53 protein-coding genes, 1 tRNA gene, 2 rRNA genes and 4 pseudogenes (1 of these 60 only partly in view) are annotated in these 56,826 nt (G+C 71.4%); 42 read left to right on the forward strand and 18 right to left on the reverse strand.

The window, feature by feature from the left end; all coding sequences use genetic code 11:
* From ACQPZA_RS13295 to ACQPZA_RS13350, 12 genes are all read left to right on the forward strand, one after another.
* A 23S ribosomal RNA gene (locus ACQPZA_RS13295) occupies positions 1–1,901 on the forward strand (it extends 1,214 nt beyond the left edge of the window).
* A 107-nt stretch (positions 1,902–2,008) separates the two neighbouring features.
* A 5S ribosomal RNA gene (gene rrf / locus ACQPZA_RS13300) occupies positions 2,009–2,125 on the forward strand.
* A gap of 1,722 nt (positions 2,126–3,847) precedes the next feature.
* Entirely contained in the window at positions 3,848–5,452 is a 1,605-nt protein-coding gene (locus tag ACQPZA_RS13305; RefSeq protein WP_433280922.1) for a hypothetical protein, read from the forward strand.
* Positions 5,449–6,564, forward strand: coding sequence for an HAD-IIA family hydrolase (locus ACQPZA_RS13310; protein WP_433280924.1), 1,116 nt, complete (start codon positions 5,449–5,451; stop codon positions 6,562–6,564). The genes ACQPZA_RS13305 and ACQPZA_RS13310 overlap by 4 nt, the downstream gene beginning before the upstream one ends.
* Entirely contained in the window at positions 6,561–6,743 is a 183-nt protein-coding gene (locus ACQPZA_RS13315; protein WP_169396684.1) for a hypothetical protein, read from the forward strand. The genes ACQPZA_RS13310 and ACQPZA_RS13315 overlap by 4 nt, the downstream gene beginning before the upstream one ends.
* Before the next feature lie 2 nt (positions 6,744–6,745).
* Positions 6,746–7,537: a TlyA family RNA methyltransferase gene (locus ACQPZA_RS13320; RefSeq protein ID WP_433282805.1), complete on the forward strand. Its 792-nt coding sequence runs from the start codon at positions 6,746–6,748 to the stop codon at positions 7,535–7,537.
* Complete coding sequence (locus ACQPZA_RS13325; protein ID WP_169396685.1) at positions 7,534–8,448, forward strand: NAD kinase; 915 nt, start codon at positions 7,534–7,536, stop codon at positions 8,446–8,448. Before ACQPZA_RS13320 ends, ACQPZA_RS13325 begins: the two co-directional genes overlap by 4 nt.
* A 34-nt stretch (positions 8,449–8,482) precedes the next feature.
* Positions 8,483–10,306: a DNA repair protein RecN gene (recN, locus tag ACQPZA_RS13330; protein WP_433280926.1), complete on the forward strand. Its 1,824-nt coding sequence runs from the start codon at positions 8,483–8,485 to the stop codon at positions 10,304–10,306.
* Positions 10,307–10,446: 140 nt separating this feature from the next.
* Positions 10,447–11,631, forward strand: coding sequence for a putative cytokinetic ring protein SteA (gene steA, locus ACQPZA_RS13335; protein WP_433280929.1), 1,185 nt, complete (start codon positions 10,447–10,449; stop codon positions 11,629–11,631).
* The gene (locus ACQPZA_RS13340; protein WP_433280931.1) at positions 11,628–12,548 is read left to right on the forward strand and encodes a copper transporter; all 921 of its coding nucleotides are present in this window, start codon (positions 11,628–11,630) and stop codon (positions 12,546–12,548) included. Before steA ends, ACQPZA_RS13340 begins: the two co-directional genes overlap by 4 nt.
* Before the next feature lie 152 nt (positions 12,549–12,700).
* Positions 12,701–14,416, forward strand: a complete 1,716-nt coding sequence (locus ACQPZA_RS13345) for a CTP synthase (RefSeq protein ID WP_433280933.1) — start codon at positions 12,701–12,703, stop codon at positions 14,414–14,416.
* Positions 14,413–15,045: an NUDIX domain-containing protein gene (locus tag ACQPZA_RS13350; RefSeq protein ID WP_433280936.1), complete on the forward strand. Its 633-nt coding sequence runs from the start codon at positions 14,413–14,415 to the stop codon at positions 15,043–15,045. Before ACQPZA_RS13345 ends, ACQPZA_RS13350 begins: the two co-directional genes overlap by 4 nt.
* Before the next feature lie 8 nt (positions 15,046–15,053).
* On the opposite strand, the gene ACQPZA_RS13355 is transcribed toward ACQPZA_RS13350, so the two are convergent.
* Genes ACQPZA_RS13355 through ACQPZA_RS13365 form a run of 3 tightly spaced genes read right to left on the reverse strand, consistent with a single transcriptional unit; the run spans position 15,054 to position 16,369 of the window.
* Positions 15,054–15,575: a DUF1707 domain-containing protein gene (locus ACQPZA_RS13355; RefSeq protein WP_433280938.1), complete on the reverse strand. Its 522-nt coding sequence runs from the start codon at positions 15,573–15,575 to the stop codon at positions 15,054–15,056.
* Positions 15,576–15,632: 57 nt separating this feature from the next.
* Positions 15,633–16,103 carry a 2-deoxy-5-keto-D-gluconate 6-phosphate aldolase domain-containing protein gene (locus ACQPZA_RS13360; RefSeq protein WP_433280940.1) on the reverse strand — a complete coding sequence of 157 codons (471 nt, stop codon included), beginning with the start codon at positions 16,101–16,103 and terminating at the stop codon, positions 15,633–15,635.
* Positions 16,100–16,369, reverse strand: coding sequence for a hypothetical protein (locus ACQPZA_RS13365; protein ID WP_433280942.1), 270 nt, complete (start codon positions 16,367–16,369; stop codon positions 16,100–16,102). Before ACQPZA_RS13365 ends, ACQPZA_RS13360 begins: the two co-directional genes overlap by 4 nt.
* Positions 16,370–16,566: 197 nt before the next feature.
* Between ACQPZA_RS13365 and ACQPZA_RS13370 the strand changes: the two genes are divergently transcribed.
* Positions 16,567–17,553: an LLM class F420-dependent oxidoreductase gene (locus ACQPZA_RS13370; protein WP_433282807.1), complete on the forward strand. Its 987-nt coding sequence runs from the start codon at positions 16,567–16,569 to the stop codon at positions 17,551–17,553.
* Between the two features lie 114 nt (positions 17,554–17,667).
* The gene (locus tag ACQPZA_RS13375; RefSeq protein ID WP_433280944.1) at positions 17,668–18,582 is read left to right on the forward strand and encodes a site-specific tyrosine recombinase XerD; all 915 of its coding nucleotides are present in this window, start codon (positions 17,668–17,670) and stop codon (positions 18,580–18,582) included.
* A gap of 4 nt (positions 18,583–18,586) precedes the next feature.
* On the opposite strand, the gene ACQPZA_RS13380 is transcribed toward ACQPZA_RS13375, so the two are convergent.
* A complete protein-coding gene (locus ACQPZA_RS13380; protein WP_433280946.1) occupies positions 18,587–18,751 on the reverse strand; it encodes a hypothetical protein in 165 nt (54 codons plus the stop codon).
* A gap of 222 nt (positions 18,752–18,973) precedes the next feature.
* Here ACQPZA_RS13380 and ACQPZA_RS13385 point away from each other — a divergent pair, with 222 nt between their 5' ends.
* From ACQPZA_RS13385 to der, 8 genes are all read left to right on the forward strand, one after another.
* A complete protein-coding gene (locus ACQPZA_RS13385; protein ID WP_407692213.1) occupies positions 18,974–19,816 on the forward strand; it encodes a ParA family protein in 843 nt (280 codons plus the stop codon).
* A gap of 2 nt (positions 19,817–19,818) precedes the next feature.
* A complete protein-coding gene (locus ACQPZA_RS13390; RefSeq protein ID WP_211174372.1) occupies positions 19,819–20,673 on the forward strand; it encodes a segregation and condensation protein A in 855 nt (284 codons plus the stop codon).
* A complete protein-coding gene (gene scpB / locus ACQPZA_RS13395; protein WP_407692214.1) occupies positions 20,606–21,304 on the forward strand; it encodes an SMC-Scp complex subunit ScpB in 699 nt (232 codons plus the stop codon). Before ACQPZA_RS13390 ends, scpB begins: the two co-directional genes overlap by 68 nt.
* 44 nt (positions 21,305–21,348) lie before the next feature.
* Complete coding sequence (locus ACQPZA_RS13400; RefSeq protein ID WP_407692212.1) at positions 21,349–22,146, forward strand: pseudouridine synthase; 798 nt, start codon at positions 21,349–21,351, stop codon at positions 22,144–22,146.
* A 2-nt stretch (positions 22,147–22,148) separates the two neighbouring features.
* Positions 22,149–22,511: a chorismate mutase gene (aroH, locus tag ACQPZA_RS13405; protein ID WP_169396696.1), complete on the forward strand. Its 363-nt coding sequence runs from the start codon at positions 22,149–22,151 to the stop codon at positions 22,509–22,511.
* A 119-nt stretch (positions 22,512–22,630) separates the two neighbouring features.
* Positions 22,631–23,332 carry a (d)CMP kinase gene (cmk, locus tag ACQPZA_RS13410; protein ID WP_433280949.1) on the forward strand — a complete coding sequence of 234 codons (702 nt, stop codon included), beginning with the start codon at positions 22,631–22,633 and terminating at the stop codon, positions 23,330–23,332.
* On the forward strand, positions 23,329–23,970 hold the full coding sequence (locus ACQPZA_RS13415; protein WP_169396697.1) for a lysophospholipid acyltransferase family protein: 642 nt from the start codon (positions 23,329–23,331) through the stop codon (positions 23,968–23,970). The genes cmk and ACQPZA_RS13415 overlap by 4 nt, the downstream gene beginning before the upstream one ends.
* 71 nt (positions 23,971–24,041) lie before the next feature.
* Positions 24,042–25,466, forward strand: a complete 1,425-nt coding sequence (gene der / locus ACQPZA_RS13420; protein WP_433282809.1) for a ribosome biogenesis GTPase Der — start codon at positions 24,042–24,044, stop codon at positions 25,464–25,466.
* Positions 25,467–25,497: 31 nt separating this feature from the next.
* Here der and ACQPZA_RS13425 read toward each other — a convergent pair whose 3' ends face one another.
* Both ACQPZA_RS13425 and ACQPZA_RS13430 read right to left on the reverse strand, forming a co-directional pair.
* Positions 25,498–26,163 carry a response regulator transcription factor gene (locus ACQPZA_RS13425; RefSeq protein WP_433280951.1) on the reverse strand — a complete coding sequence of 222 codons (666 nt, stop codon included), beginning with the start codon at positions 26,161–26,163 and terminating at the stop codon, positions 25,498–25,500.
* Positions 26,164–26,172: 9 nt separating this feature from the next.
* Positions 26,173–27,669, reverse strand: a complete 1,497-nt coding sequence (locus ACQPZA_RS13430) for an ATP-binding protein (RefSeq protein ID WP_433280953.1) — start codon at positions 27,667–27,669, stop codon at positions 26,173–26,175.
* Between the two features lie 199 nt (positions 27,670–27,868).
* Between ACQPZA_RS13430 and ACQPZA_RS13435 the strand changes: the two genes are divergently transcribed.
* From ACQPZA_RS13435 to ACQPZA_RS13445, 3 genes are all read left to right on the forward strand, one after another.
* Positions 27,869–29,305 (forward strand): alpha/beta fold hydrolase, encoded by a 1,437-nt coding sequence (locus ACQPZA_RS13435; RefSeq protein ID WP_433280955.1) that lies wholly within the window; start codon positions 27,869–27,871, stop codon positions 29,303–29,305.
* Positions 29,306–29,401: 96 nt separating this feature from the next.
* Positions 29,402–30,058 (forward strand): response regulator, encoded by a 657-nt coding sequence (locus ACQPZA_RS13440; RefSeq protein ID WP_169396701.1) that lies wholly within the window; start codon positions 29,402–29,404, stop codon positions 30,056–30,058.
* A gap of 48 nt (positions 30,059–30,106) precedes the next feature.
* Positions 30,107–31,264: a sensor histidine kinase gene (locus ACQPZA_RS13445; RefSeq protein WP_433280958.1), complete on the forward strand. Its 1,158-nt coding sequence runs from the start codon at positions 30,107–30,109 to the stop codon at positions 31,262–31,264.
* Between the two features lie 6 nt (positions 31,265–31,270).
* On the opposite strand, the gene ACQPZA_RS13450 is transcribed toward ACQPZA_RS13445, so the two are convergent.
* Positions 31,271–31,723: a MarR family winged helix-turn-helix transcriptional regulator gene (locus ACQPZA_RS13450; RefSeq protein WP_433280960.1), complete on the reverse strand. Its 453-nt coding sequence runs from the start codon at positions 31,721–31,723 to the stop codon at positions 31,271–31,273.
* A 146-nt stretch (positions 31,724–31,869) separates the two neighbouring features.
* Between ACQPZA_RS13450 and ACQPZA_RS13455 the strand changes: the two genes are divergently transcribed.
* The 5 genes from ACQPZA_RS13455 to ACQPZA_RS13475 all read left to right on the forward strand — a co-directional run bounded on the left by ACQPZA_RS13455 (position 31,870) and on the right by ACQPZA_RS13475 (position 35,899).
* Complete coding sequence (locus ACQPZA_RS13455) at positions 31,870–32,931, forward strand: substrate-binding domain-containing protein (protein WP_433280962.1); 1,062 nt, start codon at positions 31,870–31,872, stop codon at positions 32,929–32,931.
* A gap of 59 nt (positions 32,932–32,990) precedes the next feature.
* Positions 32,991–33,275, forward strand: a complete 285-nt coding sequence (locus ACQPZA_RS13460; protein WP_433280964.1) for an FmdB family zinc ribbon protein — start codon at positions 32,991–32,993, stop codon at positions 33,273–33,275.
* Between the two features lie 47 nt (positions 33,276–33,322).
* Positions 33,323–34,570, forward strand: a complete 1,248-nt coding sequence (gene fmdA, locus ACQPZA_RS13465) for a formamidase (RefSeq protein ID WP_433280966.1) — start codon at positions 33,323–33,325, stop codon at positions 34,568–34,570.
* A complete protein-coding gene (locus ACQPZA_RS13470; protein WP_433280969.1) occupies positions 34,567–35,607 on the forward strand; it encodes an alpha/beta fold hydrolase in 1,041 nt (346 codons plus the stop codon). Before fmdA ends, ACQPZA_RS13470 begins: the two co-directional genes overlap by 4 nt.
* 218 nt (positions 35,608–35,825) lie before the next feature.
* Positions 35,826–35,899: transfer RNA gene (locus ACQPZA_RS13475), tRNA-Pro, on the forward strand.
* 103 nt (positions 35,900–36,002) lie between these two features.
* Here the strand turns inward: ACQPZA_RS13475 and ACQPZA_RS13480 are convergent.
* Together ACQPZA_RS13480 and ACQPZA_RS13485 are read right to left on the reverse strand one after the other, a co-directional pair.
* Positions 36,003–36,431 (reverse strand): tyrosine-type recombinase/integrase, encoded by a 429-nt coding sequence (locus tag ACQPZA_RS13480; RefSeq protein WP_433280971.1) that lies wholly within the window; start codon positions 36,429–36,431, stop codon positions 36,003–36,005.
* Between the two features lie 258 nt (positions 36,432–36,689).
* Positions 36,690–37,277 (reverse strand): hypothetical protein, encoded by a 588-nt coding sequence (locus ACQPZA_RS13485; RefSeq protein ID WP_433280973.1) that lies wholly within the window; start codon positions 37,275–37,277, stop codon positions 36,690–36,692.
* Between the two features lie 331 nt (positions 37,278–37,608).
* Between ACQPZA_RS13485 and ACQPZA_RS13490 the strand changes: the two are divergent.
* Positions 37,609–37,761, forward strand: a pseudogene (locus ACQPZA_RS13490) (aldo/keto reductase); the annotation flags it as partial.
* 21 nt (positions 37,762–37,782) lie between these two features.
* Here the strand turns inward: ACQPZA_RS13490 and ACQPZA_RS13495 are convergent.
* Together ACQPZA_RS13495 and ACQPZA_RS13500 are read right to left on the reverse strand one after the other, a co-directional pair.
* Positions 37,783–38,679 carry an alpha/beta fold hydrolase gene (locus tag ACQPZA_RS13495; RefSeq protein WP_433280975.1) on the reverse strand — a complete coding sequence of 299 codons (897 nt, stop codon included), beginning with the start codon at positions 38,677–38,679 and terminating at the stop codon, positions 37,783–37,785.
* Positions 38,680–38,841: 162 nt separating this feature from the next.
* Positions 38,842–39,180, reverse strand: a pseudogene (locus ACQPZA_RS13500) (integrase core domain-containing protein); the annotation flags it as partial.
* A 509-nt stretch (positions 39,181–39,689) separates the two neighbouring features.
* On the opposite strand from ACQPZA_RS13500, the gene ACQPZA_RS13505 reads away from it, so the two are divergent.
* Positions 39,690–40,268, forward strand: a complete 579-nt coding sequence (locus tag ACQPZA_RS13505; protein ID WP_433280977.1) for a hypothetical protein — start codon at positions 39,690–39,692, stop codon at positions 40,266–40,268.
* 547 nt (positions 40,269–40,815) lie between these two features.
* Here ACQPZA_RS13505 and ACQPZA_RS13510 read toward each other — a convergent pair.
* Genes ACQPZA_RS13510 through ACQPZA_RS13520 form a run of 3 tightly spaced genes read right to left on the reverse strand, consistent with a single transcriptional unit; the run spans position 40,816 to position 42,078 of the window.
* On the reverse strand, positions 40,816–41,037 hold the full coding sequence (locus ACQPZA_RS13510) for a hypothetical protein (protein ID WP_433280979.1): 222 nt from the start codon (positions 41,035–41,037) through the stop codon (positions 40,816–40,818).
* The gene (locus ACQPZA_RS13515) at positions 41,034–41,429 is read right to left on the reverse strand and encodes a hypothetical protein (RefSeq protein WP_433280980.1); all 396 of its coding nucleotides are present in this window, start codon (positions 41,427–41,429) and stop codon (positions 41,034–41,036) included. Before ACQPZA_RS13515 ends, ACQPZA_RS13510 begins: the two co-directional genes overlap by 4 nt.
* Positions 41,430–41,457: 28 nt before the next feature.
* Positions 41,458–42,078 carry a DUF4956 domain-containing protein gene (locus ACQPZA_RS13520; RefSeq protein WP_433280982.1) on the reverse strand — a complete coding sequence of 207 codons (621 nt, stop codon included), beginning with the start codon at positions 42,076–42,078 and terminating at the stop codon, positions 41,458–41,460.
* 608 nt (positions 42,079–42,686) lie between these two features.
* On the opposite strand from ACQPZA_RS13520, the pseudogene ACQPZA_RS13525 reads away from it, so the two are divergent.
* The 3 genes and pseudogenes from ACQPZA_RS13525 to ACQPZA_RS13535 form a co-directional block, all read left to right on the forward strand.
* Positions 42,687–42,827, forward strand: a pseudogene (locus ACQPZA_RS13525) (hypothetical protein); the annotation flags it as partial.
* A gap of 19 nt (positions 42,828–42,846) precedes the next feature.
* A complete protein-coding gene (locus ACQPZA_RS13530) occupies positions 42,847–43,473 on the forward strand; it encodes a potassium channel family protein (RefSeq protein WP_433280984.1) in 627 nt (208 codons plus the stop codon).
* Complete coding sequence (locus ACQPZA_RS13535) at positions 43,425–43,991, forward strand: hypothetical protein (protein WP_433283176.1); 567 nt, start codon at positions 43,425–43,427, stop codon at positions 43,989–43,991. Before ACQPZA_RS13530 ends, ACQPZA_RS13535 begins: the two co-directional genes overlap by 49 nt.
* A 934-nt stretch (positions 43,992–44,925) precedes the next feature.
* On the opposite strand, the gene ACQPZA_RS13540 is transcribed toward ACQPZA_RS13535, so the two are convergent.
* Positions 44,926–45,363, reverse strand: coding sequence for a DUF6069 family protein (locus tag ACQPZA_RS13540; protein WP_433280986.1), 438 nt, complete (start codon positions 45,361–45,363; stop codon positions 44,926–44,928).
* Positions 45,364–46,137: 774 nt separating this feature from the next.
* Here ACQPZA_RS13540 and ACQPZA_RS13545 point away from each other — a divergent pair.
* Complete coding sequence (locus ACQPZA_RS13545) at positions 46,138–46,413, forward strand: hypothetical protein (RefSeq protein WP_433280988.1); 276 nt, start codon at positions 46,138–46,140, stop codon at positions 46,411–46,413.
* Between the two features lie 322 nt (positions 46,414–46,735).
* Positions 46,736–47,889 (forward strand): annotated as a pseudogene (locus ACQPZA_RS13550) (epoxide hydrolase family protein).
* A 584-nt stretch (positions 47,890–48,473) separates the two neighbouring features.
* Here the strand turns inward: ACQPZA_RS13550 and ACQPZA_RS13555 are convergent.
* Both ACQPZA_RS13555 and ACQPZA_RS13560 read right to left on the reverse strand, forming a co-directional pair.
* Positions 48,474–48,683 carry a hypothetical protein gene (locus tag ACQPZA_RS13555; protein ID WP_433280990.1) on the reverse strand — a complete coding sequence of 70 codons (210 nt, stop codon included), beginning with the start codon at positions 48,681–48,683 and terminating at the stop codon, positions 48,474–48,476.
* Between the two features lie 125 nt (positions 48,684–48,808).
* The gene (locus tag ACQPZA_RS13560; RefSeq protein ID WP_433280992.1) at positions 48,809–51,508 is read right to left on the reverse strand and encodes a BTAD domain-containing putative transcriptional regulator; all 2,700 of its coding nucleotides are present in this window, start codon (positions 51,506–51,508) and stop codon (positions 48,809–48,811) included.
* A gap of 98 nt (positions 51,509–51,606) precedes the next feature.
* On the opposite strand from ACQPZA_RS13560, the gene ACQPZA_RS13565 reads away from it, so the two are divergent.
* The 4 genes from ACQPZA_RS13565 (at position 51,607) to ACQPZA_RS13580 (ending at position 55,354) form a co-directional block, all read left to right on the forward strand.
* On the forward strand, positions 51,607–52,413 hold the full coding sequence (locus ACQPZA_RS13565) for an alpha/beta fold hydrolase (RefSeq protein ID WP_433280994.1): 807 nt from the start codon (positions 51,607–51,609) through the stop codon (positions 52,411–52,413).
* A gap of 727 nt (positions 52,414–53,140) precedes the next feature.
* Entirely contained in the window at positions 53,141–53,818 is a 678-nt protein-coding gene (locus ACQPZA_RS13570) for a 2-oxoacid:acceptor oxidoreductase family protein (protein WP_433282811.1), read from the forward strand.
* Entirely contained in the window at positions 53,815–53,940 is a 126-nt protein-coding gene (locus tag ACQPZA_RS13575) for a hypothetical protein (protein WP_433280996.1), read from the forward strand. Before ACQPZA_RS13570 ends, ACQPZA_RS13575 begins: the two co-directional genes overlap by 4 nt.
* A 1,090-nt stretch (positions 53,941–55,030) precedes the next feature.
* A complete protein-coding gene (locus ACQPZA_RS13580) occupies positions 55,031–55,354 on the forward strand; it encodes a DUF6537 domain-containing protein (protein ID WP_433280998.1) in 324 nt (107 codons plus the stop codon).
* 35 nt (positions 55,355–55,389) lie between these two features.
* On the opposite strand, the gene ACQPZA_RS13585 is transcribed toward ACQPZA_RS13580, so the two are convergent.
* On the reverse strand, positions 55,390–55,962 hold the full coding sequence (locus ACQPZA_RS13585) for a GNAT family N-acetyltransferase (protein ID WP_433281000.1): 573 nt from the start codon (positions 55,960–55,962) through the stop codon (positions 55,390–55,392).
* 221 nt (positions 55,963–56,183) lie between these two features.
* On the opposite strand from ACQPZA_RS13585, the gene ACQPZA_RS13590 reads away from it, so the two are divergent.
* Positions 56,184–56,762 (forward strand): CGNR zinc finger domain-containing protein, encoded by a 579-nt coding sequence (locus ACQPZA_RS13590; RefSeq protein ID WP_433281002.1) that lies wholly within the window; start codon positions 56,184–56,186, stop codon positions 56,760–56,762.
* Positions 56,763–56,826 lie beyond the last annotated feature (64 nt).

Genomic DNA, 56,826 nt, shown 5'->3' on the forward strand with positions numbered 1-56,826 from the left:
GCGGGGCTCAAGCGCACCGCCGAAGCCGTGGCAATGCCACATGAGATCCGCCTTGTTCTTCGGGATGGGGTGTAGTCGTGGTGTTGGGTAGGGGAGCGTCGTGCATCCGGTGAAGCGGCCGAGTGATCGAGTCGTGGAGGGTGTGCGAGTGAGAATGCAGGCATGAGTAGCGAATGCAGAGTGAGAACCTCTGCCGCCGAATGACCAAGGGTTCCTGGGCCAGGTTAATCCGCCCAGGGTGAGCCGGGACCTAAGGCGAGGCCGACAGGCGTAGTCGATGGACAACGGGTTGATATTCCCGTGCCCGTGACAGTGCGTCCGTGCTGAGGCCGGTGATGCTAACCATCCGAACCCGCTTACTGGCCTTCGGGTTGGTTTGTTGGGGGAGCGTGGGGCCCGATCCGGTAGTAGGCAAGCGATGGGGTGACGCAGGAGGGTAGTCCCGCCAGTGAATGGTAGTACTGGTGTAAGCCTGTAGCCCGACATCTAGGCAAATCCGGATGTCGTGAAGGGTGAGAGGTGACGCGTAGCCGATTGAGGCGAAGTAGGATGATCCCATGCTGCCGAGAAAAGCCTCTAGCGAGTGCTGTTGTGGCCCGTACCCTAAACCGACACAGGTGGTCAGGTAGAGAATACCAAGGCGATCGAGTGAACTGTGGTTAAGGAACTCGGCAAAATACCTCCGTAACTTCGGGAGAAGGAGGGCCGTCTGGTTTGAAGCCCTTCGCGGGCTAGGGCTGGGCGGCCGCAGAGACCAGGCCCAAGCGACTGTTTACTAAAAACACAGGTCCGTGCGAAGTCGCAAGACGATGTATACGGACTGACGCCTGCCCGGTGCTGGAACGTTAAGAGGACCTGTTAGTCCCTTTGGGGGCGAAGCGGAGAATTTAAGCGCCAGTAAACGGCGGTGGTAACTATAACCATCCTAAGGTAGCGAAATTCCTTGTCGGGTAAGTTCCGACCTGCACGAATGGCGTAACGACTTGGGCGCTGTCTCGACCACAGACTCGGCGAAATTGCACTACGAGTAAAGATGCTCGTTACGCGCGGCAGGACGGAAAGACCCCGGGACCTTTACTATAGCTTGGTATTGGTGCTCGGTTCGGCTTGTGTAGGATAGGTGGGAGACTGTGAAGCGGCCACGCCAGTGGTTGTGGAGTCGTTGTTGAAATACCACTCTGGTCGAATTGGGTGTCTCAACCTCGGGCCATGATCTGGTTCAGGGACAGTGCCTGGTGGGTAGTTTAACTGGGGCGGTTGCCTCCCAAAATGTAACGGAGGCGCCCAAAGGTTCCCTCAGCCTGGTTGGCAATCAGGTGTTGAGTGTAAGTGCACAAGGGAGCTTGACTGCGAGACTGACAGGTCGAGCAGGGACGAAAGTCGGGACTAGTGATCCGGCACCACCTGGTGGAAGGGGTGTCGCTCAACGGATAAAAGGTACCCCGGGGATAACAGGCTGATCTTGCCCAAGAGTCCATATCGACGGCATGGTTTGGCACCTCGATGTCGGCTCGTCGCATCCTGGGGCTGGAGTAGGTCCCAAGGGTTGGGCTGTTCGCCCATTAAAGCGGTACGCGAGCTGGGTTTAGAACGTCGTGAGACAGTTCGGTCCCTATCCGCCGCGCGCGCAGGAGACTTGAGGAAGGCTGTCCCTAGTACGAGAGGACCGGGACGGACGAACCTCTGGTGTGCCAGTTGTCCCGCCAGGGGCACGGCTGGTTGGCTATGTTCGGAAGGGATAACCGCTGAAGGCATCTAAGCGGGAAGCTCGTTCCAAGATGAGGTCTCCCACCACCTTGCGTGGTTAAGGCCCCCAGCAGACCACTGGGTTGATAGGCCAGAGATGGAAGCCCTGTGAGGGGTGGAGTTGACTGGTACTAATAGGCCGAGGGCTTGTTCATGACGAGTTGTTTGCATCCACTGTGCGACCCTGAACACACAAACACATGTGTGGTCGGGGTGCGATTGTCTCGCATCCACTATGGTTGGGCCATAATTTGATAGTGTTGTCGGTGGTTTTGGCGGAGGGGAAACGCCCGGTCCCATCCCGAACCCGGAAGCTAAGCCCTCCAGCGCCGATGGTACTGCACTCGTTAGGGTGTGGGAGAGTAGGTCGCCGCCGACATCAAACTGTTTGTGGGCCCCCGCCGTCTGGCGGGGGCCCACTTTTTTGTATCCTCTGCAGGTGAGTATCGCGGATGGTTCCGGCGATAACCGCCCGCGACGAGATGATCGCGACGGCGCCAGGGGACCCGACAGCCGACAGACACGTGCCCGTGGAGACCGCCCGGAGCGCGGTGATGAGCGTCGCGGTGCGGAACGCGGCCGTCGTGACGCACGTGCAGGAGGAGCCGGCGGCCGCGTCGGCTCGGGCTGGTCCGGTGGTGGGTCCCGGGAGTCCGACCGGGGCTACCGGCCCCGCAGCGAGTCGTACGGGGGCACAGGAGCACCGGCACGTGGTGCCGGGGGCTCCGGCCGGGACGCGGCACGGCGGGACGACCGTGCCCGGGATGACAGGCGTGGCACCGACCGTTCCGGTGATCGGGGCCGGTCCGGCTACCAGGGGAACAGCAGGTACGACCGGGGATCCGAGGGATCCGACAGGCCCCGCTCCGGCGGTGCGGGCGGCCGGCGGTCCGACGCGGACCGCAGCTCGTACCCGCGCCGCGACGAGGCTTCGGGAGGCGACCGCTACCGCGGCAGCCGTGGTGACCGGACCGGCGCCGACCGGACCGGGGGCGCGGATCGCCGAGGCTGGTCCGAGGACCGCCCCAGGAGCGGTAGCGGCTGGTCCGAGCGGCGATCTGGCGGGCAGCGGCCGTCCGACTCCCCGCGCGGTGGGAACCGGGAGGACCGCGGTGCGGGGGCAGCGCCGTGGAGCCGTGACCGGGATGAGCGCGGGAGCGGCACCCCGCGGTACGAGCGGTCGACCGGTGACGACCGCGGTGGCTACCAGGGCCGGGCCCGCGGGGACGACCGCGGGGACCGGGGTGGCTATCGCGGCGCCGGCGGAGATCGCAGCGGGGACGACCGCGGCGGGAACCGCGGGAGCTCGGGTGGCTACCGCAGAGACGACCGGGGAGACCGCGGTGGATACCGCGGCAATACCGGTGCGAGCCGCGGCGGTGAGAGTGGACGCAGCGATTTCCGGGGCAGTGATTTCCGGGGGAGCGAGTCTCGCGGCAGCGATTTCCGCGGGAAGGCCGGGTCGGACCGCGGCAGGGACACCGGCGGCGACCGCGGCGGTCCCGGGAGCGACCGCGGCGAATATCGCGGCGGCTACCGCGGAAACACCGGTGGTGACCGGGGCGGTTATCGCGGCGGAAACACCGGTGGTGACCGCAGTGGTTCTCGCGCGGACGAGCGTGGCGACCGCGGTGGTTATCGCGGGAATGCCGGTGGATCCCGTGCGGATGACCGCGGTGGTTATCGCGGCGGCAGCTCGGGTGGCGACCGGGCCGGGTATCGGCGCGACGACAAGGGCGGCCAGCGCAGCGACGATCGTGGCGGTTATCGCGGTGGCAGTGCCGCCGGCGGCGACCGTGGTGCCTCCCGGATTGATGACCGTGGCGGTTATCGCGGAGACGACCGCGGTGGATACCGCGGGGACGACCGGGGCGGCCGCGGTGGCTACCGCGCAGCCGACTCCGGCGGCCGCAGTGCCGGCCGTCCGTACGACAAGAGCGCGGAGCGCTCGAGGGACGACCGCTCGGAGAGCAGGAGCGACCGGCCGGGGACCAGGGGGAGTGGCCCCACCTCGAGTCGGCAGGACGACCGGCCGAGTGCCGCTTGGGAGCACGGCAGTACCGACCGCGGCGACGAGCGCAGCACCCGGACCGACGAGTCGGTGAGCGCTGCGCCCACGGAGCGACAGGACGCGGAGCGGCCCGCTGCCCGGTCGGCGGCTGCGGAGGACGGCGACGACCGCAGCGGTGACCGCCCGGCGGGCGCCGGCAGCGACGGTGGCACCGACCACCGGTCGAGCGTCGGTGATGAGCAGCAGTCGGGTTCCGAGGACCAAGGCGCCGAGCGCCGGTCGAGCGTCGGAAATGAGCGGCCGTCCGGTTCCCAGGACCGCAGCAGCGAGCGCCGCCCGAGTGCCCGCAGTGACCGGCCGTCCGGTGACGCGCGCGGGCGCGGCGACCGGTCGGGCGACCGCGGACCGGCGCGTGACCGTGGTGCGAGCAGCTACGGCCGTGGCGCCGGGGCCAGGAGCGGGGGGCCCAGAGCCGGCGCCGCCGGTGGTGGCCGATCCTCCGAGCGCTCGGGCCGCTCCCGCCCGACCGAGGGCGTGCCCGTCGCGCGGGTCGCCGAGCCGCCGCTCAGCGACGACATCACCACCGCGGGCCTCGACCCCGAGGTGCGCCGGGACCTGCGTGGCCTGCAGAAGGACACCGCCGACAGCGTGGCGCGCCACCTCGTGGCCGCGGGAATGCTCGTCGACGACGATCCCGAACTTGCTCTCGAGCACGCGCGGTTCGCGCGCACCCGCGCTTCCCGGATCGCCGTGGTGCGGGAGGCCGCGGGCATCGCGGCCTACCACGCCGGTGAATGGGCGGAGGCGCTGAGTGAGCTGCGGGCCGCCCGCCGGATGGGCGGGGGACCTGGGCACCTCGCGGTGATGGCCGACATCGAACGCGCACTGGGTCGTCCGGAACGCGCGCTCGACCTGAGCCGCGGGCCCGAGGTCCGCGAGCTGGGCCGGGCCGAGGCCATCGAGCTCCTCATCGTGGCCGCAGGTGCGCGGCGCGACCTGGGCGAGTTCGACGCCGCCGTGATCGGCTTGCAGGTGCCGGAGCTGGACCCGGCGCGGCGCGAGCCGTGGAGCAGCCGGCTCTTCTACGCCCACGCGGACAACCTCCTCGCGGCCGGTCGGGAGTCGGATGCGCTGGAGTGGTTCGTCCACGCCGCCAACGCCGACGCCGACGGCGAGACGGACGCCGAGATCCGCATCGCCGAGCTCACCGGGGAGCCCCTGCTTCCGGAGGACGACGTCGAGTTCGGCCCGGAGGACCTGACCGACCTCCCGGCCGGCGGGGACGTCGCCGACGAGTCCGGGGAGCCGGCCTCCGACCGTCCCGGTGCGGATGCCGATGTCCCGGACGGTCCGACGGACGCGGTCGACGACACCGCGGACGCCCCCGTGAGCGACGCCGCCGTCGAGGCCACGCACCCTGAGGTCGTGGGCCACGACGCTCCGACCGAGAAGGTCGGGGATGACGACGGCGCCGAGACCGGCGCTGCCACGCCAACCGCAGGGAATGACGCCCCCGACGGTGACGCTGTGGCTGGTGATGCCGAGGCCGCAGGCACCGAGGTCGTGACGGACGACACGGCGGCGGACGGCAGCGGCGACGCCACGATCGGCGAGGCCGCCGGCACTCCTGCCGCGGGTGCCGATGCCGAGGTGCGCGGGGATCCGACCGCGCCGAGAGGGGATGCACGGTCGTGACCGACAGCGCCACCGATCTGCTGAGCAAGCACGACGTCGTACTCGCCGACCTGGACGGCACGCTGTACCGCGGGCAGCTCGCCGTGCCCGGGGCGGTGGAGGCCGTGAAGGCCGCCCGGGAGCGCGGTGTGCCCACCAGCTACGTCACGAACAACGCCTCCCGGCGGCCGTCGGACGTGGCGGCCCACCTGGCCGAGCTCGGCTACCCGGCCGGTGACGGGGACGTGGTCACCAGCTCGCAGGCGGCGGCGGCGATGCTCGCGAAGCAGCTCCCGGCCGGGTCGCGGGTGCTCGTCGTCGGCACCGACGCCCTGGCCGCCGAGGTCGTCGGCGTCGGGCTGGCCGTGACCGAACGCGCGGAGGACGCCGTGGCGGTGGTGCAGGGCCACAGCCCGGACACCGGGTGGCGGCTGCTGGCCGAGGCATCGGTCGCGCTCCGGGCCGGGGCCGTGTGGGTCGCGTGCAACCTCGACTCCACGCTGCCGACCGAACGTGGTCTGCTGCCCGGCAACGGGGCCATGGTCTCGGTGCTGCGGGTCGCCACCGGGCGGGAGCCGCAGGTGGCGGGGAAGCCTGCTCCCGGGCTGTTGTACAGCGCGGTGGAGCGCACCGGGGCGAAGGCCGCCCTGATGGTGGGCGACCGGCTCGACAGCGACGTGGAGGGTGGGCGCGCGGCCGGCCTGCCCACCCTGCTCGTCCTGACCGGTGTCTCCGACCCGGCGGAGCTGCTCGCCGTGCCGCCCGCGCTGCGGCCCGACTACGTCGACGCCGACCTGGGAGCGCTCACCCGGGCTCCCGAGGAGCTCGCCCCCGGAGTGCGGCCCGGCTGGGGCGCGCGTGTCACCGGCCACGGCGCGCTGACGCTCACGGCGGACGGGGGCACGGACCCGCTCGACGCGCTCCGCACGCTGTGCTCGGTGCACTGGGGCGCGGGCGGCGGACCCGCTGTAGTGACGGCCGACGGCCCGGATGCCGCGCGTGCCCTGCGGGCTCTCGGGCTCGCCGGGGCCGACGCATCCTCGGCTACCGTGGGTGGTGTGGACGGTGCGCCATCCCTGGCCGACGGAGCGCGCCGTCCCACCGGGACCGACAACGCGGGAGCGCATTCATGACCGTCCCCAGGCCGGGGCCCCCACCGGTACCAGCGGATCCGCAGGAGATCGTCTCCCGCGCGATGGCGGGTCTCGACGCGCTGGGCGACCGGCCGCTCGCCGAGCACGTGGAGGTGTTCGAGCGCGTGCACGCCGCGCTGGGCGAGGCGCTCGCTGCGGGAACCTCCGGCGCTGCGTGACGGTGGTCACCCGAGCTCGCCTCGACGCCGAGATGGTGCGCCGGGGCCTCGCCCGCTCCCGGCAGCAGGCCGGAGAGCTGATCGAGCAGGGGCGGGTCGCGGTCCGCGGGGTACCGGCGGGCAAGGCCGCCACCGTCGTCGACCGGGACACCCCGGTGACGGTCACGCAGACCGACGAACGTGAGTGGGCCTCCCGCGGCGCCCACAAACTGATCGGCGCCCTGGACGCGTTCGGCGTGGACGTCACGGGGCGGCGCTGCCTCGACGCGGGCGCGTCGACCGGCGGGTTCACCGACGTGCTGCTCGACCGCGGGGCCGCCGAGGTCGTGGCGGTCGACGTGGGCTACGGGCAGCTCGTGTGGCGGCTGCGCAGCGATGAGCGGGTCCACGTGCACGACCGCACCAACGTGCGTGCTCTGGAACCGTCGGCGATCGGCGGACCGGTCGACCTGGTCGTCGCCGACCTGTCGTTCATCTCGCTGCGTACCGTGCTCCCTGCGCTCATCGCGTGCACCCGCGAGGACGGTGAGCTGTTGCCGATGGTCAAGCCGCAGTTCGAGGTGGGCCGCCAGCGGCTCGGCTCGGGCGGGGTGGTCCGCGACGCTGGCCTGCGGCTCGATGCGCTCACCGAGGTCACCACCGCGGCGCGGGCGTCGGGGCTGGTCCTGCTGGGGGCGGTGGCGAGCCCGCTGCCCGGCCCGTCCGGCAATGTCGAGTTCTTTCTGCGGCTGTCCCGCCACGGCGTCGACGCCGGGGACGCGGTGCTGGCCGCGGCGATCGAGGAGGGCCCGTGACACGGGAGGTTCTGGTCGTCCTGCACTCCGGGCGGGAGACCAACCGGCGCACGGCGGCGGCGGTGGCACACCGGCTCGCCGCCTCCGGCATCCGGTTGCGCGTGCTGGGGGAGGAGTGGGCCGAGGTCCAGAACGGCGACCTGCCTGCTCCGCTCGCCCCGCGGATCGTCGACGGCCGTCCCGGGTGCGCCGAGACCGCCGAGGTGGTGCTCGTGCTGGGCGGGGACGGCACGCTGCTGCGGGCCGCGGAGATGGCCCGGCCGGTGGGGGTGCCGCTGCTCGGGGTGAACCTCGGGCGGGTCGGCTTCCTGGCCGAGGCCGAGGAGGAGTCGCTCGACGAGGCGCTCGACGCCATCGTGGAGGGCGGTTACTGCGTCGAGGAACGCATGACGCTCGACGCCGTCGCGCGCCTCGACGGGCACGTGCTCGCCCGCACGTGGGCGCTCAACGAGGCGACCGTCGAGAAGGTCAGCAGGGAACGGATCCTCGAGGTGGTGCTCGAGGTGGACGGCCGGCCGGTCTCCGCGTTCGGGTGCGACGGCGTGCTCTGCGCGACGCCGACGGGGTCCACCGCCTACGCGTTCTCCGCGGGTGGCCCGCTGGTGTGGCCGCAGGTCGAGGCGCTGCTGCTGGTGCCGAGCAACGCACACGCGCTGTTCGCCCGGCCGATGGTGATCGCCCCGGACAGCGAGGTGGCCATCGAGGTCGACCCGTCGGGGCCGCCCGCGGTGCTCGACTGCGACGGACGGCGCACCGTGGCGCTGCCGCCCGGAGCGCGGGTGGAGCTCGCCCGCAGCGCCACCCCGGTGCGGATGGTCCGGCTGGACGGGCAGCCCTTCGCCGACCGGCTGGTGCGCAAGTTCGACCTGCCCGTTCGGGGATGGCGGGGCGCGCCGCAGTCCGGCAACTGAGGCGTTGTCGGTTCGGCGCCGTACGCTTCGCCCCATGTTGGCCGAGATGCGGATCCAGGGCCTCGGCGTGATCGACGACGCTACGCTCGAACTGGATCCCGGGCTCACGGTGCTCACCGGTGAGACCGGCGCGGGCAAGACCATGGTCGTCACGGGGCTGTCGTTGCTTGGGGGCGGCCGCGCGGAGTCCTCGCGCGTCGCCGAGGGTGCGCGGCGCGCCGTCGTGGAGGGTCGCTTCAGTGCCGACCCGGCGGCGATGAAGGTGGCCGACGAGGTGGGCGCCGACGCCGACGACGACGGCACGCTCATCGCGGTGCGCACCGTGGGTGCCGACGGCCGGTCCCGGGCCCATCTGGGCGGGCGCTCGGTGCCGGTCGGGGTGCTGTCGCGGCTCGCGGAGGCCACGCTGGCCGTCCACGGTCAGAACGACCAGCTGCGGCTCCTGCGCCCCGCTGAGCAGCGGGCCCTGCTCGACCGGTTCGCCGGCGACGGGGTCGGCCTGCCGTTGGAGCGCTACCGCGCCGTCCGCGCGGAGTGGCAGCGGGTGGCGGCCGAGCTCGTCGAGCGGCGCGACGGCGCACGCCGGCTCGCGCAGGAGGCCGACCTGCTGCGCCACGGCCTCACGGAGATCACGGCGGTCGATCCGCGGCCGGGTGAGGACGTGGAGCTGGTCGACCTGGCCCACCGTCTGTCCGCGGCCGACGACCTGCGCGAGGTCGCGTCCAGTGCCCAGCTGGCGCTGGTGGGTCCGGAGGACGGCGACCTGGACACCCCCGGTGCGCTCGCGTTGATCGGCGATGCGCGCCACCGGCTCGCCGGCGCAGGCGACCCCGACCTCACCGCGCTGGACGCGCGGCTGGGGGAGGTGCTCGCGCTGCTCGGCGACGTCGGCACGGAGCTCACCGGCTACCTCGACCGCCTCGACGCCGACCCGGAACGGCTGTCGGAGGTGCTCACGCGGCAGGCCGAGCTCAAGGCGCTCACCCGCAAGTACGCGGCCGACATCGACGGCGTGCTCGCCTGGGCCGACGCCGCGAGGGAACGGCTGGCCGGGCTCGACACCTCCGACGAGGCCCTCGCCGCACTCGCCGCCCGCCGCGACGAGCTGGGCGTCGAGCTGGCCGAGCACGCGGCGGCCGTCACGGCGGCCCGCACCGAAGCCGCCGCCCGCCTGGCCGCCGACACCACGGCGGAGCTGGGCGGCCTGGCGATGCAGGACGCGCGGCTGCTCGTGGAGGTGTTTCCCCGCGAGGCCGGACCGGGGGCCGCCGATGCACTGCGGGTCGGCGGCGCCACCCTCGTGGCCGGCACCGACGGCGTCGACGAGGTGGAGCTGCGGCTGGTCGCCCACGCCGGTGCCACTCCGCTGCCGCTGCACAAGGGCGCATCCGGTGGTGAGCTCTCGCGCGTGATGCTGGCGCTGGAGGTGGCGCTCGCCGGGGCCGACCCCGTTCCCACGATGGTGTTCGACGAGGTGGACGCGGGTGTCGGGGGCCGCGCCGCAGTCGAGATCGGGCGCCGGCTGGCCCGCCTCGCGGCGCGCCACCAGGTGATCGTGGTGACCCACCTGCCTCAGGTCGCGGCGTACGCCGACCGGCATCTGGTGGTCGACAAGACGGTGCGCAACGGCTCCGGCCCCACCCGCAGCCGGGTGCGCACGCTGGCCGAGAGCGACCGCATCGTCGAGCTCGCGCGGATGCTGGCCGGGCTCGACGACACCGACACCGGTCGTGCCCACGCCGAGGAGCTGCTGGGAGCCGCCCGGGCCCACCGTGAGGCCGATCGGGCCCGTCCCCACGGCGCAGCCACCGACGCGGCCACGCCCCGGAACCGCAAGAAGGCGCCCAGCCGCGCCTGAAAGTCGCGCCTGACCTCACCCCGCCACCTGGGGTGGAGCCACCCGTCGGAAGGTGGACGGTCGGGGTTCCTCCCGGCGTGCCTTCCTCGTATCACCAGGCCCAGATGCCACAGTGCGTTCATGGAAGGCGGGTGCCTGGAATGAAGTTGTCCGGTCTGCTGCACCGCTCGCGGCCCGAGCTGCCGGGGCTGTCCGGTGTCGCGCGGGTCGATCGGCGAACCGACGGTCTGCTCCGTCGCATCAAGCAGGGCGAGATCGCCGTGCTCGACCAGGTCGACCTCGACCGCGCCACAGCCGACGCCCTCGTCGCGGCCGAGGTGAGCGCCGTCGTCAACGCCTCCCCGTCGATCTCCGGGCGGTTCCCGAACCTCGGGCCCGAGGTGCTCATCGACGCCGGCATCACGCTGGTGGACAACGTCGGTGCCGAGGCGCTGCACGCGATCAAGGACGGCAGCCGGATCCGGCTGCTCGACGGTGCCGTCTACGCCGGGGATCTGCACCTGGCCGACGGGGTCGAGCAGACCGCCGACACCGTGGCCGACGCCATGGTGGAGGCCAAGTCCGGGCTCACCCACCAGCTCGAGGCGTTCGCCGCCAACACCATCGAGTTCATGCGGCGCGAGCGCGCGATGCTGCTGGACGGTGCCGGTGTCCCCGACGTCGATGTCGACCTGGCCGACCGGCAGGTGCTCGTGGTCGCCGCGGGCTTCGACCACGCGGCGGAGCTCGCCCGGCTCAAGCACTACATCCGCGAGTACAAGCCGGTGCTGGTGGGTGTCGGCGCGGGTGCCGACGCCCTCCTCTCGGCCGGGTACCAGCCGCACCTCATCGTCGGCGACCCCGGCGAGGTGTCCAACGAGGCACTGACGTCCGGCGCCGACGTCGTGGTGCCGGCCTTCTCCGACGGCCACGCGCCGGGGCTGCACCGCGTGCAGGACCTCGGGACGGGCGCGGTCACGTTCCCGAGCTCCGCCAACCCCGAGGACCTCGCGCTGCTGATCGCCGCCCACCACGGCGCGTCGCTCGTGGTCACGGTGGGGCTGTCGGCGAGCATGGCCGAGTTCCTCGACCGTGGGCGCTCGGGAAGCATCGCGTCCACGTTCCTCACCCGCCTGCAGCTCGGCGGCACCCTCGTCGACGGTCGCGTGATCGCCACCCTCTACCGCAGCCGGATCTCCTCGGGAGCGGTGCTGCTGATGATCGCGGCGGCGGTGGTGGCCGTGGTCACCGCGCTGCTGGTGTCGGACGCGGGTGACGCGGTGCTGCTCTGGCTGTCCCAGGTCTGGGCCACGCTCGTGGGGCAGGTCAGGGGTCTGTTCCGATGATCTCGCTGCGCTACCACGCGATATCGATCACCGCGGTGTTCCTCGCGCTGGCGATCGGTGTCGTCCTGGGCGCCGGCGGCGTGTCCGACCGGTTGCTCTCGGCCGTCGCCACCCGGGCCGACGACCTCGGCGGTCAGGTGCAGACCCTCACGGCCCAACGCGACGCGCTGGCCGCCGCGCAGCGCGGTTCCGACGAGTTCGCGCGGCGCACGGGGCCGGCAGCGGTCCGGGGGCTGCTGCAGGGCCGCTCGGTCGTGCTGGTCACCGCGGGAGCCGACCAGGGCGACCGGGACGCCGTGCGTGCCCTGCTCGATCCGGCCGGTGCCACCGTGACCGGCGAGATCGCCCTGACCGACGCCGTCGGCGACCCCGCCCGCGCCGACCAGCTCCGCGAGCTCACCTCCCAGCTGCTGCCCACCGGGGCGCAGCTGCCCGCGGCGTCCGACACCGGCAGCCTGGTGGGCGGCCTGCTCGGCGGCGTCGTGCTGGCCTCGTCCGGGCAGGTCTCCCCGGAGCAGGCCGACGCGGTGCTCACCGGGCTCACGTCGGCCGGGTTCGTCTCCCCCGGGGAGCGGCCCCGGCCCGCCGACCTCGTGCTCGTGCTCACCGGCGGCGCCGTTCCCGGCGTAGACGGCGCCGACGCCGCGGCCGTCACGGCGCGCCTGGCTGCGCAGCTCGACCGGGCGGGCGGTGGGGCCGTGCTGGCCGGGCGCACCGGTTCGGCCGACGCCATGGGTGCGGTGGGGGTGGCCCGGGCCGACCCGAACGTCACCGCGTCCCTCTCCACGGTCGACGACGTGCAGACGGGCGCCGGTCAGGTGTCGGCGGTGCTGGCCCTGCGCGAGCAGCTCGACGGGCGCGCCGGGCGCTACGGCACCGCGATGTCGGCGGCGGACGGGGTGGCCCCGGCCGCGTGACCGTTCGGAGCAGCGATCGGCCACGCAGGGGGGCCGGACGTGAGCCGTCCGTCACCGTTTCTGCTGCGACAGCGGGCTCAATCGGGCGGGTAGCCGCACAACACGCGGGTGGGGGCGGCCGGTCCCCGTCGTCCTATGTACCCTGAAACCCCGTGCACCCACGCGCGACGCGTCATCTGTTCGTCACCGGCGGGGTCGCGTCCTCGCTGGGTAAGGGTCTGACGGCTTCGAGCCTCGGACAACTGCTCACGTCCCGCGGGCTGCGGGTGATCATGCAGAAGCTGGATCCCTATCTGAACGTGGATCCCGGCACCATGAACCCGTTCCAGCACGGCGAGGTGTTCGTCACCGAGGACGGCGCCGAGACCGACCTCGACATCGGCCACTACGAACGTTTCCTCGACCGCAACCTGCACGGCAACGCGAACGTCACCACCGGCCAGGTCTACTCGTCGGTGATCGCGAAGGAGCGCCGTGGTGAGTACCTCGGCGACACCGTGCAGGTCATCCCGCACATCACCAACGAGATCAAGGACCGCATCCTCGCGATGGGCGAACCCGACGACGACGGGACCACTCCCGACGTCGTGATCACCGAGGTCGGTGGCACGGTGGGCGACATCGAGTCGCTGCCGTTCCTGGAGGCGGTGCGCCAGGTCCGCCACGACGTCGGGCGGGACAACTGCTTCTTCCTGCACGTGTCACTGGTGCCCTACCTCGCGCCGTCGGGCGAGCTGAAGACCAAGCCGACGCAGCACTCGGTCGCGGCGCTGCGTAACATCGGTATCCAGCCCGACGCGCTCGTGCTGCGTGCCGACCGGGAGATCCCGGACGAGATGAAGCGCAAGATCAGCCTCATGTGCGACGTGGAGACCGACGGTGTCGTCGCCGCGCCGGACGCCCCGTCGATCTACGACATCCCCCGCGTGCTGCACCGCGAGGGGCTCGACGCCTACGTGGTGCGGCGGCTCTCCCTGCCCTTCCGCGACGTCGACTGGACGGTCTGGGGCGACCTGCTCGACCGCGTGCACCACCCCGACGAGACGGCGCGTATCGCGCTGGTCGGCAAGTACGTCGACCTGCCGGACGCCTACCTGTCGGTCACCGAGGCGCTGCGGGCAGGTGGGTTCGCCCACCGGGCCCGTGTCGAGATCGTGTGGGTCCAGTCCGACGAGTGCCGCACCTCCGCGGGGGCGGCGGCCGCGCTGGAGGGCATGGACGGGGTGCTGATCCCCGGCGGTTTCGGGGTGCGCGGCATCGAGGGCAAGCTCGGCGCCGTCCGGCACGCCCGCACCCGCGGCATCCCGACGCTCGGGCTGTGCCTCGGGCTGCAGTGCATGGTGATCGAGGCGGCGCGGTCGCTCGCGAACCTCGGGGACGCCAACTCCAGCGAGTTCGACGAGCGCACCCCGCACCCGGTGATCTCCACGATGGCCGACCAGCGCGACGTCGTCGCCGGCGAGCGTGACATGGGCGGCACGATGCGGCTCGGCGCCTACCCGGCCGTCCTCGGTGCCGGCACGGTCGTGTCGAAGGCGTACGGGACCCGTGAGGTGTCCGAGCGGCACCGGCACCGCTACGAGGTCAACAACGCCTACCGCAAGCGGCTGGAGGAGGCCGGGCTGGTGTTCGGGGGCACGTCGCCCGACGGCACGCTGGTGGAGTTCGTCGAGCTACCGGCGGAGAAGCACCCGTTCTTCGTCGGGACCCAGGCCCACCCGGAGCTCAAGAGCCGCCCGACCCGTCCGCACCCGTTGTTCAGCGCCTTCGTGCGGGCCGCCCTCGACTACCGGGCCGCCGACCGGCTGCCGGTGGAGTTACCGCCCCGGGAACGCGCGGCGGCGGCGGTCAACGGGGCGGCGTCATGAGCGCTCCCCGCCACGACTTCCCCGTAAAGGCCAGCACGGACATCTACGCCGGTGCGGTGATGGCCCTGCGCTCCGACGAGGTGGTGATGCCGGGCGGGAAGGTGGCCGTCCGGGAGATCCTGGAGCATCCGGGAGCAGTCGCGATCGCGGCCCTGGACGCCGACGACCGGCTGATGGTGATCCACCAGTACCGCCACGCGGTGCGGCGGCGGCTGTGGGAACTGCCTGCCGGGCTGCTCGACGTCGACGGGGAGGACCCGCTCGAGACGGCGAAGCGGGAGCTCGCTGAGGAGGCCGGGCTGGTCGCCGCCGACTGGTCCACGCTGCTCGACGTGGTGCCGTCCCCCGGGTTCTCCGACGAGTCGGTGCGCATCTACCTCGCGCGCGGCATCACCGAGGTGGGCCGCCCGGACCTGGGCGACGACGAGGAGTCCGACCTCACCACGCGCTGGGTCTCGCTGTCCGTCGCGGTGCGGATGGTGCTGTCGGGCACGATCGTCAACGCGGCGACGGTGGCGGGGGTGCTCGCGGCGCACGTCCTCTCCGGAGCGCCGACTGCAGCGCGGCCTGCCGACGCGGCGTGGCCGGACCGGCCGACGCGGTTCGCCGAACGGGCGCGCCGGAAGTAGCGCCCGCCTCAGGGACGCAGCGGGCGTCCGTGGCGGTCGGTCGGCCGGCCGGCGAGGATCACGATGCCGTCGATGAACGCCCAGAGCAGGCCGATCCCGGCGAAGCTCAGCACGAGCTGGGCGACCGCGATGCCGGTGTGCCCGGTGTAGAACCGCCCGATTCCGAACGGCAGCAGCAGTTGCATCACCCCGGCCGCGACCTTGTAGCGGTCGGAGTAGGGCGCGCCGGTCGCCGGGTCGCGGCCGTAGGGCGCCGCGAGGTCGTGCGGGTGGCGCGCGGCAGGGGAGAACGGCGCGGCGACGGCGGGCGGAGCCGGCAGCACGGTGGTGGGCTGCTCGTCGCCGCCGGGGAGGTCCTCGAACAGGGGCGCCAGATCGCCGGAGGTGCGGGCGGCGTACGCCGCGGTCACACGTTCCTCGTACTCGTCCTGGTCGAGCCTGCCCTGTGCGTAGTGGTCGCCGAGCGCGCGCACGGCGGCCTCCCGCTCCGCGTTGCCGATCCGGATCGGACGGGGGTCGGACGTGCTCATGGGAGCGACGGTACCGGGCGTTTCGTCCCGTTGGTCAGCTCCGGCCGCCCCCGCTGCTCAGACCGAGTGGTAGGTGTCGGCGTAGTGCTGGTAGGCCGTGGCGACCTGATCGACCACGCCGGTCTCGTCGAGCTCGCCACGGACGTGCGCGAGCAGCGGTTTCTCCCAGATGGTGCGGCCGATGGCGAAGCCGTGGAAGCCGTCCACCCCGGCGGCCACGCGCAGCCAGCGGTCGAGCTGTGACTGGTCGGCGTCGCGTCCCAGCACCACGCACCGGACGTCGTCGCGGCCGCCCTGACGCGCGGCGGCGACGACGCGCTCGGCGTCCTCGGCCAGGTCCAGGCCCTCGATCTTCCAGATGTCCGGTGCTGCTCCGGCCCCTTGCATGTCGGTGATGACCTGTTCGGTCAGCGGGGGACGCAGCGCGCGGTCGTAGTCGTCGCCGAGGTTCTCGTGCTGCTCTGGCGTGGGCGGCACCAGCAGTTCGAGCAGCAGCCGTCGTCCGGCCCGGTGCAGCTCACCGGTCACCTGGGCGAGCGCGTCCTGCTGCTCGCGGCGCGCCGTACCGCTCGTCGACCAGCACCCCCGGGCCCGGCCGGGGCACCGCGGTCGAGCGCGGCGCGAAGGCCCGCGAAGACCAGTTGCTTGCCGTCGGCGATCAGTGCCGCCTGCTCGTCGGTCAGGGGGTCTCGCCACTCGTAGACGGTCCGGGCCAGCGACTCGCGGTGGTCCATGGCCAGGATCAGGAGGTCGGGTGCGACGGTGGCGGGCGTGGTCGTCGGGGCGGTGCTCATGTCGTCTCCCTCGTTGCGGTGGCGGGAGCGGCGCCGCGGCGGGCGGCATGAGCGAGCACAGCGGCCGCTGTCAGGTATCGACGTCCAGTGTGCCGATCCGGCGGCCGTGGAGAGGTCCTCGATGCGTGCTGCACGTCGTACCGTGCACGTTCGGTGTCAACGGGTGATCCGCACTAGTATGGAAGTCCGTGACCGGAATGCGCTTCGGAATGTTCGTTCCCCAAGGATGGCGACACGACCTCGTCGGCATCGACCCTCACGAGCAGTGGCACACCATGAAGGGCCTCGCGCAGCACGCCGACGCCGGCCCGTGGGAGTCGATCTGGGTCTTCGACCACTTCCACACCGTGCCCGTCCCCACCGACGAGGCCACCCACGAGGCCTGGACGCTCATGTCGGCGTTCGGCGCCGTCACCGAGCGGGTGCGACTCGGGCAGATGTGCACCTGCATGAGCTACCGCAACCCCGTCTACCTGGCGAAGGTGGCCGCCACCTGCGACATCGTCTCGGGTGGCCGCATCGAGATGGGCATCGGCGCCGGCTGGTACGAGCACGAGTGGCGTGCCTACGGCTACGGGTTCCCGCCCGCCCGGGAGCGCCTGCAGATGCTCGACGAGGGCGTCCAGATCATGCGTCAGGCCTGGACCGAGGGCCGTGCGACGCTCGACGGCAAGCAGTACCAGGTGAGCGACGCCATCGTCAGGCCCCTGCCGTTGCAGGACGGCGGCATCCCGCTGTGGATCGCGGGCGGCGGGGAGAAGGTGACGCTGAAGATCGCGGCGAAGTACGCCCGCTACACCAACTTCACCGGCGAGCCCGACGTCTTCACCCACAAGTCGGAACTGCTGCGGCAGCACTGCGAGACGGTCGGCACCGACTTCGACGCCATCGTCCGCTCGTCGAACTTCCGCGTGGCCATCGGCGAGACCGAGGCCGACGCCGAGAAGCGGCTGGCCGCCACCAGGGCGCGGATCGAGCCGTACATCGGCGCGGAGAAGGCCGAGGCCGTGGTGAACGAGACGCGCGGCACCACCACCTTCGGCACCCCGGCCCAGATCGTCGAGCGGCTCGGGGCGCTGCGGGAGATGGGCCTGACCTACGGGATCTTCAACTTCCCGGAGGCGGCCTACGACCGCTCGGGCATCGAGATGTTCGAGCGCGAGGTGATCCCGGCGCTGAGCTGACCGGCCCCCGACCGGCCCCCGCCCCGTTGCAGCAAAGCCACTTTCATGCCACGTCGTTGCGTGAAAGTGGCTTTGCTGCAAGGTGGGGGCGGGTCCGTGCGGCAGGATGCTCCCGTGGGTGCCCGGCCTGGTGACGTCGTGGAGGCCTTCCTGCACCACCTCATGGTGGAGCGGGGGAGTGCGGCCAACACCCTGCGCTCCTACGGCACCGACCTGCAGCGCTACCTCGAGCACCTGGCGGCCCGCGGGATCGACGACCTCGCCGCCGTGCGGGAGGACGACGTCGCCGGGTTCGTGGTGGCGCTGCGCAGCGGTCCGTCCTCGCTCGCGGCGTCCTCGGCCGCCCGTGCCCTCGCGGCCGTGCGCGGGCTGCACAGGTTCGCCGTGCGGGACGGCCTGCTGGCCGAGGACGTCGCCCGTGAGGTGCGCCCGCCCGCCCTGCCGGCGCGGCTGCCCCGCGCTCTGTCCCTCGACCAGGTCGAACAGCTGCTGGCCGGGTGCATCGGGGAGGGGCCGGGACCGTTGCGTGACCGGGCCCTGCTGGAGTTGCTGTACTCCACCGGAGCGCGGATCTCGGAGGCCGTCGGGATCGACCGGGACGACCTCGACGCCGCGAACCGCACGGTGCTGCTGCGCGGCAAGGGCGGCAAGCAGCGGATAGTCCCGGTGGGGCGCCCCGCGCTCGCCGCGGTCGAGGCCTACCTGGTGCGGGCGCGTCCCGGCCTCGCCGCCCGCGGCCGGGGCACCCCGGCACTGCTGGTCAACGCCCGCGGCGGGCGGCTGTCCCGGCAGAGTGCCTGGCACGTGCTGCGCGCCGCGGCGGAGGCGGCCGGGCTCTCCGCCGCCGTCTCGCCCCACACGCTGCGGCACTGCTTCGCCACGCACCTGCTCGCGGGCGGAGCGGACGTCCGCGTGGTGCAGGAGCTGCTCGGCCACGCGTCGGTGACCACCACGCAGATCTACACCAGCGTCACGGTCGACACGCTGCGCGAGGTCTACGCGACGTCGCACCCGCGGGCTCTCGGGTAGGTGCTCAGCCGGCGGCCGCCACGGCGCAGCCGGGCACGTCCTCGAGCCGGGTGTAGACCGGGATGCGGCGTTCCCGGCCGATGGCGACGCCGTACGTGATCTCGTGGCTGCTGGTGAGCTGATCACCCGTCCGGTGTGAGCGGGCGCCGCCCGAACGGCCGGCCGTCACCACGGGTAACGTGGGCCTCCGGTCGGCCAGTTGAGGTCGATCGGTCGGCCGCCGTACGGCGGGGCGCGTTGCCCGTCGTCAAGTCGGCCTCCTAGTCTGCCCGGATCGGCCCTCCGTGGGGTCGCCCGCCAGAGACCGGAGCCCGCATTGGACACACCGCGGCCCTTCGCCCCCCAACCGGAGCCGCTCGACGAGGATAGCTATGCCGACGATCACGACGGTATCGAGCCGGACGTGGCTGCCGACTCTGCGGGAAGGCCGTATGTGAAGGTCCCGGAACCGGCTCCGCTCACCGAGCACGGCCCGGCGCGGGTCATCGCGGTCGCCAACCAGAAGGGCGGCGTCGGCAAGACGACGTCGACCATCAACCTCGGTGCCGCTCTCGCCGAGTACGGCCGCAAGGTGCTGCTCGTCGACTTCGACCCGCAGGGTGCACTCTCGGTCGGCCTGGGCGTGCAGGCCCACGAGCTCGACACCACGATCTACAACCTGCTCATGGAGCGGGGCGTGGAGATCGAGGACGTGATCCTCGAGACCTCCGTCGAGGGCATGGACCTGCTGCCGAGCAACATCGACCTGTCCGCCGCCGAAGTGCAGCTCGTCACCGAGGTCGGACGCGAGCAGGCGCTCGGCCGCGCAATCAAGCCGGTGCTGGACAAGTACGACATCATCCTCATCGACTGCCAGCCGTCGCTCGGGCTGCTCACGATCAACGCGCTGGCGTGCGCCGACCAGATCCTCATCCCGCTGGCGTGCGAGTTCTTCAGCCTGCGGGGCGTGGCGCTGCTGATGGACACGATCGACAAGGTGCAGGAGCGGCTCAACCCCGACCTGAAGATCCTCGGCATCCTGGCCACGATGTTCGACCCACGCACGCTGCACACCCGCGAGGTGCGCCAGCGGGTGATCGAGGCGTTCGGTGACCTGGTGTTCGAGTCCGTGATCAACCGGACGGTGCGCTTCCCGGAGACCACGGTGGCCGGCGAGCCCATCACCTCGTGGGCCCCCACGTCCAACGGCGCCGAGGCGTACCGCCTGCTGGCCCGTGAGGTCATCGCACGGTGACGCTGCTCGATGAGACCGGGTCGTCCATCGGGGACGGTCCGCCACTGGCCGAGGGCACCCGCCCCCGGTTCCAGGTGCGCCTGCACAACTTCGAGGGCCCGTTCGACCTGCTGCTGCAGCTGATCGGGAAGCACGAGCTCGACATCACCGAGATGGCGCTGCACACCGTCACCGACGACTTCATCGCGCACCTCACCGCGCTCGGCGACGACGCCGACCTCGACGAGACCACCGAGTTCCTGGTGATCGCGGCCACCCTGCTCGATCTGAAGGCGGCCCGGCTGCTGCCCGACGCCGAGGTGGAGGACGCCGAGGACCTCGCGCTGCTCGAAGCCCGGGATCTGCTGTTCGCACGGCTCCTGCAGTACCGCGCGTACAAGCAGGTGGCGGCGTTGTTCGTGGAGCTCGAGGCCGGCGCGATGCGCCGGTTCCCGCGGTCGGTGGCGCTGGAGGAGCGGTTCGCCGTGCTGCTCCCCGAGGTGCTGCTGGGCGTCAACCCCGAGACGTTCGCCGACCTCGCGGCCTCGGTGTTCCGCCCCAAGCCGCCGCCCACCGTCGGGCTCGACCACCTGCACTTCGCGAAGGTGTCGGTGGCCGAGCACGCCGCGCTGCTGCGGGAGCGGCTCGCCGAGCTGGGGGTCGCCACCTTCGCCGTGCTCACCGCCGACTGCGCCGGGCCGCTCGAGGTGGTCGCCCGCTTCCTCGCGCTGCTGGAGCTGTACCGGGAGGCGAGCGTCTATCTGGAGCAGCCGGAGCCGTTCGGCGAGCTGACGGTACGCTGGAGTCCGGCTGACCAGCCCGGACACGCATCCGGGCCCGATACCGCAGCGGCCGGCCCCGACGAGCGGGATGAGTGACGACAGGCCCGTGAGCCTCACCGATGTGACCACCACCCCCGAGCCCGACGGCGCCCCCGACCCCGACGGCGCCGCTGTCGAGCAGGTCGTGCTGAGCGACACCGAGCTCGACGCGGCGCTCGAGGCGCTGCTGCTGGTGGTCGACGCACCCACCGACGACGAGACGCTCGCGCTGGCCGTGCAGCAGCCCGTCGCGCGGGTGCGGGCTGCGCTGCAGCGCCTGTCGGTGAGCTACGCCGAAGCCGGGCGGGGCATCGACCTGCGCCACGTCGGAGCGGGATGGCGCTTCTACACCCGTGACCAGTACGCCCCCTACGTCGAACGCCTGCTGCTCGACGGACAGCGGGCCCGGCTCACCCGGGCCGCCCTCGAGACGCTGGCTGTGGTGGCCTACCGGCAGCCGGTCACGCGCGCCCGCGTGTCGGCGGTGCGCGGGGTCAACTGCGACGGCGTGCTGCGCACCCTGCTCACCCGTGGGCTGGTGCAGGAGGCCGGGGTCGACGACTCCACGCAGGGCACGTTGTTCTGCACCACCGAGCTGTTCCTCGAGCGGCTGGGGCTGTCGTCGCTGGAGGAGCTTCCCGCGCTGGCGCCGCTGCTGCCCGACGTGGACGCGATCGACGAGCTGTGACGACCAAGGCACCCAGACATGAGCACCACCGATGAGTACGAGACATGAGCACTGAGATGAGTGGAATGACGACCGGAGCCCGGCCCGACGGCGTGCGCCTGCAGAAGGTGCTGGCCCAGGCCGGCGTCGCGTCCCGGCGTGCGGCGGAGGAGCTGATCGCCGCGGGCCGGGTGAGTGTCGACGGCAAGATCGTGCGCGAGATGGGCAGGCGGGTCGACCCGGAGACGGCCGTCGTGCACGTCGACGGCGCCCGGATCGTGCTGCGCGACGACCTCGTGCACCTCGCCCTGAACAAACCGCGCGGGATCCTCTCCACGATGTCCGACGACCGGGGCCGGCCCTGCGTCGGCGACCTCGTCGTCGAGCGGGGCATCGTCGACGAGCACTTCGACGGCGCGCCCCGCGCCCGGCTGTTCCACGTCGGGCGGCTCGACGCCGAGACCGAGGGCCTCCTGCTGCTCACCAACGACGGCGAGCTCGGCCACCGGCTGATGCACCCGTCGTTCGAGGTGGAGAAGACCTACCTCGCCGAGGTCATGGGCCAGGTGCCGCACGGCCTCGGGCGCCGGTTGCGCGACGGCGTCGACCTGGAGGACGGGCTGGTCACCGTGCACTCGTTCAAGCTGGTCGACTCCACCCCGGGCCGCTCGCTGGTCGAGCTGGTGATCCACGAGGGGCGCAAGCACGTGGTGCGCAGGCTGCTCGACGAGGTCGGCTTCCCGGTGCAGCGGCTCGTGCGCACCGCGATCGGCGACGTACGCCTCGGCGACCAGCGGCCGGGCCGGTTCCGCCCGCTCACGCAGCAAGAGGTGGGATCGCTGTACCGCTCGGTGGGGATGTAGCGGTGGCGGTTCGTGCTGTGCGCGGGGCCATCCAGGTGGACGGGGACACACGCCAGGAGATCCTCGACGGTTCGGCCGAGCTGGTCACCGCGGTGCTCGACCGCAACGGGCTCACCGCGGACGACATCATCTCGATCGTCTTCACGGCCACGCCCGATCTCACCGCCGAGTTCCCCGCCTACGCGGCGCGGATGCTCGGCCTGACCGACGTGCCGCTGCTCTGTGCGTCGGAGATCGCGGTGCCGGGGGCGCTGCCGCGCACGCTGCGGCTGCTCGCACACGTCGAGACGGAGCGGGCGCGTGCGGAGGTGCGGCACGTCTACCTGCGGGGGGCGACGGCCCTGCGTACGGACCTGCCCCAGTAGGCGGCGGGCTCGCCGGGCCCCCGACCTGAGATCATCGGCGGCCCGCACGGCATGATGGTCGGCGATCCGCGGTCGGCGCGCGGCAGGTGGTGGGCCGCTGGCCCGGACAGGGGCGAACGGTGACAGGGCGGTTGCGCGGGGTCGTGGCGATGGACGGCCCGTCGGGCACCGGGAAGTCCACGGTGTCACGGCGGCTGGCCGGTGCCTGCGCTGCCGCCTACCTCGACACGGGCGCCATGTACCGGGCGCTCACCCTCGCGGTGCTGCGCGCGGGTCTCGACGGCGCCGACCCTGCGGCGGAAGGCATCGCGCTCGGCGCTGTTCCGAACCTGCAGTCGGTGGTCGACCCGGACGCTCCGCGGATCCTGCTCTCGGGTGAGGACGTCGAGGCCGAGATCCGGGGGCCTGCGGTGACGGCGGCGGTGAGCGCGGTCTCGGCCGTGCCTGCCGTGCGTGCGGCGCTGGTGGCGCGGCAGCGCACGATCGTGGCCGACGCGGTGGTGGGCGGCGGCATCGTGGTGGAGGGCCGGGACATCGGCAGCGTCGTCGTGCCGGACGCCCCGCTGAAGGTGTACCTCACGGCCTCGGAGCACGTCCGGGCCGCCCGTCGGGGCGCCCAGGACCGCAAGGCCGGACGCACCGGGGACATGGCCGTCGTGCTGGCCGACGTCCGGCGCCGCGACCGGCTCGACTCCACGCGCAGGACCTCGCCGTTGCAGGTCGCGTCCGACGCGGTCGTGCTGGACACCGACGAGCTCAGTGTCGACGACGTGCTGGCCGAGCTGCTGCGACTGGTGCGGGAGCGAGGTCTGGTGACGTGAGCGCCGATCTGCCCCCGGGCACGTGGCCGTGGCTGCACGACCTGGCCCGCTGGATCGGCACGTGGCTGCTCGGCCCGTTCTTCCGTGTGCGGGTGCACCACCGGGAGCGCATCCCGGCGTCCGGGCCGGTCGTGCTCGTCGCCAACCACAGTTCGTTGGTCGACGGACCGCTGTTGTTCGGACTACTGGGGCGCCGCGCGGTGTTCCTCACCAAGCAGGAGATGTTCGCCGGAGCGCTCGGCTGGTGGCTGCGGCGGATCGGGCAGTTGTCGGTGCTCCGCGGGGCGCCGGACCGGCGGGCGTTGACGGTGGCGGTCGACGTGCTGCGCGCCGGGGGCCTGATCGGGGTCTTCCCGGAGGGCACCCGCGGCAGCGGCGAGGTCGTCGCGGCACAGCACGGGGCCGCGTGGCTGGCCCGCACCTCCGGTGCTGTCGTGCTTCCGGTGGTCTGCCGGGGTACCCGACGCCGCAACGGGTCGGGCAGGCGATGGCGACCGCACGTGGACGTATTGGTGGGGGAGTCGCTGACCATCCCCGCCGGTGGTGGCCGGGCCGGCCTGACCACCGCCACCGAGACCGTCCGGGCCGCACTGGCCGGGATGGTCCGAGAACTCGATGATGTTCGGAGCAGGACGTGAGTGGTACCGATGGCCCGCAGGTGGGGCCGAGCAACGAGGCCCGGCGCAGCGACGGCGGGGACGTGGCCGCGATGGCGGCACTGGGACTCGATCCCGGTGAGTTCGTGAGCACCGACGAGGACGACGGCTACCCGTCCGGGGCGGACGGCGATCCCGAGTCGGGTGGGCTGCTGCCCGCGCCGGTGCTCGCCGTCGTCGGGCGGCCGAACGTCGGCAAGTCCACGCTGGTCAACCGGCTGATCGGGCGCCGCGAGGCGGTGGTGCAGGACATCCCGGGGGTCACCCGCGACCGGATCGCCTACGACGCCCTGTGGAACGGCCGCCGCTTCACCCTCGTCGACACCGGCGGGTGGGAGCCCGACGCCACCGGACTGCAGGCCGCTGTCGCCGCTCAGGCGGAGATGGCCATCCAGACCGCCGACGCGGTGCTGCTGGTGGTCGACGCGAGCGTCGGTGCCACGGCCACCGACGAGGCCGTGGCCCGGGTGCTGCGCCGCTCGGACCGTCCGGTCCTGCTCGCCGCCACGAAGGTCGACGACGACCGGCTGACGTCCGACACGGCCGCCCTGTGGCGCCTCGGACTCGGCGAGCCCCACCCGGTCAGCGGCCTGCACGGGCGTGGGTCGGGCGACCTGCTCGACGCCGTGCTCGACGCGCTGCCGGAGAGCCCGCGTGACCTCCCGGGCACCGGGGTGGGCGGCCCGCGCCGCGTCGCGCTCGTCGGCAAGCCCAACGTCGGCAAGTCCAGCCTGCTCAACCGCGTCTCCGGCGAGGTCCGGTCGGTCGTCCACGACGTCGCCGGCACCACCGTCGACCCCGTCGACTCGCTCGTCGATCTCGACGGCGAGGTGTGGCGGTTCGTCGACACGGCGGGCCTGCGCAAGCGCGTCCACATGGCGAGCGGCATGGAGTACTACGCGAGCCTGCGCACGCGGGCGGCGATCGAGGCCGCCGAGGTGGCGGTCGTGCTGATCGACGCGAGCGAGCCCATCGCCGAGCAGGACCAGCGCGTGATCGGCATGGCGGAGGAGGCCGGCCGGGCACTGGTTCTCGTGTTCAACAAGTGGGACCTCGTCGACGAGGACCGGCGCCTGGCGATGAAGCGGGAGCTGGAGCGGGACCTCGTGCGCGTGCAGTGGGCCGAGCGGGTCAACGTGTCCGCACTGACCGGGCGGTCGGTCGCCAAGATCGCGCCGGCGTTGCGCACCGCCCTGGCGTCGTGGGACCGGCGGATCCCCACCGGCCGGCTCAACGGCTGGCTGGCCGAGGTGATCGCGGCGACCCCGCCGCCGGTGCGCAGCGGGAAGCAGCCCAAGGTGCTGTTCGCCACCCAGGCCCAGACCCGCCCTCCGACGTTCGTGCTGTTCACGAGCGGGTTCCTGGAGGCGGGGTACCGGCGGTTCCTCGAGCGCCGGTTGCGCGAGGAGTTCGGGTTCACCGGGTCGCCGGTGCGGATCTCGGTGCGGGTGCGGGAGAAGCGGGGGCGGAAGAGCTGAGCGCGGCTCGTCTGCCCGTGCCGTCGGTCCGCTACGGCTGGGCGGCGATGCCGTTCTCGTAGGCGAACACCACGGCCTGGGTGCGGTCGCGCAGGCCCAGCTTCATCAACACCCGGCCCACGTGCGTCTTGACGGTCTGTTCGCCCACCACCAGCATGGCGGCGATCTCGGCGTTGGACATGCCGCGGGCGACCAGCCGCAGCACCTCGAGCTCACGCGGGGTCAGTGCACCGACGGCCTCGGGACGCGTCGTACCGGCGCGGCGCCGCCTGGCGAAGTCGGCGATGAGCCGCCGCGTGACCGACGGCGCGAGCAGCGCCTCGCCGCCTGCCACCACCCGGACGGCGTGGACCAGGTCGGCGGTGGGAGCGTCCTTGAACAGGAACCCGCTGGCCCCGGCGCCCAGCGCGTCGTAGACGTACTCGTCGAGATCGAACGTGGTGAGCACGAGTACGCGTGGGCCGTGCTCGTGTGGCGGATCACCGAGCAGTTCCGCTGTGGCCGCGATTCCGTCGAGCACCGGCATGCGGACGTCCATCACCACCACGTCCGGCGCCAGGGCCCGCGCGATGTCCACGGCCTGGCGTCCGTCGGCCGCCTGCCCGATCACCTCGATGTCCGGTGCGGCCGCGAGCAGCGTGGCCAGCCCGTCACGCACCATCAGCTGGTCGTCGGCGATCACGACGGAGATGGTCATGCGGCGAACCTAGTGTCCGTCCTCGGCTCCGATGGGCAGCTGCGCCGACACCACGAAGCCGCCGGCGTCGGCCGGGCCGACGCTGAGCCGGCCGCCCAGCATCGCGACCCGCTCACGCATGCCGACCAGGCCGTGACCGCCCCCGCCGGTGGTGCTGCGGTGACCCTGCGCCGGGCCGTCATCGGTGATCCGCACCGCGAGGGATGTCCGGTGGTAGCCGATGACCACCTCGGCACTGGCCCCCGGTGCGTGGTGCGCCACGTTGGTCAACGCCTCCTGCACGATGCGGTACGCGGAGACGTCGACGGCGATCGGCAACGGCACCGGGACACCGAGGACGGACGCGCTCACGTCGATTCCTGACCCTCTGGCCCGCTCGACCAGGTCGTCGAGGCCGTCGAGCCCCGGTGGGGGACACCTCTCGGCGCCGGGCTCGGCGTCCCCGTCCGCGGATCCGTCGGCGTCGTCGCGCAGCAGGCCCACGATCCTGCGGGTCTCCGCCAGGGCTGCGCGCGCGGCCTGGTTGATCACGGTCAGGGGCACGCGCAGCGGCTCGGGGAGGTCCGGGACCTTGTATGCAGCTGCCTCCGCCTGGATCGCGATCATCGACATGTGGTGGCCGACCACGTCGTGCAGATCCCGGGCGATGCGGGCCCGCTCTTCGAGTACCGCCTGGCGGGCGAGGTCCTGACGTCGACGATCGGTCTCCTGTGCGAGCCGCCGCTCGACGTGCCGCCGGGTGCGGATGCTGTCGCCCAGTACGAGAGCGGCGGCCATCACCAGCGCGAGCAGCAGCGGCGCGTACAGCGGCACGGCGGTCAGCGCCGGTGCGACCGCAACGTCGGCCACGATCGTCACGGCCCCGGCGCACACCGCGATCCGCCGCTCGTAGCGCAGCGCCACCAGGAAGAGCACCAGCGCGAGGAGGACCAGTCCGGGGATGGGCCACGGCCAGAGCCGTAGGACGACTCCGTCGGTCCAGAGGGCGAAGCCCACCAGCCCGAGCAGTTCGGCCCCCGCCAGGATGCGCCACGCGAGCAACGGTGACCACAACAGCACCGGCAAGGCCGTGCCGACGGCCACGCCGACCACGATCGCCGGGCCGGTCGGCACCCCGGTGCTGGCCAGCTGCGCAGCGGTGACCGCTGCCGTGCCCGCGCCCAGCCCGAGGAGTGCGAGCCACACCACCACGTTGCGGCCACGCGTGTCGGTCGCCCGACCGTCCGGGCCCTCCGGTGGCATCAGCACCCACAGCAGGACGTACAGCGGGCCGTTGATGATCAGCAGCAGCGCCCGGACGAACCACACGTTCCAGCCGAGGCTCCGGGCGAGCCCGGCGCAGACGCCCCCGACCAGCCGACCCCGGCGCGGTCGTACCGGTCCGCTCGGCAACCGGAGCCGGCCGTCCGGCGGCCTGAGCCGGCCGGACCAGATCGTGGCCGCCACGGTGTCGAGCAGGCCGTGCGCCGGGTGGCGCGGCGGGGGTTCGTCGGTTCCTGCTGCCATGGCGCCGCCCACGGTAGAGCCGGGATGCCCGTGACGCGTCCTACCCCGGAGGGAGATCGCACCCCGTACCTGCGGGTCACCCGATGGCCACGTTCGTCGTACCTGCGCGGAGACCGGGACCGTCCTGCAGCGGGACGCGCGCCGGACCCCGGCGACCTCACGATCAGCAGGTCCCGAAGTGCCGGTGGTTGGAGAGTCGATGCGCAGTGCGAGATCGTTGATCGCCGCCCTGGTGGTGGCCGGACTGATGACGATGTCGGCGTGTGCCGACGACGGCAGCGCCGTCGCCGTCGCCGTTGCCGATCCCGGCCTCGTCTGGGGGGCGTGCCCGGGCGAGGACAACCCGCCGGGCATGCAGTGCGCCGCGATCGACGTACCGGTGAGCTGGGCACAACCGGCCGGCCGCACGATCACACTGGAGTTGGCCCGGTTGCCCGGCACCGATCCGTCCGGGCGGATCGGCACGGTGTTCGCGATCCCCGGCGGCCCGGGCAGTCCGGGGATCGGGGAGTTGAAGCACGTCGCCGGTACCTTCACCGCCCTGCGCGAACGGTTCGACGTGGTGACGTTCGATCCCCGCAACGTCATCGGTGCGTTGGCGCCCGGGTGCTACCAGCCCGGCCCCGTGCAGATTCCCCCGCGCACCGCGGACGAGTACGAGGCCCAGGCCGCGCAGAACCAGGCGCTGATGCAGCAGTGCCGGGCCGGTGACCCGGAGCGGTTCGACCATCTGGACTCCGCGTCCGTGGCGCGCGACATCGACGCGGTCCGCGCCGCCATGGGCGAGCCGCAGCTCAGCCTCATCGGCAGTTCGTACGGTGGGGTGCCGGCCGTCGCCTACGCCCGGCTGTTCCCCGACCGGGTGCGCGCCGTGTTCCTGGACGGCGTGCCCGACCACACCGCGGACCGCGCCGCGGCCGACCGCCTGCACTACCAGCAGGTGGAACAGCGGTTCGCCCGGTTCGCCGACTGGTGCGCGACCACTGCCGACTGCGCGCTCCACGGCGAGGACGTGCCGGCGGTGTGGCAGTCGCTGGTCGCCGCCGCCGACCGTTCGCCGATCCCGGTGCCGGGCAAGGGGCCAGAGGCGGCGCTGGCCGGGTTCGACCTGAAGTTCAACTCGATGGCCCTGCGGGACACCCCGCAGCAGTTCGCGACGGCCATCGACCTGGCGCGCAACGGAGACGGCTCGGGTTTCGCGGTGATGCCCAAGCAGCCGATGTTTCCCGGTGGCGCCGCGGTCCACTGCCACGACGGCTGGGGATACGCCAACTACGACGACTACGCACAGGCCCAGGAGCGCGCCGTGGCCTGGTCGCCGAACTTCTCCGGCCTCACGCATTTTCTCCGGCTGGACTGCTCGGGTTGGCCCACACCACCGGTGAACCCGCCGGCCCCACTGTCCGGCGCCGACCTTCCGCCGTTACTGGGCGCGGGCTCGCCGGACGAGACGCCGACCATGGACGTGCTGGTCGCGGCCGTGCCCGGCTCGTCAGTGATCCACTACGCCGGTCCCGGCCACGTCCTGTACCAGTCCGGAAGCCGATGCGTCATCGACCATGCGGACCGGTACCTGACCGAGCTGACCGTGCCTCCGGTGGGTACCGGGTGCCCGGCGGACGTGCCGGATCGGTGACGCCGTGCGCCGATGCGGGGCGGGTTGGGGTGAAGTGGCCGAGGAAGGGCAGGCACGGATGGGTTGTCCTGTGCTCCTCCGGTTACGCTCGGCCACATGGCGGTCGACGTGGGGCGCGGACCAGGGCCCGTACGTGTGGTTCTCGCCGATGACGAGCCGCTGATGCTGGCCGGCCTGCGCACCGTCCTCGAGGCGAGTGGCGCGGTCCGGGTCGTCGGAGTGGCCGGGGACGGCGCCTCGCTGCTCGCCGCCGTCGACGCGTACCGGCCGGACGTGGTGCTGGCCGACGTCCAGATGCCCGGCACCGACGGGCTCACCGCGCTGCGGATCCTGAGGTCGCGTCCCGACGCCCCGGCTGCCGCGGTGCTCACCACGTTCGACCTCGACGACTACGTGGCCGAGGCGCTGCGTATCGGGGTGCAGGGCTTCCTGCTCAAGGACACCGACCCGGATGCGCTCGTCCGGGCGGTGCGTGACCTCGCCGCGGGTGGCGCCGTGCTCGATCCGCGCATCACCGCGCGCCTGCTCCCGCATCTCGCCACGGGCTGGGCCCCGCAGCCCGCCGGGCTGACACTGCGCGAGCAGCAGGTGCTGCGCGGCCTCGCGGCAGGCGACTCGAACGCCGCCATCGCGTCCCGGCTCGGGCTGGCCGAGGCCACGGTCAAGAAGTACGTGTCGGCGCTGCTGATCAAGCTGGGTGCGGACAACCGGGTGCAGGTCGCGCTGTTGGCGAAGAGCTGGGGGCTCGTCTGAGGAGCGGCCGGGGAAGCGTGTGACGGGGGACCGATCGGGGGGAGTCGGATGGTGAGCGGGAAGCGGCTGCGCGGCCTCGGGACGGAGCTCGCGGCCGTGCTGGTCCCGGCGGTTGCGGTCCTGTGGGCGCAGCCGCCGTTCTCGTGGTCCGTGGCCTCGGCCCTGGTGGCCTGCGGGCTGCTGCCGTTGCGTCACATCTGGCCCCCGCTCGCCGTCCTGGGCGCGCTGTGGGGTCTCGCAGGCGGCCTCGGCTGGCCCGCCACCCTGGTCGCGCTCTACACGCTCGGCAGGCGCGCCGGCCGCGCCTACGCCACGGCGCCGTGGCTGGTGCCGCCGGTCGTCGCGGCCGTCACGCCGGTACTGCTGACGCAGGCACTGCCCTGGCAGCGGATCGTGCTGACCGTGGCGTTCGTCGGGCTCTACGCCATCGCACCCACCTCGCTGGGCCTGCTCATGTCCACCCGGGAACGGCTGACGGAGAGCCTGAACGACCTCGAACATGCCCGCGAGGAGGCGCTGGCGGCGTCGCAGGAGGCCGCGCGGGCGCAGGAACGGGCCCGGATCGGCCGGGAGATCCACGACGCCGTCGGGCACCACGCCACGCTGATCGCGGTCGGAGCGGCGGCGATCGCCGCGTCCACCAACGAGGACGAGACGCGCCGCGGAGCCGAGCAGCTCCGCACGCTGGCGAAGCGGGCGCTGGCGGAGATGCGCGTCGCGCTCGGACTGCTCGACGGGCGCGAGCATGCCGCCGGGCTCACCGAGATCGCGGCGCTGGTGGCCGGTTCGCGGGCCGCGGGTGTCGACGTCGAGCTGCTGCCGAGCGGGACGCCCACCGAGGTCGGTCCCGCCGTCGGGCGTGCCGTGTACCGCGTGGTGCAGGAGTCACTCACCAACGCGGCCCGCCACTCCCCGGGCTCCGCGGTCCGCGTGGAGCTGCGCTGGCAGCCGCAGGAGCTGCAGGTGCACGTGCGGAACACGGCCCCGGCCCGCCCGATTCGCGTGCGGCGCGACACGGTGGGCGGCGGCGGAGCCGGCCTGACCGGCCTGGCCGAACGGGTCGCGTCGGTGGGTGGGCAGCTGTCCTGGGGTCCGATGGCCGGCGGGGGGTTCGCCGTGCGGGCGATCTTTCCGCTGCGCCACGAGCCCCTGGCGCTGCCGCCCGCCGCCGAGCCGTCCCGTGCGGAGGAGACGGCGGCCCCGTAGCCGGAGTCAGCCGGGCGAGGCGCGGAGGCGTTCCAGGAGCTCCACGAGCCGGGCGGCGTCCTGGGTGCCCAGCTCGTCGGCCAGCTCGTCCCCGACGCGGGTCAGGGCAGGCGCGAGCCGCTCGTACCGGGCCCGACCGTGGTCGGACAGGAACACCAGCACGCGGCGGCGGTCGGTCTCGTCGGGCCGCCGGTACACCAGCGCCCGTTCCACCAGCCGGTCGACGATCTTGGTGAGGGTGGGGGCCGGCACCATCGCGTGGCTCGCGATCTCGGTCATCGGATGGCCCGCGCCGTCGCTGAGCAGGGTGAGCACCCGCCACTGGTCGAGCGTGGGGCCGTCCGGGCCGAGGGCCGCCTCCATCCGGCGGGAGGCCTGGTGAGCCACCTGGTTCAGCAGCTCCGGCAGTACGGGCGCGAGCGCGGCGGGTTGCGCCGCGGGCGCTCGGAAAGCAGTCACGTCATCCTCCTTCGGCGCGTGACGCCGGAGCCGACATCGTAAACACTGTCCTCGGCACGGGCACCGTCACCGGCAGGACGTCACAGCAGAGCAGACCGAGCAGGAATCACCTCGACACCGGACACCGTGCGGGACCGGGGGTGGGCATGGCACGCGACACGCTGGAGGTCGCCTTCGTGGTGCCGCGCAGCGGCCCCGCGGCGATCGTCGGGCCGTCCTGCGAGGCGTGCGGCCTGCTGGCCGTCGACGAGGTGAACGCAGGCGGCGGCATGCTCGGGCGGGAGGTGCGGCTGCGGGTCGTCGACGGCGGACGGGCGCCCCGCGCGGTGGCCGGGGAGATCGACGGGCTGCTCAGCGCCGGCGCGGTGGAGGCGGTCACCGGCTGGCACATCTCGGCGGTCCGCCAGCAGCTCGCGCCGATCGTGTCCGGCCGCGCCCCCTACGTCTACAGCCCCCTCTACGAGGGCGGCGAGCGGACCCCGGGCGTCTACCTGGCGGGGGAGACCCCCGACCGGCAACTGCTCCCCGCGCTGCGCTGGATGGCAGGTGAGCTGGGCGTGCGGACGTGGTGCGTGGTCGGGGACGACTACGTGTGGCCGCTCGCGTCGGCCGCGGTGGCCCGCCACTACGCACGCCGCCGCACGGACATCCGGATCCTCGACGAGGTCTTCGTGCCACTGGGCACCCTGGACTTCGCGGCCGCGGTACACCGCGTGGAGCGCAGCGGTGCCGACGGTGTGCTGATGCTGCTGGTCGGCTCCGACGCGGTGCGGTTCAACCGGGCGTTCGCCGCCGCGGGGCTCGACAGCGCCTGCGTGCGGCTCAGCCCGCTCATGGAGGAGAACATGGTGTTCGCCACAGGAGCCGCCGCCACCCATGATCTCTACGCCGCGTCCGGCTACTTCGAGGCGCTGCCCACGTCGTCCGGACTCGACTTCTCCCGCCGCTACGCCGCCCGCTTCGGCGTGCAGGCTCCGGTGCCCGGATCGCTCGGCGAATCCTGTTACGAGGGCGTGACGTTGCTGGCGAGGATGGCCGAGAGGGCGGGCAGCCTCGGGTCCGACGAGCTCGCCGCCGCCGCCGACACCCTCGCCTACGACAGTCCGCGGGGGAGCGTCCGAATGGCGGGCAACCACCTGCTGCAGAGCGTGTACCTGGCCCGGGCCGACGGGCTCGCCCTGGACGTCGTCGCACAGCTCACGCCTTGACGGGTACTACTCATCAAAATAGTTTCATCTGACAGTTTCGGTTCTTCAGGAGGTGACGAGTGCCGACCTACGGATACCGGTGCCCCGCGGGGGACACCTTCGACCTCGTCCGGCCGATGGCCGAAGCCGGAGAGCCCGCCCGGTGCCCGGACTGCGGGGAACCCGCGCGCCGGGTCTTCGGCGGGCCCGCCCTGCGCAGCCTCGACCCGGCGGTGCGCCGAGCCCTCGACGCCGGCGCGCGCAGCGCCGACTCGCCCGACGTCGTGACGTCCCTACCCGGACGGTCCCGGCGCGCCACGCCGGTCACCAGAGATCCGCGCCACGCCCGCCTTCCTCGGCCCTGACGCGCCACCCGCACCGCCTGCTCCGTACCCCCTTCTGGAGGTCCCTCATGCCCGACGTCGTCTTCTCCGTCGACCAGGCCAAGTCCATGCGCGACCAGGCCGTACCCGGACACAACCGCTGGCACCCCGACATCCCGCCGGCGGTCTCCGTGCGGCCCGGCCAGTCGATCCGGGTGGAGTGCCGCGAGTGGACCGACAACCAGATCGGCAACAACGACTCCGCCAACGACGTGCGCGACGTCGACCTGACCAGGGCGCACATGCTCTCGGGTCCCATCCACGTCGAAGGCGCCGAACCGGGTGACCTGCTCGTCGTCGACATCCTGGATCTCGGCCCCGTCCCCCAGGAGGTCGGCGAGGCCCCCGGCCAGGGCTGGGGATACACCGGGATCTTCGCCAAGGCCAACGGCGGCGGCTTCCTCACCGACACCTTCCCCGACGCGTACAAGGCGATCTGGGACTTCTCCGGGCAGAAGGCCACCTCCCGGCACATCCCCGGCGTCGAGTTCACCGGCATTACCCACCCCGGCCTCTTCGGCACCGCGCCGTCGGCCGAGCTGCTCGCCCGCTGGAACGACCGCGAGCGCGCGCTCATCGCCACCGACCCCGACCGCGTCCCGCCGCTGGCCCTGCCGCCGCTGGAGGAGTCCACCCTCGGCGGCACGGCCACCGGCGACACCCTGGCCGCCATCGCCCGCGACGGCGCCCGCACGGTCCCGGCCCGCGAGAACGGCGGCAACCACGACATCAAGAACTTCACCCGCGGCTCGCGCGTCTTCTACCCGGTGCACGTCCCCGGCGCGCTGTTCTCCGGCGGCGACCTGCACTTCAGCCAGGGCGACGGCGAGATCACGTTCTGCGGCGCGATCGAGATGGGCGGCTTCATCGACTTCCACGTCGACCTGATCAAGGGCGGCATGCAGACCTACGGCGTGACGACCAACCCGATCCTCATGCCGGGCAACGTCGAGCCGCGCTACTCGGAGTTCGTGACGTTCATCGGGATCGGCGTCGACCACACGACCGACACCCAGCTCTACAACGACGCCACCGTCGCCTACCGCAACGCGTGCCTCAACGCCGTCGAGTACCTGAAGAAGTTCGGCTACTCCGGCGAGCAGGCCTACCTGCTGCTCGGGGCCGCACCCATCGAGGGCCGCGTGAGCGGGGTGGTGGACATCCCGAACGCCTGCTGCTCGCTCTACCTGCCCACGGCGATCTTCGACTTCGACATCCGACCGTCCGCCTCCGGTCCCGTCACGGCGGACCGGGGGAGCTGCGCGGTGTCGTCATGACCGGCCGGGAGGCGCCGTACGACGTCCACGAGATCCCGGACTTCACCCTCGAGTGCGGCGCGACGCTGCGCCCCGCCAAGGTGGCCTACCAGACGTACGGCACGCTGAACGCGGCGAAGGACAACGCGATCGTCTACCCGACCTGGTACTCCGGGCGGCACTGGGACAACGAGTGGCTGATCGGCGAGGGCATGGCGCTCGACCCGGACCGCTGGTTCATCATCGTGCCGAACATGCTGGGCAACGGCCTGAGCTCGTCGGCGTCGAACACGCCGGCGCCGTGGGACCGGAGCCGCTTCCCGCCGATCACGGTGCGCGACAACGTGACGTCGCAGCACCGCCTCGTCACGGAGGTGTTCGGGATCGAGACGCTCCCGCTCGTGCTCGGCTGGTCGATGGGCGCGGGGCAGAGCTACCAGTGGGCGGTGAGCTACCCGGACATGGTGCAGCGGATCCTGCCGTTCTGCGGCTCGCCCCGGACGGCCCCGCACAACCAGGTGTTCCTCGACTCGCTGGCCCACGCCCTCCGCGCCGACGCCGCGTTCGCCGACGGCCTGTACCCGCCGGACGCCCTGCCCGCCCGCGGCCTGCGGGCGTTCGCCAGGGTCTACGCCGGCTGGGGCTTCTCGCAGGCCTTCTACTACGACGAGGTCTGGCGCGAGCTCGGGCACACCTCCCTCGAGGACTTCATCGTCGACTTCTGGGAGGGCATCTTCGTCGTCGACAAGGATCCCAACGACCTGCTGACGATGCTCGACACCTGGTGGCACGGCGACGTCGGCACCACCCCGGGCTTCTCCTCCACCGAGGAGGCGCTGGCCTCCATCCGGGCCCGCGCGCTCGTCATGCCGGCCGAGAAGGACCTCTACTTCCCGCCCGAGGACGAGAAGTGGGCCGTCTCGCAGATGCCGAACGCCGAGCTGCGCGTGATCCCCGGCGTGTGGGGCCACTTCGCCGGAGGTGGCGTCAATCCGGTCGACACGGCCTTCATCGACCAGGGAGTGTCGGAATTGCTGGGCCGGCCATCGGGCATCTGAGCTACCCATCGGTACCCACCAAGGTCGCCCCCGCTGGGCGACCGAGGGCGGTAGTGCGCCGGGCCCGTGCGGCACAGACTGGCCGGGTCGTGATCCCCGGCGCACCGGGGTGACCGACGGGAAAGTGCGGACTACCGGGCCAGTTGGGGGGAGCCACGACCGGCCGGTGGGGGCCGATCGGCCATGCGGTAGGCTGATCTCGCTCCTTCGGGGGCGGCCGGGACGTGGCGCAGCTTGGTAGCGCACTTGACTGGGGGTCAAGGGGTCGCAGGTTCAAATCCTGTCGTCCCGACGGCATGATGGGCGGTTCCCTTTCGTCGGGGGAGCCGCCCATCAGCATTTCTACCTGCGGGAATGTAGATGCCGGGAGAGCTGCCACTCGGACTCCGAATGATCTAGAGCGCGCGGCTCTGGGGACCACCTGGGGACCGCGGGGCTCTGAGGTAGGCACTCAAGGCATCTCCTGCCGCCGTGATCGTGCGGCGGTCCGGGTGTAGGTACCGCTGCGTGGTTGTGAGCGATCCGTGCCCAGCGATGGTGCGTAGCACGTGGACCGGGACGCCGGCGTCGGCCATCCACGTCAGGCCGGTGTGGCGCAGGGCGTGCCGTCGCAGATGCTCGAGGCCGAGCTCGCTGACAACCTCGTCCCAGTGGGTGGCGTCGCGGAGTACGGCGGTTGTGATTCGGCCACCGCGCGGTCCGGTGAACAGACGGGCATCGGGCCGTCCGTGCGCCGCATCGATCCGCTGCTGTACGAGATCGCGGACGTTGCCGATCAGAGGGACAACCCGAGCCCGCTTGCCCTTCGTGCCCTTGTCGACCAAGCCTCCGGGGGAGGGGTTCCCGGCCTAGCTATCCCGTGGCGCCGGGTAGCGGCCGGGAGCGGGCCGAACGTCTCGGCGGGCAGACGAGTCATCTGGCCATCGCGCACGACGGTGTAGCCGAGCGACCGCCAGGCGCCGGGGCTGGCGCCGACCAACTCGTCGCGCCTGACGGTTACCTTCCGGGTAGGGAGTGTCGAACGCGAAGTCAGGTTGATAGACGGGCTCGCCCCGATCGCGGACTGGCTTCATGACTTGTGCTCAGGTCAATTGGAAGGACCGGGCGAAGTCGTTGACGTTGTGGTATCTCCAACCGCCACCGGTGCTAACGAGGCCGTAGCAGGATCGCATGTCCCTGCAGGTCTCGTCGGTGCGGAAGCTGACACCACCGAAACTGCTTTCACTGTGCAGGAGAAGGCTGCAAGAACTGCCATCGCGGATGACGAGTGAGCTGATTGATCTGTCGAGCGTGCCGCCATTGCTGTACTTGTCGTTGCGCAGGTCCCCGTCCGAGGCTTCGTTGACCGAAGCGCTCTCATCGCAGGTACTGCGACCGTAGGCGCTGACGAAGTTCTTGTACCCCGTCGCCCCCTTGGTTCCGATGTCTCGGAAGAACGTGACGAGTGGCACCGCGGCCGTGCTCTCCTGGTAGGCAACCAGTTCGTGCTCCGTGTCGAAACACTCCTCCTGCGCGGTTTCCAGGAAGCCGACGCAGAATGCCTGTGGCGCGGTGTCCTGCCCCGTGAACAGCAACGTCGCCGGCACGAGCAGCAATGCGCAGACCAATGCCAACCATGGAGCCCGCACTCGCGCCTGCCGCCGAGTTGCTGATCGTGATGAACCGGTCATGGGCTCTCCTCTTCATCCTAAGTCGGTGCCGCCCCTGCCGTCGATGACGCCCACTCGCCGGAAGGGCGAGTCGCATCCCTGAGTCGGGGGCCGGACGGCACTCACCGTGTCAAGCCCCGCCCTCATGGCATCCTCATGGCGTCCTCGCGCCATCTTTTCCTTGTCATGTATCGGCTCTACCTGCGCGAAGTATGCTGAATGCGGAGCCACGGCGTCCGGCCCGCCCTCGCCATGCTCCGGCGCTCCCGTGGAGTGCGCCTACGTCCCAGATGAAGCGCAGGTCGATGCCGTCGCGGCCAGTCTGTTCCAACTCCGGGGCGGGCCAGACGACATCGATGCCTCCCGTCCGGAACAGGTTCGCGACAACGTCAAGGCCGCGGGCGTACGGCTGGAGCCCGACCTGCCGAAGGCGATCGACGACGCGCTCGGCCCGGTGGCCGAGCGCGACCCGGCGAAGACGGTCAATCCGGCTCGCCGCCCCTGACACCCGCCGGCACGATGGCCGTCACTTGGCGGTGGCGGCCATCTGCTCGATTTCGTTGAGCACCAGGGCGGGCTTGTCTTTGGGGACGTCGTGCGAGCTTCCCTGGGCGGTGACGAGTGTCCGGCCGGGACCGGCGGCCACGAACGCGGCGGCCGCGTCCCGCCAGCGCTGGGCGTCCTGCGGGGATCCGTCGAAGGGCGTCTTCTCCGCCACGATGACTGTGACTGGCACGCTGTCCGGCCAGGAGACCTTGTGGTACGCCTGGTGCGTGGGACCGAAGTCCTCGGCCGTGGCGATGAGCTGGCGGTTCTCCTTCGTCGATGGCTGCTTCATGAGCGCTTCGATCTGCGGCGCGGTGAGCGCGACGATGCGTTGGATCTGCGTATCGGTGAAGAACTGCGGCAGGTTTGCGTCGACGAGCACCGCCCCGGAGAGCACGCCCGGGTTTGCGCGGGCGAAGTAGGTGGCAACCTCCCCCGCCTGCGAGTGGGACACGAGGACCACGTCCCGGGTGACGCCGAGCTCACGCAGACCGGCCTGCAGGTCGGAGGCGGCGGTCCGGCCGTCCCAGGGGCCCTTCACCTCGTCGCTGGCGCCCATACCCGCCCGGTCGTAGGTGATGATCTGCGACCCGGTGGCCTGCCACAGCTGAGCCACCAGGGCATCCCAATAGGAGGAGTCCTCGCCGCCGCCGGCATCCAGCACGAGGGTGGGAGAATGCCCGGGGGTGAGGTGGAAGGCGAGCCGGTGCCCGTCGTGGGCGATCATGTGCAGGTCCGCCGCGGGGGCCGAGTTTGCCGAGCCGGCTGCGTCAGTCGAGACCTCGGAAGCCGAGGCTGCCGGGCCTGCCGCGGGCGCCGCTTTCGGCGTCGCCGAATCACCGCACGCGGCGACCGCCCCCACCACGGCGACGGGCACGACGAGGGCGAGGGTGGCCCGGCGGAACCGGGACATTGTCTGCGTGCTCATGGAGATGATTCTTGGTGGTTTCCCGATCCCGCTCGGCCCCGCTGACCACCCAATCGGTGCGGGGGTCACCCCTACCCTCGCCCCGTGAACCGCCCCGGCTTGTCGGGATACCTACGGGGTTGAGTGGCCGGCCTCGGCGAGGGCGGCGTGCTGACGGTAGTGCGCTGCCTCACGTTCGACCGGTGGGATGTCGCGGCAGGTTTCGATAGTCGGCGGTGGTTGAACCAATCGATGTACTCGAGGGTGGCGATCTCGACCTGTTCGACGGTCTTCCAGGGCCCGCCCGGCTTGATCAGCTCGGTCTTGAACAGCCCGATCATCGACTCGGCCAGCGCGTTGTCGAAGGCATCCCCGACGCTGCCCACCGAGGGTGCGGGCTTGCCGACTAGCGTCGGTCTGGGCGAGGCGCTCGGTGAACGCGATCCAGGTGTACTGCGATCCGGCGTCCGCCGGTTTGTGCAGCAGGGCCAGCGCTGGGGCGAACTAGACGGGGCTGCGTCTCCACCCCGGACTGATTTCAGTGCGCAGTAGTGCTACTCCGTGATTTCGAGATCGGAGCGAGCGTCAACGCTGTCCATTAGTGGGGTCGTGGGGCAGCCAGAGCCAGAGTCTTCTCGAACCGTCGTCGCCAGTTAAGGCTGTGAGCTTGGGGGCGAATTATGCGGTAGAGTCATGTGCTGTGATTCTTTGCCGTTGATGCTCGACGAGCCCGCCGTCGAGCATCGACGCGGACGCCGAAACAAGTCGTCGTGCAGCCCTCACCCGTTCGCGGGGGCCGCACCGTCGTCATCACGACCACACCAACCAGCGCTGACCGCCCTGGCTACCCGCAGCATTCAACTCCACCCCTGCGGCATCCTCGACGAACCACCTCCACGCCCACACCAGGTGGCGGGGATAGCGCGATGAATGATGCGGTTCGCCGATCGCGCGGCAACGCCCAACCCGCGGACACCGTTATGATCATGCTGATCCGGCATGCGGAGAAACCTCTGCGCCCCTCCAATGGCCCGCAGGGCGTCAACCCTGACGGACAGGAGGACCCGCACAGCCTCACCGTCACCGGCTGGATGCGCGCAGGTGCGCTTGTCGAGTTGTTCTGCCCCTCCCGCGGCGACTCACCCGCAGAGCTGGGACGGCCCGACACCATCTACGCCTCCGCCTTCAACGCCTCCGTGCACGGTGGCGGTCACAGCAAACGCTCAATGCAGACCGTCAGCCCGCTTGCGGCCCGCCTCGGCCTGGAGGTCGTCAAACTCTATGCCGTCGGTGACGAGGCCCACCTCGCAAAAGCGATCAGGAACCGCCCCGGCGCCACCCTTGTCGCTTGGCACCACGAAGTCCTCCTCAGCATCTGCCACCACCTGGGCGAGGTACACCCAAGCCCACCCGATCACTGGCCGGCCGACCGCTTCGACCTCATCTGGACCTTCACCCCCGACGGCCACGGGTGGCGCTTCGCCCAAATCCCGCAACTCCTGCTGCCCGGCGACCTGCCCCACCCCATCGCTGCCCGCCCGACACTGGCCGAGACCTGACCACCGACACCAGATAAGCAGTGCACAACGTCCTACCCACCGGTGCCCACCTCACCACCTTCGCCGCGCCGAGATCGTTCTCGACGGCGCGCTGCCCGCTCCGCGCGGTGCAGAAGCTGCTCGGGTGAGACGACCGCAGCGTAGATCTCGGCCGGGTCGACGGCGGCCTCCTCGGCGCACCTACCACGGCCGCGGTGCGCGGGGCTCAGACGACGACGAGCACGCGCTGCGCATCCGCCGCTCCGCCTCGTCACGCTGATTCGGCCCGGACGCGGTCGAGGAGCTGCTGGCCGCGCGGCCTCGCGCCGAGCCGGCCGGACCGGCCGGTCTGCCCGCATCCAGCTGCGGCACGCCTACGGCAGCAATCTCCCCGATACCGGCAGTGGCATCGATGTGCCACAGACGAGCTGCCGCGCCGCCGCGGCAACGGCGCCGCCAGTGTGCTGCGCGGTCTGCTCGCCGGCGTGGGCCGCCCGTCGCACAGCCTGCGTGGCAGCCGACGGTGAAGAGGACCCGCACATGCGACGAACGCTGGTCGAGCCGACGATCAGGTTTCGATATCGGTGTCCTGATCCCCGGGCAGCACGAGCTCTGGCACCTGGGCGAATTGCCACCCGTTGGCAGTCTTGGTGAAGGTCCAGACCACGTCGAACCGGTCGGCCGGCCAGTCCGATGGCGGCTTCGGCGTCAACGACGGGAACGCCTTGGCGATGTCGGGGATCCCGCCGTGCTGCCAGGAGATCAGCGTCGGTCCCGGTTGGGTGATCACCTGCTCGACGAGCTTCTTCTCATCGCCCGCCCCATAGCTGGTGTCTCCCGGGGCCGGAGGCCCTCCCCGTCATCGTTCACACCGGCAGCGTAGATCGCCTTCGGCGTGGCCAGCCCCGGTCGGGGCGGACCTCGGACCGGGTCGAACAGATCGGCCAGTCGGTTCGCCCGCTCCCAGCCGGTCGCGGTCAAGGAGCTGTCGTCCTCCTTGCCCTGTGCGTCGACGCCCGGGTCGGAGTCGTCCGGTTTCTCACCGTGCCGGATGACCATCACACGGGTGCCAGGGGCGACGCCGGCCGACTCGGCCGGCGGCGACGGCCGGGGGCCACCGGCGCAGCCGGCCACCGCAGCCGACATGGCGAGCGCGACAAGTGCGACGACCGGCCACAGCACTACTCGCCGTGCTCCTCGACCCGACGGGTCACGCACTCTCCCGGACCTCAGTCGTCGTCTGCACTGGCGGCTGGATGACGCCCTGCCCCGGCTGCAGCCGCACGTCGATGACCATTTGGCCGTCGACCAGGTTGATCTCGGTGATCTCGTAGTAGGCCACTCGCCCACCGAGCTTGCGCTCGAGCTCGGCAAGCAGCGCCGCCTCGTTCGTGTACACCCCTTCGAGCGTGACCTCCATGTGCTGGGAGCGATCGCGTAGCGGCTTGCAGTCGACGGCGAGCACGACCAGCAACAACACGACGTTCATCGCCACGACCAACCCGCGGTCCGGCAAACCCAAACCGTTGATCAGACCCAGAACCAGCGCGAGGAAGTAGTACCCCATCTCCTGCGCGGTAACGCGGCCCGCCTGGATCCGAATGATCGAGAGAATCGCGAACAGGCCGAAGCCCACCGCGAGCTCTACCCGTACCTGGGTGAGCACCGACATCGTCATGAAGACGCCGACGTTCAGTGCGACGTAGGACAGGAGCATGTCCGTGCGCCAATGGCGGCGGAAGTACAGGACGTAGTACATCAGGAAGAGGGCCACAAGGTCGATAAGGAAGGACGTTCCGATGCCGCTGTATCTGTTCAGTAGGTCCTGCATTGCCGACTCCCGAGGTAGGGTCCTTCGCCCGCTATAGAACCGAAGATCTGAGGGGCTGCTCCGCGCCTTCCCCCGGCCTGGCGTGATGCCCTGCGCGTACGCAGCCGGCAGCCCTTGCCGGCTGGATCGATTCGACCCTCGACCGACCGTCATAGCGTTCTGCTCCATGTGTCGCAGCACCGCGTCAACGGTGATGCATGAAGGAAATTACACCTTCCTCCTTCCCTCTCCGATTGAAAAGTGCGGCTCGCCAGACGCCGCGGCGCACTCCTTCTCACATCCTCACCTGCCGTATCCGCGCCCCTTCTCGGTGTAGTGCCCTCGTCGCCCCGTGGGCCGGCTTCGAGGATTCGGTATCCGGTGCGGAGACCCGTCGCGGTGAGCAGCAGCAGGCGGTCCCGGTGCACGCCGGTGATCTCGCCATCGCCCGGAACTGCTCGATCGCGCGACGGTTGATCTCCGCAATGTCCTGATGTCCATTCGTTCTCTAGGTCCGAAGTCACCCGATGGGCATATGATGTGCGCTGATAATGCACGTTGTGCCCGGATCGGCAGCGTCAGCGTGACTATGGCGCGGCCGCGACCGCGATGGCCAGGGAGGGCTGCGGATGAACCTCGAGAAGGTGGTCTTCGGCCTCTTCGTACTGCTGGCCGCCACCCTGAACTTCGGCTTCTTCCTCGGTGACATCCCGAATCCCGACCTGCACAACGTCTACGAGCTGTTCGCGGCCCTCGTCGTCAGTCTCATCGCGACGGTGCTGAAGTTCGGTGACCGCACGCAGATCTACCCCGACGGTCGTCGATCCCTTCGACCGGTTCGGCGACCACCTGCGGATCGCGCTGCGCGCCCCCGCCAGCTTCCAGCTGATGATGTGGCTCGCGAGCGGCCCGGGCGCCGAGCTCCCGCCACGGAGCTCCCCGCCCCGCCGCGGTCGGTGGGTGGTGTGCGGTTACGGCCGGCTCGGGCGCGAGCTCATCGAGGACCTGCACGCCGAGGGCCTGGAATGCACGGTGGTCCACCCGGCCGCCGAGCCACCACCGGTGGAGGAGGTCACCACCGTCGTGGCGGGCCGGGGGTACGAGCCGGCCGTGCTGGAGCAGGCCGGCCTGGCGGACGCGGTCGGGTTCGTCGCGGCCTCGGACAACGACACCACCAACCCGTCGGTCATCGCCGCCGCCCGACGGGTCGATCCGTCGCTGTTCGTGACCGCGCGCCAGAACCGTCCGTCCAGCGGCCCGCTGTTCGCCGTGATGGATGCCGACTCGCTCCTCGTCCCGACCGAGGTGGTGGCCCACGAGGTGTACGCGCAAGTGAGCACCCGTTGTTGTGGCGCTTCCTGCAGGAGGTGCCCGCGTGCGGGAACAGCTGGGCAGCCGACGTCGTCGACCGCCTGACCGAGGCCTGCGGCAGGCACCTGGGGGCCCTGTGGAAGTTCCGGCTCAACCGGACCGAAGCGCCGGCGCTGGCAGGCTGGCTGGCGCGCGGCGACGCCAGGCTCGGCGACCTCCTGCGCGATCCCGACGAGCGGGCTGAGCGACTGGACGCGGTGGTCCTGATGATCCTTCGGCCCGGCGAGCGCCTGCTGGCGCCGGGCGACGACGAGGCGCTCGCGCCGGACGACGAGCTGCTGCTTGCCGGGCGTCCGCCCGCCGGGCGCTCGACACGACGCTGTGGGTCGACGCCGTCCGGGAGTACGTGGTCACCGGGCAGCACGTGCCGGAGAGCTGGATCTGGCGACAGATGTCGCGCGCCACGCGGAACGGGGGAGAGTGAGTGGTGCCGCCGTCCTGACGGATACACGATCCTCGACCAGTTCCGCGACGCTCTAGCCGAGCCCGCACCGGACGGCGCACCGGCGAAACCCGTCACCTCCGTCCTCATGGACGCCACCGACCTGCACCACTACGCCTAGCACGGCGTTAACCACGACAAGGCAGGCCGCCTCATCGAGCCGTCATCGACGCCCTTGCCCTGAAGGTGCTGCCCTCGCCGGCGCCAGCGGCAGATGCCCCTGGTCAGGCCACCGAGCGAGGACGGCGACACCGCCCTGCGCCGTGCGGACCGCGCGCTGGCCGCGCTCCACATCACCGTCGGCCGGTTGGCCACCATCACAGGGTTCCTGCGTTCCGTGCTGGCCCATCCCGAGGGCGCCAAGATCAAGCCGCGTTGGTTCGGGGACCACACGGGGACCACACGTCGTACCCTCGCCTGCTCGCGAACCACCGGAAGGGCCTCCTGCGCTCACGATGCACGCCTTTGACGTGCGTAAACGGCTACCCGCACGTCCTGGGGGTCAAGGGGTCGCAGGTTCAAATCCTGTCGTCCCGACGGCATGATGGGCGGTTCCCTTTCGTCGGGGGAGCCGCCCATCAGCATTTCTACCTGCGGAGATGCTGTGTAGGTGGGGTCGCTGCCGGCCTTGGACTGAAGTTGGGCGCGGCTGGCTTTCGATCATGGTTTCTTGCTGAGTGACTATGTGAGTGACTGTCTGGCTCGGTGTGGGGGAACAGGTCGTCCATCGCGGTGGTGCCCTCGTTGAGCACGGCCTGCAGCTGATGGCGGTAGACCCACTCGGTGACTGCGGTGCCGCTGTGTCCGACGAGACGGGAGATGTCCTCGATCCGGACTCCTGACGCCGAGAGCAGGGACACGAAACTGTGGCGGAGTTCGCGTGGCGGCCAGGCTGGGGGTCCAGGCTGGTCGGCAGATCCTGGCTGGTTCGTGTGGTGGCCCGCCGGGGCACGAGAGGTCGGGATCGGACGTGATGAGGGCGTGCGCGAACGCTCTGAGGTGCTGGACGGGCTGTGGGGTTCGGGTCCCGGACCAGGCCGGGGTTCGGTATGTCGTCAGGCGTGCAGCCGGCGGGCGACCGTGGGGATCACGATCGCGGCAGCGACCAGGTGGGTCGCCATCAGGAGCATCTTGGTCGTGGGGGCGGCGTCGACGAGCACGTCCGGCACCAGGGAGAGCGCGGTGAGTGCCATGGTGGTGCGGATCCAGGCGGTGCGCGGGTGCCGGGCGAATCGGCGCAGGCTCACGGCGATGAGCAGGCCGATGGCCGAGAAGATGACGGTCAGGGTGGCGAACCCGGACTGGGGGATCGGTGCGCCGGCGATGTCGAGGCTGATCCCGGCCGTCTGACCGGCGAGGGCGACGGCCGTGGTGGCGGCCGCGGCGAGGACAGTGGCGGCGGCCCCGCCCCGAAGCAGCGATCCGAGGGTCGGGACGGACGAGGCGGTGCCGGTGGCTGCGGTGGTCGCGGTGGTGGTGATGTTGGTGGACATGGTGGCCTCCGGTGCTGTTCCGACCGGCTCCGTGCCGGTCTCTCACCACGTAAGACACGTGGCCCGGCCGGAACTCATCGCTGTGCGAGCAGCTGTGATTGCTACTCCCGGGTAGCGCTGGTTGACCTGGTCGAAGGCCGGCGGGAGCAGCACGTCCCCGGCGAGGACCGCTGGGCGGAGCCGGACACCGCCCCCAGCCTGCGTTTCGGCGCCACTCTCCGTGCGGCTTGGCTATGGCCGAGGGCCGCATAGTTCGACATTTCAACTCGTTTTCCACGCTGACAGGTCAACGGTCAACTTCGAACCGGGTCGACAACCGAGCCACAGTCCCCGGTCGCTCATGACTTGCGCCCACATCGGTCTTGACCGCGCGGCGCCGCTCGGAACGATGGACTACCCGATGAGCGAGACGGCACACCTGGACCACGTGCGTCGTGAGATCGACGCAACTGGGCGGAGAGTCATGGTGTCCGCGATCGCGCTGGTGTCGAATCGCTGCTGACTCGCGCGGTCTCAAAGTGGGGGCGACTCGATATCGTGGTTGCGAACGCTGGAGTCTCCCCGCCGGCAGGCGATGTCTCCACCGGCTGCTGCCGAGCGGTCTGTGTGGCGGCTGCTCCAGTCGGCCGACGCGCTGACCGTGTATAGCAGCGCACATCGCCCCCGAAGCGGCGAAGCAGACCGGTCCAGCCGGACGCCGGTAATTCGAGGGATCCCGACCGGCGTCCCGCGGCGGGCCGGCTTCGTGCTACTGCGTGGCCTCGCCCGGATCCGATGGCGGCCGACGCGATGTACTGGCACTGCACGACTCCTGTCAGCAACCAGTTCGCCGACTGCCTGACGCATCAGGTGGCCGATTCAGACGCCGCCCGCTCCGAACTGGCGTGGTGCGGGCCGTCTGCGGAGCCGCAGATCCGCCGGGTGAGCTGCTTGAACGCAACGCTCCTCGGGCTCGGGCTCGGGCTCGGTCTCGGCGGCCTCGGCGAGCGCGGCAATGATCTGACCGGCGGGCCGGTCCGCGCCGTCGGGCCAGGCGCCTGCGCGGCGTAGTCCCTTCTCGGTGCCGCCGGCGATCATCCACCTAACACCGAGATCTCCACGCCGTCCGCTGGTGGTGGTGACCATGTCGGCGGCGACCAGTCGCTGGGTAAGGGCCAGAGCGGCGGGACCGTTCTCGTCGTGACGGTTGGCACCAGCACGGGTGGTGCCGTGGCAGCTCTCGCGACTCGGTGACCACGCCAGCCTGATGGGCGGCCGGACTTGCTCGCCTGGGAGCACGCGGAGAGCGGCGGGGCATAACAAGCCCAATCCGCGGCCCTTGGCTCTGGATCTGCACCGCCCGCCCGCTCACCCTGACACCGTGGAAAACTCGATCACCCCATTCCGGGTCGACGTGCCCGAGGAGCAGCTGGACGGCCTCCGCAGGCGGCTGCGCGAGACGCGGTGGCCGGACCGCGAGACCGTGCGCGACTGGTCCCAGGGTGTGCCGCTCGCCGTGATGCAGGACCTCGTCGCGTACTGGGCTGAGGAGTACGACTGGCGGCGGTTCGAGGCCCGGCTGAACGCGCTCCCGCAGTCCCTCACGCACATCGACGGCGTCGACGTGCACTTCCTGCACGTGCGCTCCCGCCACGAGGGTGCTACGCCGCTGCTGCTGACCCACGGGTGGCCCGGCTCGATCGTCGAGTTCCTGGAGGTCGTCGGGCCGCTCACGGATCCGGCGGCGTTCGGCGGGCGTACCGAGGACGCCTTCCACCTCGTCATCCCGTCGGTGCCGGGGTACGGGTTCAGCAGTCGTCCCGCCGAGCCGGGTTGGGGGATCGAGCGCATCGCCCGCGCCTGGGCCGTGCTGATGGACCGGCTCGGCTACGAGCGCTACGGCGCGAGCGGTGGCGACTGGGGCACAAGCATCAGCACAGTGCTCGGGATGCAGGAGCCGAACCGGCTGCTCGGCATCCACCTCACGCCCCCGCTCGTCGCCCCCGACCCCGCGACGCTCGACGACCTCACCGTGCAGGAGCGCGAGGCGCTCGACGCCCTCGCCGCGTCCGCGACCACCGGCTCGGCCTACGCCGCCCTGCACTCGACCAGACCGCAGACGCTCGCCTACGCGCTGCTCGACTCCCCGGTCGGCCAGGCGGCGTGGATCTTCGAGAAGTTCGTGGCGTGGACCGACAGCGGCGGCGACGTGTTCAGCGTGCTGAGCCGCGACGCTGTCCTGGACAACATCACCCGTACTGGCTGACCGGCACCGGAGCGTCGTCCACGCGTCTGTACTGGGAGAGCTTCCCCACCGTCGACGGCTGGTTCCGCGACGGCACGCCCGACATCGTCGCCGTGCCGACGGCGGCGTCGGTGTTCCACGACCTCCCGCGGCCGTCGCGACGGTGGGCCGAACGCCGGTTCACCGACATCCGGTACTGGAACGAGCCTGCGCACGGCGGGCACTTCGCCGCGTTCGAACAACCGGAGATCTTCGTCGCCGAGCTGCGCGCCGCGTTCCGTGCGCTCCGCACGGCCGCCTGAGGAGCGCCGCAGCGGGACGTTGCCCACTCCTACCAGGGCCTGCACCGACGGCCGCGTGCCGGAACTCGAGGAGATCCGCGACGAAGAGGCCGGGCTGCTCGGTGGCCATGAAGTGACCAGCCCTCGGGAGGATCGCCCACCGGTGGTCGCCGTACTGCCGGCGGGCGATGCTGCGGGGCGGGATCCCCCCGTTCTCGGCCTCCCTGGCGTCGAACGACAACGGCATCAGGGCAGTCTCACGAAGATCCTTTCGATCTTCTTCGGAACCGCTCTTGCCAGCGGGCGTTGTGATCGGGACGGCGCTTAGCACTACAACGCCTGCCGGCAAGACCGATCTGGCGTAGGCGACGCGAGAGATCTTGATGTCAAGGGGACCGGCTATGATCACAGCCGGACGTCGACACAGCGTTCGAGCGCCATCGGTGGCGTCACGGATCGCGTTCGTTCGAGTCCGCCCAAATCTACAGCCCGCAGACCTTCTGACCGCGGCGCCGTACCCACCGCTGAAGGTTCGGAGTTCGGGCAAACAGTCAGCGCGCGAGGGCGTGTCGCGATCCGACGCAACACCGTTCCCCGCAGCTCGGTCAGCGGCGGCCCGACGGGACGTCAGCGTTGCCGCGGTCGTCGGACTTCCGCTTCGCGAGGTCAGGGTCGACAGCGCGCACGCGGGCGACGGCGCCGTCGCCGACGTAGACGATGGCCTTGACCCGAGGCAGGCGGGGCGGGCGCGTTGCGGCGACGGCAAATCCGGGCTGGCTGGCGGCCTCATCGCCGTGCCAGCTGCCGCCGGGCACGACGTCCTGGAGTGCTTGTCCGGTGGCCTCTACTTCGGCGAGCAGCCCGTCGCGCTGACCGCGACGATCGCCGGGGACGCGCTCGGGGTGTTCTTGCTGTCGGCGAATCCCGGACCCCGCGCGCGCTACTCGACCTTGCGGCGGAGGACGGTGCGCAGCTGCTCCGCCGCTGGTGGGTCGAGCTCGGTCAGGAGCGCGCGGGCGTGGCGATGCAGCTCCGCCGCCCGGTCGGCTGCCCCGGCGCGGTCGTGGAGCTCGGCGAGGCAGGCGAGCGTGCTGGCTTCCCCGAAGCGGTCGCCGATCTCGCCGAACAGCGCGAGGGCGTGCTCGTAGCCGCTGGCGGCGGAGGCTGGCTCGGCGCGCCGGTCGTGGATCTCGCCGAGGCAGGCCCACGTGTGCGCCTCGTAGCTGCGGTTGCCGAGATCGCGGTGCTCGGCGAGCGCCTCGGTGCAGATCCGCAGCGCCTCGGCGGAGTCGCCGAGCCGGCCCCGGTACCACCCGACGTCGGTGAGCGCGATCGCGCGACCGGCCCGGTCGGGTCCGGCCTCGAACAAGCGCAGTGCCAGCTCCGCGGCGGCGAGTGCCTCGGCGTCGCGGCCCTGCTGCCCGTGGACCAGATCGCGGCAGTAGTACGTCCACGCCCGGCCGCCGGTGTCGTCGGCGGCGAGCGCCAGCGCGCGATCGAGGTGGTGGTGGGCGTCGTCGAACCGGCCGAGGTCGGCGTTGGCCAGCCCCAGCTCACGGTGCGCGCGGGACTGCGCGGCCGGCTCGCCGAGCCGGCGGGCGACGGCGAGCGCCGTGCGCTGCGTGGCGACCCGGTCGAGCCAGCGCCCCCGCCGGTGCAGCACGACGTTCATCGCCTCCGCCGTGCCGAGCGCGTGGCGGGGGAACCCGCCGTCGGCCGCCGTCGCGATCACGGCCAGCAGTACGGCGTGCTCGGCCGCGAACCACGCCAGCGCCCGCGGGCCGTCGTCGATGCGTTCGGCAGTGCCGCCCGCCGGCCGGTCGACGGGCTCACCGTGGCCGGGCAGCAGCTTGTCGGCGCGGTGCGCGGTGTGCAGGTAGTGGTCGAGCATCCGCTCGGTGCTGCGTCGCCGGTCGGCCGCGCTGTCGTGCCGGATCGCGAGCTCGTGCGCGTAGGCGCGCAGGAGGTCGTGGAAGCGGTAGCGGCCCGGGAGGTGCTCGGTGACGAGGTGAGCGCGGGCGAGTTCGGCCAGCGCCGCGTCCGCCGGACCTCCAGCGAGACCGGCCGCCGCGGCGCACGTGATGTCGGGGCCTGGATGCAGTGCGAGCTGCCGGAACAGCTGTGCCGCGGGCGCGCTGAGCCGCTCGTAGGACCAGGAGAACACCTGCCACGGGTCGGGGCCGCCCGTGGCGACCGCGGAGAGCCCGCCACCAGCCTGCAGCTCGTCGGCCACCGCGGCGAGCGGGAACCGCGGGCGCGTGGCCGCTCTGGCGGCCACGACGGCCAGCGCGAGCGGCAGCCCGGCGGTCCGCGTGATCAGCGCTGAGGTGGCCTCTGGTTCGGCGGCGACGCGCGCGCGGCCGATGCGCCCCGCCAGCAGCTGCTCGGCCTCGGCCTGGTCGAGCACGTCGAGCACCAGCGGGTGCGCGGCCGTGCTGGCCAGGAGCCCGGGCAGCTCGGCGCGGCTGGTCACGAGGACGAGGCACCCCGGCGATCCGGGCAACAGCGGGGCGACCTGCTCGGCGTCGTGGGCGTTGTCGAGCAGCACGAGCGTGCGCGAGCCGGCCAGCACGCTGCGGTAGAGCGCGGCACGGCCGTCCGGCGTGCGGGGGATCCGCTGCGGCGGTACCTGCAGAGCCTCCAGGAATTCATGCAGCGCCTCCGCCGGCGCCACGGGACTGCCGGACGGGTCGAATCCGCGCAGGTCGACGTGCAGCTGCCCGTCCGGGAACCGGTCGGCGACGCGGTGCGCGAAGTGCAGGGCCAGGGCGGTCTTCCCGACGCCGGCCGAGCCGGATATCACCACCGGCCGCCGGGCAGCCGGGCCAGACCTGGTGAACCACCCGTCCAGCGCCCTCAGCGCCGCGCTGCGGCCGGCGAAGGCCGCGACGCCGGCTGGCAGCTGCCGCGGCACCGGACGCGACGGCGCATCGAGCAACGTCGCGTGCAGCTGCTGCAGCTCAGCGCTCGGATCGACGCCGAGCTCGTCGGCGAGGCGCCGTCGCAGCGCGCCGTACAGCTCGAGGGCTTCGGCAGAGCGGCCGCTGCGGGCGAGCAGGGCGAGCAGCCGTGCCCACAGGGGCTCGCGCAGCGGGTTCCGGGCGAGCAGGGCGCGCAGCTCGCCGAGCGCCCCGGCCGGATCGCCCAGCCCGGTCGCCAGCTCCAGATCGATCCGCCGCTGCACCGCGGCGAGCCGGCGCTCCTCGAGCCGCGCGGTGTGCGTGCTGTGCAGCCACTCGGAGCGCACCCCGTCGAACGGCTCGCCCCGCCACAACCCCAGCGCCTGGACGAGCCGGGCGTGCTCGCTCGCCGGGTCGCCGGCCGCCGCGTCGAGCAGCCGGCTGAACCGCAGGGCGTCAACCTGGTCCGCGGCGACACGCAACGCGTAGCCGGTGCCGGCCGCGACGACCAGCTCCGCACCGAGCAGCTGGCGCAGCCGCCGGATGTTGCTGTGCAGGTTCGCCCTGGTGTTGACGGCACCGTCGTGGCCCCAAACGGCGGCGGTGAGCCGATCCGCCGGCACCGGGTGCGGCGCGCCCATGGCGAGCGCGGCGAGCAGCGCCGGCAGCCGGGCGCCGGAGAGCTCGATCGCCCGGCCGTCGACCACGACGCGCAGCGGGCCGAGCAACCCGATCTCCACGACGGCGATGATAGGGCGTTTCCGTCTGCTTTCAGCCGCGTTGCAGCGCCGTCGGGTTCGCTGTCGCACGTCCCAGCCGATCTGCTCTGGAGTAGCCGATGAACACCGTGACGTCCGCCGATGGCACTCCGATCGCTCTCCACCGCGCCGGCAGCGGGCCGGTGGTGGTGCTCGTCGGGGGCGGCCTCGACGACGGCACCGAGAACGCGCCGCTGGCGGCCGCGCTGGCCGAGCAGTGCACAGTGATCAACTACGCTCGCCGCGGCCGCGCCCCCAGCGGCGACACGCACCCGTACGCGGTGGAGCGCGAGCTCGACGACATCGCCGCGCTGGTCGCGCACGTCGACGCGCCGGTGTGCCTCTTCGGGGCCTCCTCCGGGGGTGGCCTCGCGCTGGAGGCGGCGGCCGCGGGCCTACCGGTTGCCCGGGTCGCGGTGTACGACGTGCCGTACTGCATCTCCGACGCCATGCAGTGCCGCGCGGACGACTACGTCGCGCAGCTCGACCCGGCGCTCGCCGAGGGCCGGCACGGCGATGCGCTGGAGCTGTTCATGCAGCTCGCGGGGTCCGGGCCGGCGGTCATCGCCGCGGCCCGCGCGTCGGCGTTCTGGCCGGGTCTGGAGGACCTCGCGCCCACCCTCACCTATGACGCGGCGTGCATGCGCGGGTACCGGCTGCCGGCCGCGCGGCTCTCCGCCGTCACCACGCCCACGCTCGTGATCGATGGCGACCGGTCCGCGGGCGGCGACGAGGGGATGGCCGGTCTCCCGCCCGACTTCTTCGCGCAGGCTGCCGATGCCATCGCAGCCGCGGTCCCCGCGGCCACACGGGTCACCCTGGACAGCCAGGGACACGTCGCCGATCCGGCCGTGCTGGCGCCGGTGCTCATCGAGTTCTTCGCGTGATCCGTCGATCACCTCGTCGACGGTGGGCAGCCGCTCGATCTCTGCGCGGACGGCGGTCGCGGCGGCGGTGTAGGACGGTTCGGTCAGCAGCGCCCCCCGTACCTACCGCTGAAGGTTCCCGAGGCCTGACCGGCCGGCCACGATCAGTCCGGCGGAGAGAACCTGCCCTCGCCGAGATCGACGCCGATATGGAGAAGCAGGTCGCCAAGATCCAGTCCGGGGACGGAGCCCCAGTCGATCGACATGGCTAGAGATCAACCATACGACGCATGTACATGACGTGCTGTGTCAGGGAGAAAGCACGTCAGACAGACGACGGACTGGCATTGAGGGCTTCAGAGTTGCGGGCTTCCGTGAGCACGAGGTATCCGGCAGCGAGGTCGTAAACCACCAGTAGCTGCCCCAAATGATCAGGATAGGCACCATCGTGGGGAGCACTCGCCCCAATCGGGCGGAGCGAGGAATCACCGCATGAGAGTGACGACCTCTGAGGCCACGTGCTGAACCATGACGACGACTTCGTTGCTGTCACTGGTTGATCGTCAAACCCACACGGCCGGCGACCGGGTCTCGCGATGAGCGCGACCTCGGACGTCGGGTGTGCAAGGTGGTGGTAGGGAGTCTGCCCGAGTCGCGGACGCCCGCCCGCGCCTGAGCAACAGGTCGGGTGCGCCGTGCGGACCCTGTCTGTGGGGCGTGTTCTGGAGCGAGGGCTGGAGGAGGACGGTTGCGTAGGAACTCACGTACTGCGGTCGCGCGGGATCGGGTGGTCATCCGGTTCGCGGGCGACTCGGGCGATGGGATGCAGCTGACGGGTGACCGTTTCACCTCGGAGACGGCGGCGTTCGGCAACGACCTGTCGACATTGCCGAACTTCCCCGCGGAGATCCGGGCTCCTGCCGGAACGCTGCCGGGGGTGTCGTCGTTCCAGTTGCACTTCGCGAACTACGACATCCTGACCCCGGGTGACCAGCCGGATGTGTTGGTGGCGATGAACCCGGCCGCGTTGAAGGCCAACATCGTCGACCTGCCGCCAGGGGCGGTCTTGATCGTGAACACAGACGAGTTCACCACACGGAACCTGACCAAGGTCGGCTACGAGGCGAATCCGCTCGGGGACGAGTCGTTGTCGGACTTCCAGGTGCACGAGGTCGCCATGGCCACCCTCACCAAGGGTGCGCTGGAGGAGACCGGGCTGTCGAAGAAGGACGCCGAGCGGGCGAAGAACATGTTCGCGCTCGGCCTGTTGACGTGGATCTTGACGTCCGGCAAACCCCAGGAACGAGCTGTCGGTCACCTCGCGGCACAGGCTGAATACGCCAGCCTCACCACAGCCATCAACCACGCCCTAACCACCGCCCAACCCGTGCTTGCCCGTGCTATACCCGGTCGAGGAACTCCTTGATCGAACCAAGCAGCAACCCACCCGACGACAACTTCTCGACCATGCGCTGGCCGCCGCACGACCCACCAATCGACCTGACCTACGCCTCGAACAAGTTCAGCTTCACCACCTCGCGGGCATAGTGGCGCAAGAGCAGCGGCGGTTCGCCGATGCGGAGTGGGCCTACCGTCAGGCCCTGGATCTAGGGCTGGAGTTCGACGACGGGCGCGGTGCCGCCGGCACCCATCTCCATCTGGGCACGGTGGCGCAGGAGCAGCGGCAGCTCACAGACGCCGTCGCCTTCTTTGTGAGGGCGGCGTCAGCGTGGTACGGCGCCACCGGAAGTTGGCCTTCAGAAACGTTGTCGTCAATCAAGCACATGCTCGACCAGCTAGACCCGGACCAGGGTCAACGTCTGCTAGTCGAGAACGTGCCGCTGGGGTTCTCGACGACCTGTCGACGGCCGTCGATCAAGCCGAATGTTGACGGCCGTCGACTAGGAGCGAGCTCGGGGTGTAGCAGACACCAGGGTCATTACTTATCGGGCAAGCGCGGATGAGCGATCAAGATGGGTCGGGACTGATGAGAGGTGTTGGACGCAACCGGCGGTGTGGGACGCCGTCCTCCAGCAGTTAGGACGTGTTCAGGAGATTCAGGAAAGGATGAGAAACCTTGCCAATAAGTCCGCAGGTAGATGGCGGCTCAGGCAGATCGGATCCTTCGGCTGACTGAAGGTGGTGTCTCGCCAGCGCCGCGGCCGATGCCGCTGGTCAGGCGACCGAGCGAGGACGGCGACACCGCCCTGCGCCGTGTGGACTGCGCGCTGGCCGTGCTCATCTCACCATCGGCCGGTTGGCCACCATGACAGGGTTCCTGCGTTCCGTGCTGGCCGTTCCCGAGGGCGCCAAGATCAAGCCCCGTTGGTTTGGGGACCGCACGGGGACCACACGTCGTACCTTCGCCTGCTCGCGAGCCACTGGAAGGGCCCCCTGCGCTCACGATGCACGCCTTTGACGTGCGGAGACGCCTACCCGCACGTCCTGGGGGGCAAGGGGTCGCAGGTTCAAATCCTGTCGTCCCGACGGCATGATGGGCGGTTCCCTTTCGTCGGGGGAGCCGCCCATCAGCATTTCTACCTGCGGAGATGCGGTGTAGGTGGGTCGCTGCTGGCCTTGGGCTGAAGCCGGGTGCGGCTGGCTTTCGATCATGGTTTCTTGGTGAGTGACTATGTGAGTGGCTGTCGGGCTCGTTGTGGGGGAACAGGTCGTCCATCGCGGTGGTGCCCTCGTCGAGCACGGCCTGTTCGGCTACGCCCATGTCCGCCGCGTGGAACGGGCCCTCGTCACCGAGTACCGGGACGCGGTACGCAGCGCGCTCGACCACCTCGACGCCGACGCGGGCACCGACGAGGTCGTCGCGATCGCGGAACTGGCCGAGATCGTTCGTGGCTACGAGGACATCAAGCTGGCCCGGGTCGGCCAGTTCCGCGCGCAGATCGAGGCCGCGCTGGCCGACCTCACCGGCAGGCGGCAGGTGGGCGCGGCCGACCCGTCGTGACTGTGCGGTCCGAGCGGCCCGCTGCTCGGAAGCCCCTACCCGCGGACGTCCCGGCGCATCGCCGGCCGGTCCTCCTTGCGGCGGTCGACCTCGGTGAACCCCGCCGCGAGGAAGGCCGAGGCGATGCCGGTCATGGCGGTGTCGGGACCGGCCTTGCGGCCCGGCGCCGGTTCGACGGGAAAGCCCTCGACCGCCTGCACACCGTTCTCGGCGGCGAAGGCACACGCCGCCTCGATCATGTCGGCCTGCAGGCCGTGGCGGCGGTGCCCGTGCCGGACGAACAGACAGGTGATCACCCAGACCGGCGTGTCGTCGACGGCCTTCGTCACCGGCGAGCGCTGCAGCCGGGAGTACTCGGAGCGTTCGCCGATCCCGACCCACCCGGCCGGCTCGCCGTCGACGTAGCAGACGAGCCCGGGCGGTGGCTGCTGCGCGGCGCGCGCCCGCATCGCGCGCTTGTTCCCGCCGTCCCGGCCGGCGTCCCACTGGGCGAAGGGCAGGCGCCAGTGCATGCACCAGCAGTTGCGGGATCCGCCGTTCGACCCCATGACCTTCTCGAAGTCCGCCCACGTCTCCGGAGTGAGCGGCGCCGCCGCGAACGTCGTCATGTCGGTGCTCCTTCCGTCGGCGCCCCGATGTCGGGCTCGCTCGATCAGGACCTGGGCATCGAGCGGATCAAGAACGTGATCGGTGCGGTCGTCAGTGCCAGGCCGACGCTCAGCGCTGGCCGACAGAGCGTCACCGTCTAACGGCTTATGATGGTGACGATAACGCGGGTGGTCCGTCCGCTCAACCCGGGGACGGCGACGCGCGAGGACGGAGGAGGATCGTGGGCGGGGACACGGGGAGGGCGGCTCCCGGATCGCTGGAACTGGTCCGGCGGTTCGTCGACACGCAGGACCTGTACAACGATCGCGACGAGATGGGCGACGCGACCGCCGCGACCGCGTGGCTGGCCCGGGCCGACGTCATCGATGGCACCGACCCGATCACCCGCAGAGACCTGGCCGACCTGCACGGGATGCGGGACGCGCTGCGCGAGATGGCGGCGGCGAACACGATTGGCGATCCGTCGGCGCGCGCCGCCGTCGAGGCGTTCAACGAGATCTCCGCCCGGCACCCCGCCTCGGTCCGGCTCGATCTGCCTTCCGGCGCGATGGTGGCGGCGCTCGTGGCGAGGCGCGACGGCGGCCCCCGCGCGATCGCGACGATTGCGGCCGCCGTGGCGGAGGCCGTGCTCGTCGGGACGTGGCCCCGCCTCAAGTCGTGCGCCAATCCGGAGTGCCGCTGGCTGTTCTACGACGGCTCACGCAGCCGCACCGCGCGCTGGTGCAGCATGGGCGCCTGCGGCAGTATCGTGAAGTCCCGCCGCTACCGGCAGCGCCACCGGGAGGCGGCCACCGGGTGAACGGTGCCGCCCCCCGCTGCACACGCCGCACGGCCCCCGCACACAGGTCAGAATGGCCGTGATC

Origin of the sequence: Pseudonocardia xinjiangensis (assembly GCF_050948425.1) — a bacterium.
Lineage (GTDB): Bacteria > Actinomycetota > Actinomycetes > Mycobacteriales > Pseudonocardiaceae > Pseudonocardia > Pseudonocardia xinjiangensis.

Coding starts and splice junctions, on each gene's coding strand:
- ACQPZA_RS13485 (WP_433280973.1), bottom strand. CDS start 37,277: ATGACCGGTTCATCACGATCAGCAACTCGGCGGCAGGCGCGAGTGCGG.
- ACQPZA_RS13585 (WP_433281000.1), bottom strand. CDS start 55,962: ATGACGACGTTCGCGGCGGCGCCGCTCACTCCGGAGACGTGGGCGGAC.
- ACQPZA_RS13370 (WP_433282807.1), top strand. CDS start 16,567: ATGCGCTTCGGAATGTTCGTTCCCCAAGGATGGCGACACGACCTCGTC.
- ACQPZA_RS13315 (WP_169396684.1), top strand. CDS start 6,561: ATGACCGTCCCCAGGCCGGGGCCCCCACCGGTACCAGCGGATCCGCAG.
- ACQPZA_RS13520 (WP_433280982.1), bottom strand. CDS start 42,078: ATGCAGGACCTACTGAACAGATACAGCGGCATCGGAACGTCCTTCCTT.
- ACQPZA_RS13455 (WP_433280962.1), top strand. CDS start 31,870: ATGGCACGCGACACGCTGGAGGTCGCCTTCGTGGTGCCGCGCAGCGGC.
- ACQPZA_RS13425 (WP_433280951.1), bottom strand. CDS start 26,163: ATGACCATCTCCGTCGTGATCGCCGACGACCAGCTGATGGTGCGTGAC.
- ACQPZA_RS13365 (WP_433280942.1), bottom strand. CDS start 16,369: ATGAGCACCGCCCCGACGACCACGCCCGCCACCGTCGCACCCGACCTC.
- ACQPZA_RS13445 (WP_433280958.1), top strand. CDS start 30,107: ATGGTGAGCGGGAAGCGGCTGCGCGGCCTCGGGACGGAGCTCGCGGCC.
- der (WP_433282809.1), top strand. CDS start 24,042: ATGGCGGCACTGGGACTCGATCCCGGTGAGTTCGTGAGCACCGACGAG.
- ACQPZA_RS13430 (WP_433280953.1), bottom strand. CDS start 27,669: ATGGCAGCAGGAACCGACGAACCCCCGCCGCGCCACCCGGCGCACGGC.
- ACQPZA_RS13440 (WP_169396701.1), top strand. CDS start 29,402: ATGGCGGTCGACGTGGGGCGCGGACCAGGGCCCGTACGTGTGGTTCTC.
- ACQPZA_RS13540 (WP_433280986.1), bottom strand. CDS start 45,363: ATGTCCACCAACATCACCACCACCGCGACCACCGCAGCCACCGGCACC.
- ACQPZA_RS13435 (WP_433280955.1), top strand. CDS start 27,869: ATGCGCAGTGCGAGATCGTTGATCGCCGCCCTGGTGGTGGCCGGACTG.
- ACQPZA_RS13355 (WP_433280938.1), bottom strand. CDS start 15,575: ATGAGCACGTCCGACCCCCGTCCGATCCGGATCGGCAACGCGGAGCGG.
- ACQPZA_RS13350 (WP_433280936.1), top strand. CDS start 14,413: ATGAGCGCTCCCCGCCACGACTTCCCCGTAAAGGCCAGCACGGACATC.
- recN (WP_433280926.1), top strand. CDS start 8,483: ATGTTGGCCGAGATGCGGATCCAGGGCCTCGGCGTGATCGACGACGCT.
- steA (WP_433280929.1), top strand. CDS start 10,447: ATGAAGTTGTCCGGTCTGCTGCACCGCTCGCGGCCCGAGCTGCCGGGG.
- ACQPZA_RS13505 (WP_433280977.1), top strand. CDS start 39,690: ATGATCATGCTGATCCGGCATGCGGAGAAACCTCTGCGCCCCTCCAAT.
- ACQPZA_RS13470 (WP_433280969.1), top strand. CDS start 34,567: ATGACCGGCCGGGAGGCGCCGTACGACGTCCACGAGATCCCGGACTTC.
- ACQPZA_RS13565 (WP_433280994.1), top strand. CDS start 51,607: ATGAACACCGTGACGTCCGCCGATGGCACTCCGATCGCTCTCCACCGC.
- fmdA (WP_433280966.1), top strand. CDS start 33,323: ATGCCCGACGTCGTCTTCTCCGTCGACCAGGCCAAGTCCATGCGCGAC.
- ACQPZA_RS13340 (WP_433280931.1), top strand. CDS start 11,628: ATGATCTCGCTGCGCTACCACGCGATATCGATCACCGCGGTGTTCCTC.
- ACQPZA_RS13545 (WP_433280988.1), top strand. CDS start 46,138: ATGGCGGCCGACGCGATGTACTGGCACTGCACGACTCCTGTCAGCAAC.
- ACQPZA_RS13400 (WP_407692212.1), top strand. CDS start 21,349: ATGAGCACTGAGATGAGTGGAATGACGACCGGAGCCCGGCCCGACGGC.